At 35.3% G+C, this 57,671-nt stretch carries 54 protein-coding genes and 1 tRNA gene (1 of these 55 only partly in view); 14 read left to right on the forward strand and 41 right to left on the reverse strand.

Features of this window, described 5'->3' with window-relative positions:
• Nucleotides 1-583 carry the final stretch of an ABC transporter permease gene (locus tag J3495_RS04355; protein WP_210665349.1) on the forward strand. The gene continues 617 nt to the left of window position 1, outside the view, so the window shows 583 of its 1,200 coding nt (coding positions 618-1,200); the start codon falls outside the window, past its left edge; it ends in the stop codon at nucleotides 581-583.
• Between the two features lie 180 nt (nucleotides 584-763).
• Nucleotides 764-2,191: an MATE family efflux transporter gene (locus tag J3495_RS04360; protein ID WP_210665350.1), complete on the forward strand. Its 1,428-nt coding sequence runs from the start codon at nucleotides 764-766 to the stop codon at nucleotides 2,189-2,191.
• A gap of 217 nt (nucleotides 2,192-2,408) precedes the next feature.
• Here the strand turns inward: J3495_RS04360 and dusB are convergent, their stop codons facing one another.
• The 33 genes from dusB to J3495_RS04525 all read right to left on the reverse strand — a co-directional run bounded on the left by dusB (nucleotide 2,409) and on the right by J3495_RS04525 (nucleotide 35,350).
• Nucleotides 2,409-3,401 carry a tRNA dihydrouridine synthase DusB gene (dusB, locus tag J3495_RS04365; protein ID WP_210665351.1) on the reverse strand — a complete coding sequence of 331 codons (993 nt, stop codon included), beginning with the start codon at nucleotides 3,399-3,401 and terminating at the stop codon, nucleotides 2,409-2,411.
• Nucleotides 3,402-3,548: 147 nt separating this feature from the next.
• Nucleotides 3,549-4,841, reverse strand: coding sequence for a phenylacetate--CoA ligase family protein (locus J3495_RS04370; RefSeq protein WP_210665352.1), 1,293 nt, complete (start codon nucleotides 4,839-4,841; stop codon nucleotides 3,549-3,551).
• Nucleotides 4,838-6,550 carry a C45 family autoproteolytic acyltransferase/hydolase gene (locus J3495_RS04375; RefSeq protein ID WP_210665353.1) on the reverse strand — a complete coding sequence of 571 codons (1,713 nt, stop codon included), beginning with the start codon at nucleotides 6,548-6,550 and terminating at the stop codon, nucleotides 4,838-4,840. The genes J3495_RS04370 and J3495_RS04375 overlap by 4 nt, the downstream gene beginning before the upstream one ends.
• Nucleotides 6,551-6,560: 10 nt before the next feature.
• Nucleotides 6,561-8,078, reverse strand: a complete 1,518-nt coding sequence (locus J3495_RS04380) for a phytoene desaturase family protein (RefSeq protein ID WP_210665354.1) — start codon at nucleotides 8,076-8,078, stop codon at nucleotides 6,561-6,563.
• A 1-nt stretch (nucleotide 8,079) separates the two neighbouring features.
• The gene (locus tag J3495_RS04385; protein WP_210665355.1) at nucleotides 8,080-11,760 is read right to left on the reverse strand and encodes a 1-acyl-sn-glycerol-3-phosphate acyltransferase; all 3,681 of its coding nucleotides are present in this window, start codon (nucleotides 11,758-11,760) and stop codon (nucleotides 8,080-8,082) included.
• 11 nt (nucleotides 11,761-11,771) lie between these two features.
• A complete protein-coding gene (locus J3495_RS04390) occupies nucleotides 11,772-12,956 on the reverse strand; it encodes a DUF2062 domain-containing protein (RefSeq protein ID WP_210665356.1) in 1,185 nt (394 codons plus the stop codon).
• A gap of 18 nt (nucleotides 12,957-12,974) precedes the next feature.
• Complete coding sequence (locus tag J3495_RS04395) at nucleotides 12,975-13,460, reverse strand: hypothetical protein (protein ID WP_210665357.1); 486 nt, start codon at nucleotides 13,458-13,460, stop codon at nucleotides 12,975-12,977.
• 2 nt (nucleotides 13,461-13,462) lie between these two features.
• On the reverse strand, nucleotides 13,463-13,834 hold the full coding sequence (locus J3495_RS04400) for a 3-hydroxyacyl-ACP dehydratase (RefSeq protein WP_210665358.1): 372 nt from the start codon (nucleotides 13,832-13,834) through the stop codon (nucleotides 13,463-13,465).
• 5 nt (nucleotides 13,835-13,839) lie between these two features.
• Nucleotides 13,840-14,457, reverse strand: coding sequence for an outer membrane beta-barrel protein (locus J3495_RS04405; RefSeq protein WP_210665359.1), 618 nt, complete (start codon nucleotides 14,455-14,457; stop codon nucleotides 13,840-13,842).
• Between the two features lie 12 nt (nucleotides 14,458-14,469).
• Nucleotides 14,470-15,120, reverse strand: a complete 651-nt coding sequence (locus J3495_RS04410) for a hypothetical protein (protein ID WP_210665360.1) — start codon at nucleotides 15,118-15,120, stop codon at nucleotides 14,470-14,472.
• Nucleotides 15,086-15,712, reverse strand: coding sequence for a LolA family protein (locus J3495_RS04415; RefSeq protein WP_210665361.1), 627 nt, complete (start codon nucleotides 15,710-15,712; stop codon nucleotides 15,086-15,088). The genes J3495_RS04410 and J3495_RS04415 overlap by 35 nt, the downstream gene beginning before the upstream one ends.
• Nucleotides 15,702-16,478: a polysaccharide deacetylase family protein gene (locus J3495_RS04420; protein ID WP_210665362.1), complete on the reverse strand. Its 777-nt coding sequence runs from the start codon at nucleotides 16,476-16,478 to the stop codon at nucleotides 15,702-15,704. The genes J3495_RS04415 and J3495_RS04420 overlap by 11 nt, the downstream gene beginning before the upstream one ends.
• Nucleotides 16,475-17,536, reverse strand: a complete 1,062-nt coding sequence (locus tag J3495_RS04425; RefSeq protein ID WP_210665363.1) for a beta-ketoacyl synthase N-terminal-like domain-containing protein — start codon at nucleotides 17,534-17,536, stop codon at nucleotides 16,475-16,477. Before J3495_RS04425 ends, J3495_RS04420 begins: the two co-directional genes overlap by 4 nt.
• Nucleotides 17,533-18,735 (reverse strand): beta-ketoacyl-[acyl-carrier-protein] synthase family protein, encoded by a 1,203-nt coding sequence (locus J3495_RS04430; protein WP_210665364.1) that lies wholly within the window; start codon nucleotides 18,733-18,735, stop codon nucleotides 17,533-17,535. Before J3495_RS04430 ends, J3495_RS04425 begins: the two co-directional genes overlap by 4 nt.
• A 76-nt stretch (nucleotides 18,736-18,811) precedes the next feature.
• A complete protein-coding gene (locus tag J3495_RS04435) occupies nucleotides 18,812-19,069 on the reverse strand; it encodes a phosphopantetheine-binding protein (protein ID WP_210665365.1) in 258 nt (85 codons plus the stop codon).
• 1 nt (nucleotide 19,070) lies between these two features.
• Nucleotides 19,071-19,688 (reverse strand): 3-oxoacyl-ACP synthase, encoded by a 618-nt coding sequence (locus J3495_RS04440; protein WP_210665366.1) that lies wholly within the window; start codon nucleotides 19,686-19,688, stop codon nucleotides 19,071-19,073.
• A 74-nt stretch (nucleotides 19,689-19,762) separates the two neighbouring features.
• The gene (locus J3495_RS04445; RefSeq protein ID WP_210665367.1) at nucleotides 19,763-20,905 is read right to left on the reverse strand and encodes a beta-ketoacyl synthase N-terminal-like domain-containing protein; all 1,143 of its coding nucleotides are present in this window, start codon (nucleotides 20,903-20,905) and stop codon (nucleotides 19,763-19,765) included.
• A 52-nt stretch (nucleotides 20,906-20,957) separates the two neighbouring features.
• On the reverse strand, nucleotides 20,958-21,407 hold the full coding sequence (locus J3495_RS04450) for an acyl-CoA thioesterase (protein ID WP_210665368.1): 450 nt from the start codon (nucleotides 21,405-21,407) through the stop codon (nucleotides 20,958-20,960).
• Complete coding sequence (locus J3495_RS04455) at nucleotides 21,382-22,665, reverse strand: ABC transporter permease (RefSeq protein ID WP_210665369.1); 1,284 nt, start codon at nucleotides 22,663-22,665, stop codon at nucleotides 21,382-21,384. The genes J3495_RS04450 and J3495_RS04455 overlap by 26 nt, the downstream gene beginning before the upstream one ends.
• Entirely contained in the window at nucleotides 22,655-23,407 is a 753-nt protein-coding gene (locus tag J3495_RS04460; protein WP_210665370.1) for an ABC transporter ATP-binding protein, read from the reverse strand. Before J3495_RS04460 ends, J3495_RS04455 begins: the two co-directional genes overlap by 11 nt.
• 7 nt (nucleotides 23,408-23,414) lie before the next feature.
• Entirely contained in the window at nucleotides 23,415-24,413 is a 999-nt protein-coding gene (locus J3495_RS04465; protein ID WP_210665371.1) for a BtrH N-terminal domain-containing protein, read from the reverse strand.
• Nucleotides 24,413-24,817 (reverse strand): hypothetical protein, encoded by a 405-nt coding sequence (locus tag J3495_RS04470; protein ID WP_210665372.1) that lies wholly within the window; start codon nucleotides 24,815-24,817, stop codon nucleotides 24,413-24,415. The genes J3495_RS04465 and J3495_RS04470 overlap by 1 nt, the downstream gene beginning before the upstream one ends.
• A gap of 23 nt (nucleotides 24,818-24,840) precedes the next feature.
• A complete protein-coding gene (locus tag J3495_RS04475; RefSeq protein ID WP_210665373.1) occupies nucleotides 24,841-25,305 on the reverse strand; it encodes an ABC transporter permease in 465 nt (154 codons plus the stop codon).
• 9 nt (nucleotides 25,306-25,314) lie between these two features.
• A complete protein-coding gene (locus J3495_RS04480; protein ID WP_210665374.1) occupies nucleotides 25,315-25,746 on the reverse strand; it encodes a hypothetical protein in 432 nt (143 codons plus the stop codon).
• Nucleotides 25,746-26,879 carry a beta-ketoacyl-ACP synthase III gene (locus J3495_RS04485; RefSeq protein WP_210665375.1) on the reverse strand — a complete coding sequence of 378 codons (1,134 nt, stop codon included), beginning with the start codon at nucleotides 26,877-26,879 and terminating at the stop codon, nucleotides 25,746-25,748. The genes J3495_RS04480 and J3495_RS04485 overlap by 1 nt, the downstream gene beginning before the upstream one ends.
• 17 nt (nucleotides 26,880-26,896) lie before the next feature.
• Nucleotides 26,897-27,799, reverse strand: a complete 903-nt coding sequence (locus J3495_RS04490) for a dialkylrecorsinol condensing enzyme DarA (RefSeq protein WP_210665376.1) — start codon at nucleotides 27,797-27,799, stop codon at nucleotides 26,897-26,899.
• A 43-nt stretch (nucleotides 27,800-27,842) separates the two neighbouring features.
• Nucleotides 27,843-29,483 (reverse strand): phytoene desaturase family protein, encoded by a 1,641-nt coding sequence (locus J3495_RS04495; protein WP_210665377.1) that lies wholly within the window; start codon nucleotides 29,481-29,483, stop codon nucleotides 27,843-27,845.
• 69 nt (nucleotides 29,484-29,552) lie between these two features.
• Nucleotides 29,553-30,428, reverse strand: coding sequence for an LpxL/LpxP family acyltransferase (locus J3495_RS04500; protein WP_210665378.1), 876 nt, complete (start codon nucleotides 30,426-30,428; stop codon nucleotides 29,553-29,555).
• Nucleotides 30,428-30,682 (reverse strand): acyl carrier protein, encoded by a 255-nt coding sequence (locus J3495_RS04505; protein WP_210665379.1) that lies wholly within the window; start codon nucleotides 30,680-30,682, stop codon nucleotides 30,428-30,430. The genes J3495_RS04500 and J3495_RS04505 overlap by 1 nt, the downstream gene beginning before the upstream one ends.
• Entirely contained in the window at nucleotides 30,675-31,910 is a 1,236-nt protein-coding gene (locus J3495_RS04510) for a beta-ketoacyl-[acyl-carrier-protein] synthase family protein (RefSeq protein WP_210665380.1), read from the reverse strand. Before J3495_RS04510 ends, J3495_RS04505 begins: the two co-directional genes overlap by 8 nt.
• A gap of 17 nt (nucleotides 31,911-31,927) precedes the next feature.
• The gene (gene fabG / locus J3495_RS04515) at nucleotides 31,928-32,659 is read right to left on the reverse strand and encodes a 3-oxoacyl-ACP reductase FabG (protein ID WP_210665381.1); all 732 of its coding nucleotides are present in this window, start codon (nucleotides 32,657-32,659) and stop codon (nucleotides 31,928-31,930) included.
• A 23-nt stretch (nucleotides 32,660-32,682) separates the two neighbouring features.
• Nucleotides 32,683-33,798, reverse strand: a complete 1,116-nt coding sequence (locus J3495_RS04520; protein ID WP_210665382.1) for a WG repeat-containing protein — start codon at nucleotides 33,796-33,798, stop codon at nucleotides 32,683-32,685.
• Between the two features lie 31 nt (nucleotides 33,799-33,829).
• A complete protein-coding gene (locus J3495_RS04525; protein WP_210665383.1) occupies nucleotides 33,830-35,350 on the reverse strand; it encodes an HAL/PAL/TAL family ammonia-lyase in 1,521 nt (506 codons plus the stop codon).
• A gap of 102 nt (nucleotides 35,351-35,452) precedes the next feature.
• Between J3495_RS04525 and J3495_RS04530 the strand changes: the two genes are divergently transcribed.
• Entirely contained in the window at nucleotides 35,453-36,712 is a 1,260-nt protein-coding gene (locus J3495_RS04530; protein WP_210665384.1) for an NAD(P)/FAD-dependent oxidoreductase, read from the forward strand.
• Nucleotides 36,713-36,737: 25 nt separating this feature from the next.
• Here J3495_RS04530 and J3495_RS04535 read toward each other — a convergent pair whose 3' ends face one another.
• The 5 genes from J3495_RS04535 to J3495_RS04555 form a co-directional block, all read right to left on the reverse strand.
• Nucleotides 36,738-37,343, reverse strand: coding sequence for a hypothetical protein (locus J3495_RS04535; protein ID WP_210665385.1), 606 nt, complete (start codon nucleotides 37,341-37,343; stop codon nucleotides 36,738-36,740).
• 138 nt (nucleotides 37,344-37,481) lie between these two features.
• Nucleotides 37,482-39,167, reverse strand: a complete 1,686-nt coding sequence (locus tag J3495_RS04540; protein WP_210665386.1) for a sodium/sugar symporter — start codon at nucleotides 39,165-39,167, stop codon at nucleotides 37,482-37,484.
• A gap of 267 nt (nucleotides 39,168-39,434) precedes the next feature.
• The gene (locus J3495_RS04545; RefSeq protein WP_210665387.1) at nucleotides 39,435-40,490 is read right to left on the reverse strand and encodes a UDP-glucose--hexose-1-phosphate uridylyltransferase; all 1,056 of its coding nucleotides are present in this window, start codon (nucleotides 40,488-40,490) and stop codon (nucleotides 39,435-39,437) included.
• Nucleotide 40,491: 1 nt separating this feature from the next.
• Entirely contained in the window at nucleotides 40,492-41,664 is a 1,173-nt protein-coding gene (gene galK, locus J3495_RS04550; protein WP_210665388.1) for a galactokinase, read from the reverse strand.
• A gap of 62 nt (nucleotides 41,665-41,726) precedes the next feature.
• On the reverse strand, nucleotides 41,727-42,416 hold the full coding sequence (locus tag J3495_RS04555) for an NUDIX hydrolase (RefSeq protein ID WP_210665389.1): 690 nt from the start codon (nucleotides 42,414-42,416) through the stop codon (nucleotides 41,727-41,729).
• A gap of 511 nt (nucleotides 42,417-42,927) precedes the next feature.
• On the opposite strand from J3495_RS04555, the gene J3495_RS04560 reads away from it, so the two are divergent.
• From J3495_RS04560 to J3495_RS04590, 7 genes are all read left to right on the forward strand, one after another.
• A complete protein-coding gene (locus tag J3495_RS04560; RefSeq protein WP_210665390.1) occupies nucleotides 42,928-44,619 on the forward strand; it encodes a ribulokinase in 1,692 nt (563 codons plus the stop codon).
• On the forward strand, nucleotides 44,603-45,304 hold the full coding sequence (locus J3495_RS04565) for an L-ribulose-5-phosphate 4-epimerase (RefSeq protein WP_210665391.1): 702 nt from the start codon (nucleotides 44,603-44,605) through the stop codon (nucleotides 45,302-45,304). The genes J3495_RS04560 and J3495_RS04565 overlap by 17 nt, the downstream gene beginning before the upstream one ends.
• 88 nt (nucleotides 45,305-45,392) lie before the next feature.
• Nucleotides 45,393-46,901, forward strand: coding sequence for an L-arabinose isomerase (araA, locus tag J3495_RS04570; protein ID WP_210665392.1), 1,509 nt, complete (start codon nucleotides 45,393-45,395; stop codon nucleotides 46,899-46,901).
• Nucleotides 46,902-47,013: 112 nt separating this feature from the next.
• Nucleotides 47,014-48,198, forward strand: a complete 1,185-nt coding sequence (locus J3495_RS04575) for an aldose epimerase family protein (RefSeq protein ID WP_210665393.1) — start codon at nucleotides 47,014-47,016, stop codon at nucleotides 48,196-48,198.
• Between the two features lie 206 nt (nucleotides 48,199-48,404).
• Entirely contained in the window at nucleotides 48,405-48,875 is a 471-nt protein-coding gene (locus J3495_RS04580; protein ID WP_210665394.1) for an OsmC family protein, read from the forward strand.
• Nucleotides 48,876-48,948: 73 nt separating this feature from the next.
• Nucleotides 48,949-49,344 (forward strand): hypothetical protein, encoded by a 396-nt coding sequence (locus J3495_RS04585; protein WP_210665395.1) that lies wholly within the window; start codon nucleotides 48,949-48,951, stop codon nucleotides 49,342-49,344.
• 194 nt (nucleotides 49,345-49,538) lie between these two features.
• Nucleotides 49,539-49,679, forward strand: coding sequence for a hypothetical protein (locus J3495_RS04590; protein ID WP_192186437.1), 141 nt, complete (start codon nucleotides 49,539-49,541; stop codon nucleotides 49,677-49,679).
• Nucleotides 49,680-49,737: 58 nt separating this feature from the next.
• On the opposite strand, the gene J3495_RS04595 is transcribed toward J3495_RS04590, so the two are convergent.
• A tRNA-Leu gene (locus tag J3495_RS04595) sits at nucleotides 49,738-49,817 on the reverse strand.
• 298 nt (nucleotides 49,818-50,115) lie between these two features.
• Between J3495_RS04595 and J3495_RS04600 the strand changes: the two genes are divergently transcribed.
• The 4 genes from J3495_RS04600 to J3495_RS04615 all read left to right on the forward strand — a co-directional run bounded on the left by J3495_RS04600 (nucleotide 50,116) and on the right by J3495_RS04615 (nucleotide 53,714).
• Complete coding sequence (locus J3495_RS04600; RefSeq protein ID WP_210665396.1) at nucleotides 50,116-51,057, forward strand: ribose-phosphate pyrophosphokinase; 942 nt, start codon at nucleotides 50,116-50,118, stop codon at nucleotides 51,055-51,057.
• Between the two features lie 72 nt (nucleotides 51,058-51,129).
• The gene (locus tag J3495_RS04605; protein WP_210665397.1) at nucleotides 51,130-51,741 is read left to right on the forward strand and encodes a 50S ribosomal protein L25/general stress protein Ctc; all 612 of its coding nucleotides are present in this window, start codon (nucleotides 51,130-51,132) and stop codon (nucleotides 51,739-51,741) included.
• Nucleotides 51,742-52,291: 550 nt separating this feature from the next.
• Entirely contained in the window at nucleotides 52,292-52,966 is a 675-nt protein-coding gene (pth, locus tag J3495_RS04610) for an aminoacyl-tRNA hydrolase (RefSeq protein WP_210665477.1), read from the forward strand.
• Nucleotides 52,967-53,105: 139 nt separating this feature from the next.
• Complete coding sequence (locus tag J3495_RS04615) at nucleotides 53,106-53,714, forward strand: superoxide dismutase (RefSeq protein WP_210665398.1); 609 nt, start codon at nucleotides 53,106-53,108, stop codon at nucleotides 53,712-53,714.
• Between the two features lie 811 nt (nucleotides 53,715-54,525).
• Here J3495_RS04615 and J3495_RS04620 read toward each other — a convergent pair.
• Nucleotides 54,526-56,424 (reverse strand): amidophosphoribosyltransferase, encoded by a 1,899-nt coding sequence (locus J3495_RS04620; RefSeq protein WP_210665399.1) that lies wholly within the window; start codon nucleotides 56,422-56,424, stop codon nucleotides 54,526-54,528.
• Nucleotides 56,425-56,502: 78 nt separating this feature from the next.
• Nucleotides 56,503-57,426 (reverse strand): PfkB family carbohydrate kinase, encoded by a 924-nt coding sequence (locus J3495_RS04625; RefSeq protein WP_210665401.1) that lies wholly within the window; start codon nucleotides 57,424-57,426, stop codon nucleotides 56,503-56,505.
• Between the last annotated feature and the right edge of the window lie 245 nt (nucleotides 57,427-57,671).

Here is a 57,671-nt window from a genome sequence, read left to right on the forward strand (position 1 = left end):
GTTTGCTGATTTAGGATTGGTGCAGGAATTACTGATGTACAAACCCAATCAGATTTCCGGAATCGAACTGAATCTGAAAGACGAAGCCAATGAAAGCGCCATTAAATCTCAGTTGGAGACTATTTTTAAAAATAAAATTACGTTAAAAAATAGAGCGCAACTTAATGAGTCTTTATACAAAATGCTCAACACCGAAAATATTGCCGTTTACCTGATTTTTACCTTGGTAATTATAGTGGCACTTTTCAACTTGATTGGCGCTTTGATTATGATGATTTTGGATAAGAAAGCCAACCTTAAAACGCTTTTTAATTTAGGTACAGAAATTCATCATTTGCGAAAAATATTTTTGCTGCAGGGAACTTTGTTAAGTGTTATTGGCGGTATTGTAGGGCTTGTTCTCGGGATTATTCTTGTCCTTTTGCAACAGCAATACGAACTAATTATGATTACACCCACTTTGCCGTACCCAGTTGTTTTTACCCTCGAAAATGTACTTATTGTTATGGCAACCATTGTATCGCTTGGTTTTGTTGCTTCTTTAATTGCAAGTAGCCGGGTGAGCAAAAAGCTGTTAAACTAATATTTTTTAGTTAAAAAATTACATATATTTACAGTCTTAAAATTCTAAGTTTATGATTGTTTCTGCCTAATCCTATTTTATTTTTCTGATAATTAGGATACTTACGTTTTTTACCTTCAATGGTGTACGATGTTCAGAAGATTAAATCTGAATAATTTTATCATTTATCTTAAACTTATCATGACAGAAACAAATATAAAAAAATCTTTATTTTCTAAAATTTTTACCACTCTTAAACAAGCGATCAAAGGCGATGAATCTTTTGATTATACCGCAGGAAGCATCAAAAAAGCCGTCATTTTACTAGCCATTCCGATGGTTTTAGAAATGATGATGGAATCGGTTTTTGCGCTTGTTGATTTATATTTCGTAGGACATTTGGAGCATAGCAGCTTTGCTATTCAAACCGTGGGCCTTACAGAATCGGTGATTACAATTGTATATTCTGTCGCTATCGGAATTAGTATGGCGGCCACGGCAGTTGTCGCGCGACGTATTGGTGAGAAAGATCCTGTTGCTGCGGCAAAAGCAGGTATGCAGGCTATTATTATTGCTTTTACAATTAATATTGTAATGAGTATTTTGGGTTTTATATATGCCAAAGATATTCTGGTGATCATGGGAGCATCGGTAGAAGCTGCCGAACACGGTTATAGATTTACCCAAATTATGATTGGCGGAAGCTTGTGTATCATGCTTTTATTTTTGATTAACGGAATTTTTCGGGGAGCAGGAAATGCTGCGATTGCAATGAAAAGTCTTTGGTTGGCCAATATTTGCAATATTATTTTATGTCCCATTTTAATAAATGGTTTTGGGCCAATTCCAGCTTTTGGTCTTACAGGTGCTGCAATGGCGACAACCTTAGGAAGAAGCATTGGTGTATTGTATCAGGTGTATCATTTGTTTTTTGGCAAAGGGGTTCTAAAAATTATTCCATCTTATTTTGTACCAGATTTAAAACAAATTAAGGCACTGATTAAGATTGCTGCGCCTGGAGTTTTACAATTTGTGATTGCTTCTTGTAGTTGGATTTTTCTGGCACAATTGGTGGCTACAACAGGAGGCGATCATGGTTCAGCGGGTTATCAGACGGCACTGCGAATTATGATGTTTTTTATACTTCCAGCTTGGGGATTGAGCAATGCTGCGGCAACTTTGGTAGGGCAAAATTTAGGAGCCAAACAAATTGGCCGTGCAGAAAAATCGGTTTATACTACTGCCCGATACAATGTAATTTTTATGGCAACGATTATGGTCATAACCTTATGTTTTGGAAAATATATTATTTCCTTTTTTACCAATGATGAAATGGTAAAAACCATTGCTGTTGAAGCCTTACAAATCATGAGTATTGGTTTTGTTTTTTATGGAATCGGAATGGTTTTAATCAATACGTTCAACGGAGCAGGAGATACCTGGACACCAACAGCTATTAATTTCTTTGGATTTTGGTTGTTTCAGATTCCGCTGGCATACGTATTGGCCAAACATTTCCAGATGGGTCCAACAGGAGTTTTTATTGCCATTCCTGTAGCTGAAACAGCGATTACTCTGGCAGGTATTGTACTTTATAAAAAAGGAAAATGGAAACGGACTCAGGTATAAATTATGCTAAAAAGACCTTCAATTGAAGGTCTTTTTTTGTATTAGCATTTTTTTTACAGTTAGTCTGCATATTTTTGTCATTTCGAAGAAGGAGAAATCTCCGTGAGAAACTCCACAAAGATTGGAGTTTCGTTGCAGAGTTACTTATGGAGATTTCTCCTTCGTCGAAAGGACAATGATTGGGGTTATTTTGTTTAAAGCTAAAGTTCCTTATAGTTTAAACAAACTCGTATCCTGCATAAACCTTTTCAATTTCATTCATAATTGCGAATAAATTTTCCGGTTCATCAGTGGTAACTAGCTTTTGTTTGTATTCTTTAAAAGAGTGAATTCCTTTGAAATAATTGGTATAGTGACGGCGCATTTCTACAATTCCTAAGCGTTCGCCTTTCCATTCCATCGACCACATCAGGTGATTTCTGGCGGCTTCTACGCGATCGCCAACCGTTGGAACAGGTAAGTGTTCGCCCGTTTTAAAATAATGTTTGATTTCGTTAAAAATCCAGGGGTAACCAATAGCCGCACGACCAATCATGATGCCGTCAATGCCGTATTCATTTTTATATTTTAGTGCTTTTTCAGGATTGTCGATATCCCCGTTTCCAAAAATGGGCATGGTAATTCTGGGATTATTTTTTACGCGTGCGATGTGTGACCAATCTGCGTGACCTTTGTACATTTGCGCACGTGTTCTGGCATGTATCGTCAAAGCTTGAACACCAATGTCCTGAAGTCTTTCGGCCACTTCATCAATATTAATAGAATTTTCATCCCAACCCAAACGGGTTTTTACCGTTACAGGCAAATCGGTGCTGCGTATCACGGCTTTTGTCAAACGCACCATCAAATCAACATCTTTTAAAACGCCGGCTCCGGCACCTTTACAAACTACTTTTTTTACAGGACATCCAAAATTGATGTCGACCAAATCTGGTTTTACTGTCGAAACAATTTTAGACGAAAGTGCCATTGCTTCCTCATCTCCTCCAAAAATCTGGATTCCCACGGGACGCTCGTAATCAAAAATATCCAGCTTCATTCTGCTTTTGATCGCATCACGAATTAATCCTTCTGAGGAAATAAATTCAGAATACATCATGTCAGCGCCATGCGTTTTGCACAAACGGCGAAACGGTGGGTCGCTCACATCTTCCATCGGTGCGAGTAATAAAGGAAATTCGGGTAATTCTATGTTGCCAATCTTGACCATCTTCACTATTTTGTGCAAAATTACAACTTTTAGTTCAATTTGTGCTAAATTGAGATTCAAAGGTTCAGAGCAGTAAAGGTTCAAAGGTTTTTTGATCAGGCTATTAGACCTTTTTCCCTCTGAACCTTTGCCTCTATGTACCTTTTTCTACTGAACTCTATAATCAAAAAAGCGAATTGGTTTTCGGCTCATAGGATTAAAAACCAGCGGATTTAAAGTTTCTTTTGGAGCAAATTCTATTTTGGGCGTTACTCGTAATTTGGCTCTAAAATGGTCTTTGATTTCGTTGAGTAATTCCGGTGATTGATTTTTTGAGGCAATTTTTATCAGAATTTCATCGGTACCTAAATCGTTGGTAAAAATTTCGATAATATGATTTTCGATCGCATCAAAATCAGTCAGAACATCATTCATCGCTGGCGGATAAAGAGTTGTTCCTTTGTATTTTATCATTTGCTTTTTACGACCAATAACGGGTCCTACACGTACGGTGTTTCTTCCACAGGCACAAGGACTGTTGTGTAATTGTACAACATCACCCGTCTTGAAACGCAACAGCGGCATGGCTTCAATTCCTAAGGTCGTAAAGGTCAATTCGCCAGCTTCACCGTCTTTTACGGGATTATTATTTTCATCCAAAACTTCGATAATGATTAATTCAGGATGGTGATGTCCTCCGTTTTCATGTTCACATTCGGTAAAAGCGGTACTCATTTCTGTCGAGGCATAAGTCGAAAATAACTTAATATTCCATTTGTCCGTGATTTTTTTAGACAAAGTATTCATCGTAAAATCCTGACTTCTAAGTGATTCTCCGATGCAAATCGCTCCTTTTATACTCGAATTGTTGTAATCAATTCCGTGTACTTCTGCATATTCAATCAATTTTAATAAAAAAGAAGGAACGGTAATCAAGTACGAGGGTTTGTATTTTAAAATAGAATCCCATTGCAATTCTGGAATTCCTGCGCCCACGCGAATGACACCCACTTTTAGTTTTCGTAACCCCAGAAAATAGGCCAAACCCGCCATAAATTTTCTATCAATTGTCGTCATCAATTGCACAACATCACCTTCTGTAATTCCTGCACAGGCAAACGAAATGGCTTCGTTATAGGCCAATCTGTCTAAATCAGAATCGGTTAAACCAAAGGTTACAGGATCGCCCAAAGTGCCGGAAGTAGAGGAATAATCGATAATTTTGTGTTGCGGAACACAAACAAAATCATCGTTGTATTGCTGTAAATCTTCTTTTGTTGTGACAGGCAAAAGTTGTAAATCTTCGATAGTTTTGATACGCGAAATATCAATATTTTTTTCGGCAAAAAGCCTTTTGTAAAAAGGAGAATATTGACCTATATATTCTAAAAGCCCGACTAATTTTTGCTCTTGAAAAATTTTAATTTGTTCTAAAGAATCCTTTTCTATTGGTGGAATCATTTTAATTTTCTTTTGATTTTTTCTAAATATTCTTCAATTGCTTTTTTCTCAGGAGCAGTTGTAATTTCTTTGGTCAGTGCTTTTTCAAAATGGTTTTGAGCGAGCCTGTATTCTTTTTTTCGATAAAAATACAATCCTGCTTTGTAATACACAACCCAATAATCAGGGTTTAGCGATTGGTAATCCTTTATAAATTGAGTTGTGATTTCGGTTTTATTTTCCAAAAATACATCTATTTTGTGGTCTTCAATTTTAAATTTTTGATAGTTTTGAAAAGCGCTAGTTTCAATAAAAGGATCTCTGGCAATATTCAGGCTTTCTTGTTCATAAGAAACAACACGTCTGTTTTTTTTCTCATTAAAAACACTATCTAAATTATAACATACAAATTCCCCTAATTGATACGGATTTGCAGAAACCCAGACCAATTTTTCTTTAGGTTTAAAAATAACTCCGTGGTGCGCAATCAATTGATTTAAAGATTTTTCGTTGCCATATCCTAATTTTATATTTTTTAAACCATCTGTATTTCTAAGTATTTTTGAGGCAATTTCAGGATTGATTTTTGGGTTTTCTGTAAAAAGTTCCTGCATTCTGTCGTAACGATATTGAGAATGACTATTGGCAATTTGCGACCTATTGCGCGGGTCATTTTTAAAGGCATCTCCTTGGAAATGATTAGAACAGATGAGTTGATTGGAGTTAGGAACAGCAACAACATCCATTTTTTCTGGCGAAACTTCGATAAGAACGGCTTTATTATCTTGAGCACTTCCTACCATGATTGATTCGGAGACAAAGACTTTTCTATTTTTGGCAATGGCGACTGCTTCCTCTATATTTTTAGCATGTTGCAAAATTTCCCGGGTTAAAATCGAAATGGGTGTTTTGGCAATCAGTGGGATTTTAGATTTTCCGGCATTAATAGTGATCGTCAAACCTTCTTTGTTCATGCCCGAAACAGCTCCAATCATACCAGGCCAGGTGACCATCATAAACGGATGTCCTTCTTTGGGATGTATAAAAGCGATTATTTTATTTTCGGCGAAAGCATCGTTTACATAAAAATCAAAATTACGTCCGAGGATTAAATTTCCATCTTCTGATTTTTCGCCCCAAGCCGCAAAAGAAGAGCAACCAACCAGCGACAGGTCTTGCAAGGCGTGACCAATATCATGAGCGCCGTGCAAGTACAAACTTCTAAGATATTGTGGTGCAATATTGTCAAATGTGTGCGAAGTAAATTGCGAAACGCCATATATTTCCGTTTGATATTCATCAGAAACATTTAGATATAGTTTTCTATTGTACCATTTCAGAAAATTACGAAGCAGATTTTGTTTGAATTTTGAAGGAACCATATCTTCAATTCTGGAAAAAAAAATTTCTTCCTGCTTTTTTAACAGCGAGTCTGTCAAAGCTCCGGTTGTGAGTCCAATTTGAAGCGGGTCACCTTCGACATACAATTCCCAAAGGCCTTGTTTGTTTTTTAGAAAAGTATTATTTCCAGTAATAAAAACGGTATTGGATTTTTTTTGTACACTTGGTTGCGTTGCATTATAATGTAAAATACTAGGCTGATGATGCAATGATTTTTTGGTTCCGCAAGAGGCAAAAAGCACTAAATAAAGGATAATGGTAAATAAGAAAATTCGGTTTTTCAGGTGCAGATGTAATAGTATTTGCGATAAATTTCCGGTCTTGCTCATTTTTACGTTTTTATTCAGATGCGTCGTTGATTTTTGTAACCAAATATTCTTTTCCAACAAGTTCAGAGCAGGTTACTACAGCGCCAATAGTAACGCCTAAAACGCCGTGCATATTGATGCTTTGTCCGGTAAGATATAAATTGTCTAATTTGGTTTTTGGAGCAATAAACGTTTTCATAGGGTTGTTAGAGTCCTTTACGTAACCGTACATATTACCGTTGTGACCACCAATATAATCGCGGTATGAAAGCGGTGTCGAAGAATGTATCGACTGAATACAGTCTTTAATACCAGGAAATTTTATTTCTATTTCTTCCAAAAAACGAGCTGTTTTTCTTGATTTGAAAGCATCGTAACTTTCGCCTCTGTCATTTTCATCTGCAGTTGTATTAAAAGTGGTCGCCCAAGGTTGCAAATCGTCAAATTTCATGTAGGTGATAAACGTCATTCCGTCTGCCCATTCTTCCTCTTTTTTCGAGGCATTCATAGAAGCCATATAGGCTTTTGGCCATGAATTTTCGTCGTATTCGTGAGCATTCCAAACATCGCTACTATCTTTAAAATGGTAATAATTATGATTGATATATTTAAAGGTTTTCGGCTTAAAAACTAGGTATAAACTAAAAGCAGAAATAACACCTTCAAGGCTTTGAATTCGGCTATAAAATGATTTTCTAAAATTATCTTCGCCCGCCATTTTCAAAGTAGTTTTGGGTTCGATATTCGATATAAAATAAGTCCCAGAAACCTGACTTCCGTCTTTCATTTTTACCGATGTCACTTTGTTATCTTCGACTACAAAATGGGTAACTTCTTTGTATTTGTAAAATTCTCCGCCGTGTTTTTTGAGTTGTTTTAGCAGCTGTTTGGTAATTTGACTTCCACCGTTGATGCATCTCCAAGAGCTCTGAATATAAGAGTTTACAGAAAGGGCATGAACGTAAAAAGGAGATTTGTCTGCAATTCCGGCGTACAAAAAATTAGAACCCGCTAAAATGGCTCTTAATTTTTCATTAGAGGTAAATTCTGCGATGGTATCTTTGGCATTCAGTGCTAATATTGCACTATCATATTTCCCTTCCCACTCCAAATTATAAAGCGGAAACGAGTCGCAGATGGTCTGTACTTTTTCGCAATATTTTTCTATAGCTGTTTTTTCTTCGGGGAAATGTTTTGCCAGTTGTGTCACAAAATTTTCATAACCCTGCGCGTGAGGATATTCGGCATTTTCATCTTCAAACGAAATGATATCAAAGGCATCTTCGTCCATTTTTTTTAAGTTCAAGTCGTCCATAATGCCCAAATATTTAAAATATTTGTACAAATTCTGACCTTCGCTCAATCCTCCGATATAATGAATTCCGGTATCAAAAATAGTTTTATCGCGAACAAAAGTTTGCAGATTTCCCCCGTATTGATTGTTTTTTTCGAGCACACAAACGCTGTAGCCTTCTTTCGCCAAAATAATAGAGGAGACCAAGCCACCCAAACCGCTGCCCACAATTACCACATCGTATTGCTCTTTCATACTATTTTTTCTTTAACACGATTATTTGGTTTTCTTCTGAAATTATTGCAAAATCTAAAGTAAGCAAAGTGCTTTTTAAACTCGAACTATTGACCAAAATAACACAAGAAGTCGTTGCGATCACTTTTTCCAGATCATTTTTATATTCTTCATCGGAAATTAAAACGGCGTCATATTGATTTTTTAGTATTGATTCTAAATTTTCAAAATAAGAGATTTTTCTTTTTCTAACGATATAATTGGTTTTAGCAACGGCGACTTTTTCTGCATCAAAAGCATACGAATCTATTTTTCGAAGGGGTTCCTGCAAGGCCAATAATAAATCCAATTGACCGTAATCATTGGCTAAATGCAGTATTTTGGCTTTCGCCGAAAGGTACTTGTTAAGATGATAATAGGTTGCTAAATTGATATTCAAATTGCTTTTTACACTTTTTATGATTTCCATTTCTTTGTAATCATAACTATTGATTAGCATTTTTTTGAAATACTCCGGACCTTCCAATTCCTGACGGATTCGGGTGTGCTGCGCTTTAAAAAACGTGCTTAGTTGTTTGGTTCTTTCGGTATAATTTTTCCCGAAAGTATTGTTTTCAAGTGTAATTCTGTCCAAAATAGAAACTGTGATGGTGCTGTCATAAATAACAAAATCTCCTTTCGGAATAGCCTCGGAAGCACCGTGAATCACGATCGGAATAATGTCTAAATTGAATTGCTCGGCAAGGAAAAAAGCACCTTTATGAAAACGTTTAATAACATTGTTCTCAGAACGCGTTCCTTCAGGAAAAACCATCAAAGAGTAGCCTTCTTCTACTTTTTTGCGCAAATGTTCTATTCCGCCTTCAATGCCTTCCGAGACAGGGTAGAAGCCTGCTTTTCTAACAGTGGCTCCAAAAATAGGCGAGTTGTACACCCAATCACTTACTAAAAAAATGATTTTAGGGCTCAACATTCCGACTGCCAAAATATCTAAAAACGATGAGTGATTGGCAATAAGAATCGCAGGTTTATCAAAAGTTTCGTTATGAGTATTGATGATTTTTTTTCTAAGAAAAGGATTCGAATACAAAACCGATTTCATAAATTTTGAAATGAAATAACGGAAACCTTTCATTTTTGTTTTTTCGCTAAACGGAAGAATTCGCATAAAAGTCAAACTGAAAAGCGACATCAAAATTCCGCCCATTCCATAATAGAAAAAAGAGGCTACACCATGCAAGAAAGACCGTAATTGAAAAGGTGCTTTCCCGTTCTTTGGCCTATTCGATAAAAATAATTTGAACAGAATTGGGTAGAAAATAAAGGTGATAATGAGCGCCGCAAAAACCCCGATTAACGAAACAGCTGAAATGGATCTCAGTGCAGGATGCTCCGCAAAAATCATAGCACCAATTCCCAAAATAGTCGTGATTACCGCTAGAATAATGGATGTTCTATAAATTGCAATTTCGTTTTTTCCGTTGGTATACTCTTTTTGTAGCGCACTGGTCATAAAAATACTAAAATCAACTCCATGACCAAAAATCAGCGTACAAACAATCATACTGAATATATTCATTTGAATGCCAAAAATCCCCATAATACCAGCGGTCACAATTCCCGTTAAGGCAATCGGAATGCAGCTGACAATGACCAATTCTACTCTTCGGAAGAAGAAAAACAAAATTAGAATAACGGCTATAAAAGAATAATTTACAAGTGAATTGAAGTCGGTTTTTAAAGTGCTAAAAAACGTCTCATTCATTTGCTGACGGTCAATGGCAATAAGTTTTGTTTTGGCTTCAGCTGATTTTACAAAAGCGTCCCGCTGTTGTGGTGTCACTTTTACCAAAGTAGAAATCGTAAAAAAACCATCTTTTTGCGTTACAAATTCACCCAATTGTAAAGCCTTAATTTTGAGATATTCTTGAGCCGAAATAGTTTTGAAATCCGTATTCAAATGTTCAAAAAAAGCAGTATATGTTGTGGGTTTAAAACCCAATTTAGCTCCTTCAGCAATCAGTTGCGATTGTAGCAGTTGCTTTTTACTCCCATCCCAGAAAGAATTCCATTTAGCAATTTTCTGCTGTTGTTCTTTTTGCGAAAGCATGATACCGCCAACAGAACTATAACTAAGAATTTTTTGTTGTTGTTTTTCTTTTGCAAGTGCTTCAAAAAGCTTTGTATTGTTTTGCAAAACTTCTTCCATAGTGTTTCCGTAAGAAGCCAGATAAATGGTTTTAGAGGTTAGGCTGGAGCTTTCTTCAAGTTCTTTTTCGGCAGCTTTTATGTCTTTCGGAATAAAATTCAATTGTGAGAGATCGTTATTAAAACCGACATTATTGTAAGTAAAACAGCAAATAATCGTGATTAAAACACAAAATCCGATAAGGAATTTATTATTATGAAAAGAGAAATGAGCCAGTTTATCAATAATATTTTTTTTGTTTTCTGTAGTATTGTCTTTTGGATGATACAAATGTGGCACGATCAAAAGAGAGAAAAAAGCCGAAGCCATTACGATCACAGCCGCAAAAATACCTAAGTCGTTGAGGGCTTCAGACTTTACAAATAGCAGACATAAAAAGGCAACAGCTGTAGTAGAACTACTCATAATCAAAGGCATCGTAATGTCTTTGTATAATGTTTTTACATCGCTGTTGTGTTTGTAGTGCGTCAGAATATGAATAGAATAATCGATCGTGATTCCCAGTAAAATAGAACCAATTCCGAGGGAAATGGCAGATATTTTTTCTTTCACAAAATATAAAAAGGCAATTGCGAACAAAGCACCAAAAACTGTCGGTAGAAAAATAATAAGCGGAATGTATATTTTTCGATAAAACAAAATCAGAATCAGCATCAGCGTGACCATTGCGATAGTGGTGGTCAGGATAATATCGCTTTTGATCTGATTAGCGTTAGCAACCGCAATTAAGGCAGAACCAAAATAACTTGTAGACGTTTTGGTTTTGAATTGTTGGTTTAAATGATTTTGGATAGATGCCAGTTTTTCTGCAAAAAGCGTGTTTTTTTCGGTTTCGCTTGATGGAATAGAAGAAGTGATAAAAAGTAATAATTTCTTTTTATCCTTGGTCATTACAAAGCCATTATCAAGCGTAAAATCGTCACCAATATTCAGTTGCTGTAATTTTTTAAGAGCAATAAAAGAAATCCCGAGCGGGTCTTGCAAAATAAAATCTTTTGTAATGAATCCCGAAGGGGAGATAATAGACTTGTAATTGCTCTGTACCGTAGCCGCAATACTGTCTTTTTGCAATTTTTCCTGAATGGCAGCGTAATCTTTATTGTCTAAAAATAAAGGAAGATTGTTGTACACAAAATCAATCGTTTCCTGAATGTTTTCTTCGTCAACTTTTCCTTGAATTCCGGTGACATAAGGTTTGCAGGAGAGAGCTACACTGTCTGAAAAAGCGGTTGCCATTTCTTTTAAATCTTCGGCAGTTCCTTTTTTTTCTAGATGAAAAATGACGGTAATTTTATCAGCAAAATTAAGCTGTTTGAGCACTTTTGCTGTGGCATCAGATTTGTCGTTGGTTGGAATAAGTTTGGTAATATCTTCTTCAAATTTAATTTGAGAGGCAAAAAAACCAAACAGAAAAAGCATCGCCACAGCCAATGCAACCGATAAGGATTTTCTCCGGTTTACAAAAAGATGAATGGCGTAAAAGTAGTGATGCATTGGTAATATTGTTATTGAGGTTTGTGTTTCATTTTATGAAAAAAAGTCAAAAGCAAGTATGTTACCAAGCCAGACAAAAGCGCGGAAACAGTTGCTAAAATAAGACTTCCTACGATATATTGTGTTGCATTTTGCTGAATATCTTCCAGCGAAAGCGAACTGTCTAAAACCAGCGGAGTTGTGCCAGATACAAAATAGCTGCCTACCTTTAGAGATCCAAAAATTAAGAAGGGTATAAAAGGCGGGAAACTCACATTGGAAGCCATATAGGCAATAATTTTGTTGAGTTTTAGCAATGTGGCAAAAAACAAAAGCAGTAGGGTTTGAAATCCCCAAAAAGGAGAAATTCCGATAAAAACACCCAGAGCAATAGCTGCTGATTTTTTGAAATTGGAATCTTTACTTTCTAAAATATCTTCTAAAAAGAATTTCTTAAACCCTTTTTTTTTTGCTTTTCGAAAAAAATCTCTCGGTTTAATGTAGAGTAAAGCATTGATTACCAAAACGGTATTTAAGATACTGATTCGCGTAAAATCTTTAAAAGGCCGAAAGTGCGAAACTCTTTCGGTGGGATCATATAATATTTGAATTGGAATGTTTTTTACTAAAATTCCTTTCCACGAAGAACGAACGATGACCTCAATTTCGAATTCAAATTTATTGGTATAATATTTTTTAGGAATAAGTTGAAGCGGATACAATCGGAAACCAGATTGTGTATCATCGAGTTTTATGCCAGTTTCGAACCAAAACCAGAAATTAGAAAATTTGTTTCCGAAACTGCTTTTCTTAGGTACATTTTCTTGTGTCATATTCCGACTTCCGATCAGCAAAGAATGAGGCAATTTTTGAATTTCTGTAATAAAATTTGGAATATCAGCAGCAAAATGCTGGCCGTCAGAATCTATCGAAATAGCGTATTCAAAATTCATCTCGATTGCTTTTTTGAATCCGTTTCGCAAAGCCATTCCTTTTCCTGAATTTTTAGGATGGTGAATTTGTGTAAGTTGTGAATATTGCTGTAAAATAGCACTTGTCTCATCAGTCGATCCGTCATTGACCACAATAATATTTGGAGTATAATCCAGAATCGAATCCAACACTCTTTTGAGCGTTTTGTGGTTATTGTACGTGGGTACAATAACACAAAAATGTGTCGCATCCAGAAGTTCTTGCTGTGATAAAGTAGGTTTCATGAGGTTTTTTTGCTTTCGCTACTTTGCAGATTGTTTTTCTTTGGCAGAAAAACTTTTAGATTGTACAATAAAGGCTTTTATATATTCTTTTAATGTAGCATTTTGTTCGTTAATATGCGCAATGATAAAGGCTTTGTCTTCTTTTATATTTTTTTTGTAACCGGTAATACCCGGAACATTTTCCTGAATACTCAATCGGATCATTCTGATTTCTACAGAATTGGGTTCGCTGGTTATGGTAGATTCTAATAATTTGGCTCCTTCTTTAAAACGGTTCATTTTAGAAGAAAGTTTTTTTTCGTATTTCGAGTCCAATAAAATAGAAGCGGCTTTGTAAGCCACCAAAATAGTCTCATCCGTGTTGGCGATTCCCGCTAATTTAGCAGTAAATTCTTTGGCATTTGCTTCTGATTTACCAACAGTAGGATACATTTTTCTAATCGAAGCAATGTCAGGAGCACTTATCACGGTGATCCATAGTATCAGGGCAGCAAACAGTTTCATAATTACAATTTTTTATAAGCACTGCTTAGTTTCAAAGCAACGGTATCTTTAAAATAAGTGGTATTTTTCACTTTTACCAAATCATCTTCGGTTTTGGTAATATCCAATTCTAAGCGTAATTCAGGAGTAGCCTCAGGATTGATCAGGGCCATAAATTTTACATTGGTTAGCGTTTGCATAAACAACGCACTTTCTGTTATTGATTCTGAAAGTTCTTTTATAATCTGAATCATGCAAACTCCCGGCATAATAGGATTTCCGGGAAAATGACCCTTGAAAACTTCATGTTTTTCATTGACCAAAATAGTGAAAGTGTATTTTGAATCGGATGTTTTTTCTTCCGAAAGTATTTTGTAAAAATCTTGTAAAACCATATTTTTTATTTTTTTCCGCCAAATGAATACGAAACCCCTAACTGAAAATTGATATTTGTATTGTAATCTCTAAACCAGTAATCATTATTTCCGTTATTACTGCCATAATAATCACTATCTAAAACATCAACAAAACCTTTTTTAAAGCGCGCTTCAAAGGCCAAACCAGAAGGCAAACGATATCCAAATCCTGCAACAAGAGTCAAATCAACATCGGTGTTTTCATAAATCAAATTATCTTGTAATCTAAAATCGACCGTTGGGCCAGCCATTACCTGAAATCCCCCATTAAACGTAAATTTATTAATCATAGCCAGCGACAAATAATCGATTTCTAAATTGCGCGACACCGTAATATCCTCTCCGGTATCGGTGTTGTAGCCAATATATGTTTTTATGTTATTAGAGCCTTGTCTAATATAAGTGATTTCGGGCTGTAAAGCGTATACTTTTGTTAGGTTGATTTCACCAAAAGCACCCAGATAAAAATCAGTTTTATAATCAGATTGCGTATTCGAAAATGTCGAGAAAGCAGCTCCAGTTCTCAAACCAGGTTTAAAAGTTACCTGAGCATTACTCACACCAGCAAGTAAAAAAATAGCGATTACAATAATTTTTTTCATATTTTACCAATATTAATTTGAAGAGTTTTCTTCAGATTTAAAATAATTCAACGTAATCCTTAACTTTATATTTTGATGAATAATCTCAATTTTCTCAGCAAAAATATTATTTTCTGAACTAAAAGTGAGTGTTATTTTTTCTTTTGTTTTAGAAGAATGAATGAGTTGTTCTAATTTTTGATCTTTTTTGGATAAAAACAAGTAATTGTCCCGATTACCATCGGTCGATTTATAAATATCGAAGCTATCATTTTCAAATTGTCCCTGAATCTGATACTTTTTTTTAAGCAATAATCCAAAATCCTTTTTTAAGGTATTAATTAGTATTTTTCTGTCGAGTTCCGATACGATCGAATTGACTTTAAAACTGGTTTCAGAAATTTCAAAATCCATTAGTTTATTGCCAAATTCGGTGGTAAAGACAATGCGATGTATGGTATCATTTATTTTTTTGGCAATAAAAATTCCCGATAATTCATTTCCGTAAACCGAGATGTTGGCTTTGTAAACATAATCAATAGTAGCATCCGAAAAATACGGCGCTTCGTAAGTGGTTTTGTCTACTTTTTTTGGAGTATAATTTTTTGTAACGGAGCCACAAGAAATAATAAAAATCGCCAAAAAGCAATTAATTAGTAAAAACTGAATCGTCGATTTTTGCATTGATCACTTTGTTTTTAAGTACTATTCGGGTATAATCTTCTGAAGATTCTAAAAGTTTTACCTGCACAACGGTAGCTTCTTCTTTATCAAAAGTCAGTTCAATTTGTTTGATATATTTTTTCAGTGTACCATCTTTTGGGATAAATTTTGCTAAGTTTTGTCCTTTTAATTTAAAATAAGAGATCGTAAACTCTTTATCATCAAACATATCACCACTCACACTGCCAATAATTAATTTATTGATGCGGGCAAAAATCTTGCTGTTGCCAATATCCATAGCGCTTTTTTTGCCTTCGTCGTTAATCAAAATTTTGCCGTTTTTAAAAACGATACTATAATTGTATGGTTTTTTGTATTGCCATTGCAGCAAATTAGGCTCTTTAAAAATCATTTTACCCGAGGTTTCAATATCTTTCGATAAAAAATCCATGTGTTTGTACTGAACAAAATCGGTACTTAAGGTCTTGATTTTTTTAGAAACTACATTGACGCTTTCTTTAAAAGAAGCAATTTCTGCCGTTGTCATCTTTTGTTCTTGAGCAGACAAATGGCTTGAAATAAGTAGAATCAAAAACAATATTTTAGTTTTCATAAGCTTTAATATTCAGAAGTTCTTCGATCGAAACGACTTGATAATTGTGTTGTTTCAGGAATTGCAAAAACTGTTCCAGTACCAAAACCGAGTGTGGAGCGGTATCATGCAAAAGTACGATTCCCCCAGGAGAAATTCGTTTTATAATTCGATTGAAAATTAAATTTTGATTTTTTGTTCCCCCGTCAAGCGAACGAATATTCCAACCGATGACTTTGTGATCGGTTTTTTTTAAAGCTCTCCGAATTGAAGGTGTTGTTACTCCATAAGGAGGCCTGAAAAAATTGATTTTTTTTAATGTGAATTTTTCTAAAAGCGCATCAGTTTTTGAGATTTCTGCGGCTATTTGTTTTGCATTATAAAAATCAAAAAAAGGAGAATGACCATAAGAATGATTACCAACTAGGTGTCCGTCGTCTACAATTTTTTTGATAATCTCAGGATGTGTTTCAATATTTTTTCCAATGCAAAAAAAAGCAGCTTTTGCGTCATATTTTTTTAGAAGTTCTAAAATTTCTAAAGTAAAAATACTTGGGCCATCATCAAAAGTAATCGCTATTTTTTTTCCGGTTTCTAATGGATTGCTGCAAAATGCCTTGACATGATAATTGGATGAAATTCTTGAAGAAAATAAGGCATTTATGCCCAACCAAATTATAGAAATTGCAAAAAAACACCAAAAATGGATTGCCGTATAAAGATTCAGAAGAAGCAGTAAAAGCAATAAAAAAATAAAAAATAACGATATTTTTTTATGCGTTATCATTTTGATAGTAACGTAAAACTATGATTTTTTCCCTTGTATTGATTGTACAGCAAAATAGTATTGTAAGCAGGTTTTTCAACCGAATTTACTTTTATGATGTTAGGAATTTCTTGTGTTTGAATCACTTTTGAAGCTATCCATAAGCCAAAAGCCGAAGCCGTATTAAATTCACCACTCAAATGTTTGTAGTACAATTGCGGGGTTTGTGCAAAAGTATTTCGAGCCAAATTTTTATAATAAGAATCAAAATGAGCATCTCCATTAAAACCTAAAACCACTGCATCAATATCTGAAATCTGAAGATTATTGGTTTTCAAAAAGGCTAAAATTTCAGTTTCAACTTCGTTTTCTTCAAGGCTATTTATAATTTCGACATCCAGAATTTGAGCGTAAGTGCTTTCTTTTCTTTCATTTTCTAAAACAAAAAAACTTGCACCTTCGCCATAAACCACTCCAGTTGAAGTTTCTTTCAAGACATCAAAAGGTGTTTCCTGATCGTTTTTAACAAATCCTGCCAACTTATAAAGTGACATCGTATAATCGGTGTTTTCGTCTATTCCGCCCACTAAAATTGAGCTGGCTTCCTCTTCTTCGATTTGCAATTTAGCATCCAAAAGAGCAGATTCAAAAGAAACTACTCCATTTACATACGTAAAATTATATCCTTTGCATTGCATTAAAAGTGCAATTTGAGCACCTACGGTATTGTGCGTAGATTGGATAAATGATGTTGGCGTTAGAAACTCCTCGTTATTGTCCAGAATGTTTTTTAGAAATCTGTCAGAGTCCTCGATGCAGCCCATACCGGTTCCGGTGATGATGGCATCGACTTTTTCGGTATTCGAATCTTTCATGGCCAAAGCCGATGCTACAATTCCGTTTTTCACTCCTTTTGCCATTCTTCGGCTTGCAGCTGGCGAAACGTATTCTTTGTACTCAGGTTTTACTAGTGTAAAAACCGTATCTTTTTGATTGTAAACGGCTTCTTCCAAAAAAACAGTATCAAATGTTTTTTGAGTCGAAATACAACCTACTCCATTTATATATGTTTTTTTCATTCGTTTTTTGAAAATATAAGAGTAGAACAATTTCCTCCAAATCCAAAAGAATTAGAGAGAACATGCTCGATATTTTTATTTTTTAAAGTGGTTTGTGGCGTCAAATTAAATTCTTCCATCGGGCTTTCAAAATTCAAATTAGGGTAAACCGTACCGTGCTGAATGGCCAAAACGCTATAAACGGCCTCGATAGCTGCTGCTGCGGCCAAAGTGTGTCCCGTAAAAGGTTTTGTCGAGCTAAAATCAGGCACTTTTTCGTCTTGGTAAATGCGCAGAATTGCTCTTCCTTCAGACAAATCATTATTTGGAGTTGCTGTTCCGTGCACGTTGATATAATCAATTTCAGAAGGTTGTAAGCCAGAAACTTCAAAGGCTTTTTTCATCGCCAAATAAGCACCATCTCCATTTTCTGAAGAAGCTGTTTGATGAAAAGCATCATTGGCATTGCCATAACCCGAAACGCGAGCCAGTACTTTTTTGTTTTGTTTTTTCACCACTTCATCTGATTCTAAAACCAAAAAAGCAGCAGCTTCACCCAAATTTAATCCTTTACGATCGTTATCAAAAGGTTTGTTGTAACCATCTGATAAAATCATCAAAGTCTTAAATCCGTTGATGGTAAATTTTGCCAAACCGTCGGTTCCGCCCACAATCACGCGGTCAAGTTTGCCGCTTTTAATCAGTCTGGCTCCCAACATAATTGAGTTAGCAGCAGATGAACAAGCAGTACTTATTGTAGTCACGATTCCTTTTAATCCAAGTTCCTCCGCAATTTTTTCTGCAACATCTCCACCATCATGACAACTAATGTATCGTACTAGCTCAGGATCTTTAAAATAATCGTAATAATATTTCTCAGTAATGTCCATTCCGCCAACACTTGTAGCCGAAATAAGCCCAGTTCTAAATTCGTTTATCGAAGTAATTCCAGCGTTTTCAACCGCTTGTTTGGCAGCTAGAGTTCCTATTAGCGCTGTTCTGGAATAGTTATTATCTGCAGGAAGATGCAATTCGTTGGCCAATTCTTCATTGGTTTTTTTAATTTCTCCTACCTTAATAACATCAGCATGAACTGTCGAAATATTTTCGATACGAGTTATAGCCGGTTTTTCATGTAGTAATGAATAGAAATTTTCTTCAACTGAATTTCCAATTGAAGAAATAATCCCCATTCCTGTTATTGCAACTCCTTTGCTCATTCAATTTTAGAGTTAAGATTTTTGATTGTAGATCAGGCTTTATTAAAGTTTTAAATTTTGATAAAGCTTAAAAAAACTATTTTGTTCTATTGGCCTGAATATATGCTGCCATTGTCTCGATAGATTGAAAAATTGTTTTTCCTTCTTTCGGGTCTACCAATTTTATTCCGTAATCTTTATCCAAAATTACAATCAATTCTAGGGCATCAATCGAGTCTAAACCCAAACCGTCTCCAAATAAAGGATCATTATCATGGATATCCTCAAGGGTAATGTCTTCAAGGTTTAGAGTAGTGATAATTTTATTTTTTAATTCTTCTTTTAATGCTTCCATGTTATTTATTGTATAGGGTTTTAATCGTTTGGTTTTTATATTTTGTATTTTCCTCTTTACTAATTGTGCAGAGAAACGCTTTGTAATTGTCATCAAAAAATTCGACCCAGCCACACAGGACACTATCTGCTTTATCTGAATCTAATAAAATGTTCGCATAATGCGACATAAATTCGGTATTAAAGGCATCAAATATAAAGAAAGAATTTTCACTTTTCAGCTGATGGCGGATACTTATTTCGCCCAAACAAATATTTGGCAAAGTATAGACAAAAACAGCTGGGCTCGGAAAATAATTTTCTTTGTCTGAAATCGATTCTTGGTACTTCACATCGGTATCCAAACTCGACGAATTATTGGCGAGAATCAAGGCAATATTATTTTCTTTTTCTGATGAAGTTATGGGGCTCAAGAGTAATTCTGCTCCTAAAAAAGCCAATTTACTCAAAGCATCCATTTTGAAAAACTTTGGGTATTGAATATCAAAATTACGATACGCTTGTTTAGAAAAATCGCCAAAAGTGGTTGGTTCTGCTTTGAATATAGAAGTTCCGTTCAAAACAATTTCGTTGTTTTCAATCGTGCAATAATCGTGTATGTAGGTTTTTTTTGGAGTCATTTTTAGTGGTTTGTCCCATTTTCAACTATTTTCAAAAATGCTGTAAAATAGTTTTTTCTTTTTTAAATATTGTTTTATGATTTCACTTTCTCAAAAACCACAGCCGTATTACAACCTCCAAAACCAGAAGCTGTTTTTAGGAATAAATCAATATTTTTATTTTCATTTTTACGAATAACGTGTATAGATTCGCTTACACCAATTTCGTCAAAACCTTTCGATTCAAAAAGTATATTCTGATTTACAGATTCTATCGCAATCACGGTTTCTAGCAATCCAGAGGCTCCCAAAGTATGACCGTAATAGCCTTTCAGACTGTTTATTGGGATATTTTGTAAACCTAAACGATTCAAAGCAATGGCTTCCATCTCGTCGTTAAATGGAGTTGCAGTTCCGTGGGCAGAAATATAGTCTAGTTTTTCGGGTTGAATTTGAGCTTCTTTTAAAGCATTTTGTATGCTTCGGAATAAACCTTCACCCGTTCTCGAAGGTCCCGAAATATGATTGGCATCGTTTATCGAACTATCGCCAATGATTTTTATTTGTGCGTTTTTGGCTTCCGCCGAAATTAAAACTGCTGCTGTTGCTTCGCCCAAACTTACGCCCGTTCTGTTTTCGGAATAGGGTTTGCAAGGCAAGTCGCTCATCGCTTGAAAAGCATTAAAACCAGACAAAACAAATTCTGAAACTTCGTCGCCAGCAACTACAAAAGCGTGGTCGTACAAACCAGACTGAATCATTCTTTTGGCAACAGAAATAGCTAAAACACCCGAAACACAAGCATTTGAAACCACTATAGGTTGTGTTGTGAATCCGAAAAAGTCAGCCACATTTTTTGCCAGAACATCCAAATGAGCATTCTGAAAGCCTTCTTCAGAGTTTGGGATTAATGCGGTAACATTTCCTTTTGTGGTCGAAAGTACAAAAGCCACTTTCGAATCTAAAGTAATTTGAGATTTTTTGACAATCGGCTCTAAAGCCAAAATCATCATTTTTTCTAATCTTGAATATTTTTTATCAGTACTAATTTTTTCAAAAGCACCGTTTATTTTTTCGTCAGAAATGATGGCCGCATAAAAAGAAATCGGCATCAAGGAAGTATTTTCATGCAATTGGATACCCGTATTGCCGCCCTTAATGGCTTCGATATTCGATACGACATCAAATCCTAAAGGCGTGATACAATTGGTTTGCGTGATGTATATTTCTCTTGTCATTTTATTCTTTTTATTCCTGTAAGCTTTTTTTGTGACCTTGTAGGTTTACTTTTTATTTTAATAGCCCCACTTTTTTCTTCCATTCTTCATAAAAAGGAGGATTTGTAAGCATTAAATTTCCTTCTTTATCTACAAAAACCTGAACAGTTTCTCCAGTGCAGGCTACTTCGCCCTTTTCATCAATTATTTTAAAACGATAGATCATTTTGGCTGCGGGTGTATCTACAACCGTTGTTTCTATGGTTACAACATCGCCATAACGTAGCGATAATTTATGTTCGCATTGCGATTTAACAATAGGCGTTGTATACCCAGTGTTGCCAATATCTAAATAGGTAAGTCCGTGCTGGCGACCAAACGCTTCTCTTCCGTCCTCAAAATAGGTAATGTAATTTCCGTGCCACACGATTCCCAATGGATCAGTTTCGTTAAAACGAATTCTAATTTCGTGCGAGACCGTTAATGCAGTTGCCTCCTTATACTGTTCTTTTCTTTTTGTCATAAAATAAAGCGATGGATGTTGTGAGAATAAAAAACAAAAATAACAAACTTATTTTTGGAATGATTTCGAAGAAAGATACGTTGCGTAATAAAACATCGTAAAAAGCTTCTAATGCCCAGTTCATCGGTGATGATTTGGCGATAATCTGCATGATTTTTGGCATAGCAAAAACGGGCACCCAAACCCCTCCAATGGCGGCCAGAATGATCACGCTTGTTGCGCCAAACGGTGCCGATTGTTCTTGAGTGCTGGCGACAGTTCCTAATAAAATACCAAACCCAATAGCAGCAAATCCAGAGAATAGTGCTACGATACTCATTAAAAACAGATGTCCTTCAACATTTAAAGAAGGTAAGCCAATATGCGGAAATAAAAATATAGCCACTGCCACCATCATATAAAATTGAATCATACAGATGGCAGAATAGGTGATCGTTTTACCAATGATGACAATCAGGTTGGATACTGGATTGGTCAATAATCGCACAAAAGTTCCTTGTGATTTTTCTTTTACAATATTGATAGACAGAGGAATTACAATAAAAAATATCGCAAAAAGTGTCCATGCCGGAACGTTGTGCTGCACCGAATTTGGTCGGATTTCTTTGTTGTTTATTTTTGGAATTATTTCTTTAAAAGTAATAAAACTCTTTTGTTCGAATTTAGCATTTCCTTCTCCCAACTGATTTTGAAAAGTAGTATAGATAGATTGAGTTTCGATTTGTGAAATCATTTTGTCTATCGAACTCATTACTGCATTTTTGAAACTCATCTGAACTGCCGGATCAAAATACAATTTTACTTCCTTCTGTTTGATGGTTTTAGGCAAAGACAGTGGCGCCGTACTATTGGTCAAGCCGATGCTGCTCACAATATTTTCTACATTTTGATCAATTTTAGATTGAAGATCAACACTTAATTTTGCCGGTATCACGATCGCTAATTGAAACTTTCCTTTATAAACCGCTTCTTTGGCAACCTCTTCAGTAATAGGTTGGTTATCGATTTGTGTGACAACAGTAAATAAGTTACTTTTCTCTAAATTATCAAAAACAGTTTTAGAAACGGCACCTTTGTCATTATCGACCAATAAAATTTGAATTTTATTGTCGCTAATGGTTTTAAAAGTACTGTCTTGTATCAGGGTAACCGTAATAACGAGTACCAGTGGCATTATAAATAAAATAATGAGACCTCCTAAATCACGTTTTAGTAATAGAAATTCTTTTACTACCGACATCCCTATTTTATGCACCATCTCTAAACTCTTTACCGGTTAATGAAATAAAAACATCTTCAAGATTACGAGCTTCTTCGATAGAAGCAATCAAGCTTGAAGGCGTTCCTTGCGCATAAATTTTTCCTCTGTCCAAAATAGCAATATTGGTACAAAAATCCTCAGCTTCTCCTAAGTGATGAGAAGTATAAATAATGGTAGTTCCGTTTTGATTGAGCACTTTCAAATAATCAATAATAGCGTTTCTAGATTGTACATCAACACCCACAGTCGGTTCATCCAAAAATAAAACCTTAGGATTGTGAAGAATTCCGGCAATCAAATTTACTCTGCGTTTCATTCCGCCCGAAAAGGTTTCGATGCGTTTGTCTGCAAATTTCAATAAACCCAAAAGGTCCAATGTTTCGATCACTTTGTCTTTTAAGTTAGAGCCTTTCAAACCATACATACTTCCAAAATAATGCAAATTTTCTCTGGCAGTTAGGGTAGGGTATAACGCATATTCCTGCGGAACAACGCCGATAATTTTTTTGATTTTTAAAGCGTTTTGAGCGTAGTTTAAACCATCAATCGTAAAATGACCTGAGGTTGGCTTTACCAATCCGCAAAGCATGGAAATCAAGGTTGTTTTTCCGGCACCATTCGGACCTAATAATCCAAAAATCTGACCTTCATTTATCTCCAGCGAAACAGCGTTCAAAGAATACAGGTCTGCATTTTTGTACTTTTTGGATAAGGATTCTATTTTAATAATGGATTGCAAAATATAATTAGCGGATTGCTTTTTTTAGTTTTTTGAAAAAGATTTCTTCTCTATTGGCAATGCTCAAAAGTTCGTCGGCAATGGTGTTGTATGCATCTTCTTTGACACTTCTGTTTTTATAAATTCGGGACGCTTCAACAGCAAAATTGCGCCATGCATCGCCAATTTGAGTCATTTCTTTCGATAATATTTTTAATTCTTCATTCTCTAAAACAACCGACGCTTCCTGTAAAAATGCAGCATATATAAAACGAAAACCTCCGCCTCCAGTGCCTATTTCTTCTTGCATACGTACCATTTGTGCCAAATAATGATTGGCTTTTTTAGTACCGTGTTTTACAGGCCATTTTCTAATTTGTTTCGATACATATTTTATTCCGCTCACGCCAATAAGAGGCAATGGTGCCAACATATCGCGGCACGTATTTTTGATTCCTTTTATGATGGCACTTTTTAGGTCAAGTGTGGCAGGAGTGTTTATCGGGTAATACATTTGTCCTTTGGGAGCAAAAGCGCCTTTTGCAAAACGTACTTTGTCTAATTCATCATGTGTTAAGGTTGTAACGGTTTCCATTACAGGATCACTAACCAAATAATCGGTCTCGGTTTTGCCATAAACCACGAGATTGTGTGCATTAAAGTGAAAACGGTATTCATCAGGAAAATAACTCAAATGATACACCCCAACTTGTAAACCTGTGGCAATATTATTTTTCAAATTAGCTTCCAAAGCTTCGTTTGCACTAGCTACAGAAGAGAATTTTTGTCTTTTTATTTTTAAATGTAAACGACTTGCCAGTTTGTTAAAAATTTGTCCCGGCAATGATCTGTAACTTATCGCTGGAGCATGATTTACTTTTAGAAAAGGCAAATACACAAAAAAAAGTCCCGAACCAATTCCAAAAACCATTGGTTCACTGATATGGAGTCCGTTGTTTTTTAACAAATTCGAAGCTACTCCATTTTCGCAATGAGCAGATTGATGATGTGTAAAAGTAGTTTGCATTACGCTGTTTTAATGTTTTTTAATTCGGCTACCGAAATATCAAAAGTATCGGCATATTTTTGTAAAATGGCAGGACTTAGTTTGGCAAAGATAGCGGGTTTAAAATGTCTTTTTACACGCCATTTCCACATTCCTACGTAACTTGCCAAAATGGTAAGATCCATTTTATTGATTTCCATATAATAGCAAATCGGACTCACTTCGCCATTTTCTACTTGTTGTTTTGCGTCTGCAATACGTTCATTTATCTCATCAATAGAATTTGAAAGAGCAATCGTTTTGGGTTCCCAACCAGTACTTAAAGCAGTAGTATAATTGCCATTTTCATCGGTAGCATACACTAACTCTTTTAAATTACTTTGAGTCAAATTGCCTTTGTCTTGTGGTACTTTTTCTTTTTCCATGACATTGTTATTTTTGAAATGAATTATTGCGCGACTGAAATGGTTTTCTGAATGAATAAATTAATTTCGCATTCCAGAAGTATTTTTTCTTCCAGTAAGCTCTGACAGCTCATGGTACATAAAGTATAATCGTCTCCCACAAATTTTGAAACCAACGTTGATTTGGTTTTTATGGTATCGCCTACTTTTGGTAAAGCATGGATTTTTACATTTTTTAAGGCACTTATAAAACCAATTACGCTGGCATTTTCATCTACATCTCCTTCTTCGTCTACAAAATATTTTTGTCCTACTATCGAGGAGCAAGTTTGCGCAGTGTTTTCGATTAACCCAGCTTCTATAAAAACCCCGTTATCTACAAAAATATTATCCTCTTTGATCAAAAAAGTAGTATCTACAGAATGGGCATCCAAACTCAAAATTAGATCAACCATAAGCAATGGAGCTCGGTGAGGAAGGTAATTCTGGATGTCAATAGTAGTGCTCATGTGATTGTATTATTTTGCCAAAATGGTTTTCATTTGTCCATTGGCAATTTCTTCATTATTCAAAGTTGTCACAATATTTACCAGTGTAATTCCGGCAAATTCCTGCAAAATAGTAATCGTAGATTGAACCTCGTCATTTATTTTTGGCAGTTTCTTAATTTCAATTTCTTTGATAGAACCAATGTATCCCGTTGGAGCTTTTTCGTTTCGTAAAAAAAAACAATAACCTGTATGCAAAGCCACAGATTGTGCCATATGTTCTACTAATCCAGCTTCTAAAAAAGTATCATTATCAAAAAAAATATTGTCTTCCTTGATCTCTAAACCAGCAACTAAAGAAGTTTCTGTAAATAAATAGAGTTTGTCTACCATGACAAAAGGAAACTTTTGAGGCAGTAGATTTTCGACAGCATTTTTTTCTAAAAGTAATGTTTTTTCCATTAGCAAACCGTTAAATAGGCGTAGGCAAAAGAGAATCTTCCGCTTTCAGGCACTGATAAAAGAATGTGATCGCCTTTTTTTAATTTTCCTGAATTCATTAATTCTTCAACAGCCAAATAAATCGAAGCCGAACCAACATTTCCAACTCTAGAAAGATTCATAAACCATTTTTCATCCGTCATTCCGATTCCTTTTTCGTGCAATCCTTTCTTTAAACCTTCAACAAAGAAGTTCGAAGAAACGTGCGGAATAAAATAATCGACCTGATCTGATGTAATTTTATTTTTATCCATGGCGTCTTTCATGCTTTCAGCTCCTTTAGATAAAATAAATTGATCCAGTAATTTTACATCTTGTTTGATGGCAAAAACAGACTCATTTAGCCATTGTTCGGGAGCATAATCACTCCATGCTTTGATCTCGCCATTTTCCTGCTTTTCGCCACCTGCGTACATACAAGTTTCTAATTCGTAGGCATACGAAAAGGCTTCCATCCATTCTATTTTTAAAGAAATTGGGCCTTTTGGTTTATTTTCTAATAAAAAAGCACCTGCTCCATCAGATAACATCCAACGTAAAAAATCTTTTTTGAAAGCAATAATAGGCTGTTCTTCCAGGCTTTTTAAGTTAGCCGCTTCGTGGTTGTACATTTGAGCGTTAAGCCAGGTCGAAACTTTTTCAGAACCGGTACAGATGGCATTTTTAGAATTTCCTGATCGTACAGAAAGAAAACCAAATTTTAAAGAATTCATTCCCGCACAGCAAACTCCGGTAGAAGAATTCAGCTCAACCGATTTGTTTTTTAATAAACCGTGTACCATCGCAGCATGTGAAGGCAAGAAAATATCCGGGGTCGAGGTACCACAAGAAAGCACTTCCAGATCCTGACTGGTAAAATTTTCGTCAAATAATTGTGCGATAGCATTTTGGGTCAATTCGGCATTGCTATGAGTGCTTTTTCCGTTTTTATCAATAGCATAATAACGACTGACAATTTTATTATTTCTTAAAATAATACGTCTCGCTTTTGAAGCGGCATCATTAATAAGACCCAAATAGCCTTCCATTTCGTCGTTAGAAACAGCTTCATTTGGCAAATATTTTGCGGCTTTGGTAATATATACTTCAAACATAATCTAATTTCGTCTTCTTAAACCCCTTGATAATATTGAGTTTCTTTTTTAATTGTTTTTAATTTGAATGGATAGGTAATGAGGTGCAATATATACACTATTGGTGAGATTAACCATATTGCAAGGAATAAATAAACATTAAATACTTTTAGGAGTGTTTTTCTGTTTTTTTGATTTTTATAAATCAAATTTGACCATTTATCAAAAATTTTGTTAGCTGTTTTGTCAACTGTTACCAGATAAGGACTTATGCGAACAGCATCAATAGCTAGCAATTCGGTTTGCAAATCGGTATAATTATTTTGATTGAAATGTTTAAAAATAACGGCTCCAAATTTATCAGATTCCTGAATGTCTTTCTCTGAAACACCGGGCAAAGGAAAAATACCAAGATATTTTTTCTTAACACCAGAAAACATCCATTCGACAATAGTAATAACACTTATGAGATTTCCTACTCGATCTACCAAAGCTACATTTCCAATCAGTTTTGCATTGGCTTCTTTTAGCAAAACTTTTATTTTTTCCTGTGCCATAATCCACATATTTCGGGAACCACTAATGGTAACAACCGGTGTATTTTGAAGCATTTTTTTTGCTTCGGAACTTTTTAGAAATGAATTAACAGGAATCGAAGGCGACAAATACCAAACCTGATAATGCAAAAGAATCAGGTCGTATTTTGTGTTTACAATACTTTCTGAAACGGGTTGCAATGTTGTTGGAATTTGCTTAAACGATTCAGGAAAAGCATCAAAAAAAGCATTTTTGTTCCAGGGAAACGGAAAAGGCTTCTCTAATTTGATGTCGAGAAAAGTTACTTGTATATCATCTGAATCCAAGAATGGTTTTGCAATATTTCTTGCAATCGATTCCAGTTGCCCAGATTGAGAGTAATAAATTACGAGAACATTTTTCATCTTTGGTTGGTTGGTTTTGGTGGTGACAAAAATAGCGTTTTTTTTAAACGAATTTTCGCATTTTGTCCGAACGTTTAACGTGTACCCATTCTGGCCATGTAGCTGGGTCTTCAGCATCGTAAATTCGGATTTTTTGATCAGGATTTGCTACCAGCAAATCATCAATATGACAATCTAAAATTGCCGCTGCAGCCGATACTCCTGAAAAAGAAGCTCCTGTTACGCCATGCGAAAGTGTGCTAGCGCCGCAAAGAAATAAGTTTTCGATTTCTGATTTATTTTTAAAGGCAAAAGGCCCCACCTGATTTAATGTTTTTTCGGTTCCGTACACATTTCCGTTTGATGAATTGATGTAGAATTCGTTTGTTTTTGGAGTTCCTAATTCAGCCTGAATGATATGTTTTTTAGCATTCGGAATTACTTTTTCGACATTGTTCATCAGTTTTTCGATGACTTTTTCTTTAAAGATCATGTACTCTTCACTGTGATAATCATCCGAACCATCGCAATTTGGAATATGGTCGTAGTTGACATACGTTACAATTTCAAAATTATGATAGCGACCATTAAAACTCGGAGGATCTTTGAGTGTTGTACAGCTCATGAATAAGGCAGGAAACGAATCACCTTCGGCGATAGTGTTGCTCATTAAATCCTCAAAATTGGCATCGTCGTTTTCGTCTTTCATCATCCAGATGTTTCCAGAATCAATTCCGTAAAGGGTTACATCCATATCCAATGTCAAAAAAAGAATGAGCGATGTAACAGAATATTTTGTGTTTTTTAGTTTTTTGATAAGTGAATTGCTCAAATGTTCTTTACCAACCAGGTTGAGGTAGGTGATAGAAGGATCTGCATTTGAAATGATGTTTTTGGCAAAAATTTGCTGTCCGTCTTTCAATTGTACGCCAACGGCTTTTTTATTTTCAATAAGAATTTTTGCTACATTTTGCTTCACGCGAATTTCTCCTCCGTGTTTTTTAACGCCATTGGTCATCGCTTTTATGATACCGCCACCGCCGCCCATCGGATAAAAACCACCGTTAAAATAGTGTCCCATTACAGAACAATGCACAGGAAAGCAAGCTCTTTTTGGCGGTAGTCCGTGATCGCCACATTGTATATTAAGAACCGATTTTAGCGTAGCGTCTTTAATATGCCAACCGATTACTTTTTTGAGAGGAAATAAAGCAAATTTTCCAAAATGTTTCGTTCGAAACGGAACGGTTAATTTTTGCCAGAGACCTTTTAGTTTTGGTATTAACTGTAATTCTTCGTTTACTTTTTGAACTAGCGAAAGGTATTCACGAATATTTTTTTCTTCTTTTGGAAAATAATGGCAAAGTTGGTCTTTTAAGTTTTCAAGTCCAGCGGGCAAATCAAAAGTTTGATTGCCAATTAAACAATGTTCGTAAGCCTCTTTATTCATACGGAAGAAAACCAAATCATTGGCAATCCCGAGTGCCGAATAGAGGCCATGAGTAGATTGACCTTCTTCTACAAGACCAACATAGTGTACACCCGGACTAAAACGCTGTCCGTTTAAGGTAAAACTATGACTCCAGCCGCCAGGTACATAATGCTGTTCCAGAACCAATACTTTTTGTCCTGCTTTTGCTAAACAAATGGCTGTAGCTAAGCCACCAACTCCTGAACCTATAATAATCGAATCGAACTCTTTCATGCTTGTTTTTATGATTGCTAAAGTTTAAAAAGAATATTTAGGATTGTGTTTTTTAATCGCGATTATTCTCTATAGTTTATTCCAAAAATCAAAATAATTAAACCATTGAAGCGGATATTTTTGAACAATGCTTTCGACACTTTTTATATATTCTTTTAGCAATGCTTTTTCGTCACGGTGTTTTACAGTGGCTTCTCTGGCATACAAATGGTAATGTAGTTTTGGCTCTTTCATTACATAAACAAAAACTACAGGTACTTTTAATCGCGACGCAATCAAGAATGGCCCCGCTGGAAAATGAGCTTCTTCGCCCAGAATGCTGTCGGTTAGTGATTTGGTTCCTTCAAAATACCGGTCGCCGGTAAAGCAAATCAGTTCGTTGTTTGACAAAGCCGCATTGATCTCAAAAATATGCGACAAATCTTCCCGAATGATGATAAATTTTACAGTTGGTTTTTTGGCAATACTTTCAAGATAATTCTTAATTGCCGAATGTTCTAAATCTGTAGTGACCAAGTTGATCTGAAAGTCAAGATCAATTTCGCCTAAAAAATGTTCAGCAATTTCAAAATTTCCCATGTGCGCACTTATAAGTACACCACCTTTTTTTTCTGCCAAAAGTTTTTTTAGAATCTCAATTCCGTCAAACTCGTAGGTAAATTTATTTCGCATTCCTGCCGAAATAGAAATTTTGTCAATAATAGTCTGTCCAAAAGTGTAGTAACTTTTAAACACCATTTTTTTGGATTTAAGATATGAAAACCCAAGCCTTTCTTTAAAATAATAAAAAATGGCTCGATTGCTTTTTTTGAGAAAAAGAAAATAATACGATGCTACAAAATATAACAAAAAATAGGCGGATGTAACACCCACCTTTTGTATCAAAAAAACGAATATTCTATAGCCTAGAACGGTTCCTTTTGATTTTCCATCCCATTTGCTCATTAAACTGCTTTGGCTTTAAGTTTAGCTTCAATAAGGTCGTAGAAACTTTTAAAAGAAGCAACCTCTAAAAAATCGGCTTCTACCAGTTTTACGCCAAAATTAGATTCTATAGAAACCACCAAATCTACATAGTCAAGACTATCTAGTCCCAGAGTTTCCTTTAGGTTAGCATCTGGTTCAATGTCGTCTTGATCCACTTCAAATTCTTCAACCAAAAAGCCATTAATTTTTTGTATAATCTCTTCTTTATTCATCACTCAATTTAAACTTTTTAACTACCAACGCAGAGTTGGTTCCTCCAAACCCGAAGGAGTTCGACAAAAATATATCAAATTTTTTGTTTAACGTAGTTTTAACTAAATTTAATTTTGCGGCATCTTCATCAGGATTTTCTAAATTAATGTTGGGTGCGATAAAATCGTGCTGCATCATTAGGATAGAGTAGATAATTTCGCTTGCTCCGGCCATCCAACATTCGTGACCCGTCATTGATTTGGTAGAGCTTACATAAGGATTTTTCTCTCCAAAAACTTCAAAAATAGCTTTTGCTTCATTATCATCTCCAAGCGGAGTTGAGGTGGCATGAGCATTTATATATTCTATGTCGGTCGCTTTTAGTTGTGCATCATCGAGCGCTCTTTGCATGGCAGTTGCGGGGCCTTCTACATTTGGAGTCGAAATATGTCCTCCGTTGGAAGAGAAACCGTAACCTGAAACCTCTGCAATAATAGTAGCGCCTCGTGCTATTGCCGATTCATAACTTTCTAATATTAAAGTTGCGCCACCACCGCTTGGAACAAGTCCGTCACGACTTGAATCAAAAGGTCTTGAGGCTTTTGTGGGTTCGTCTTCTCGTGGAGAAAAAACGCCCAGACCATCAAAACTGCACATGGCATATTTATTGATTTCCTGCGATCCGCCACATATAATAATGTCCTGAAAACCACTTTTTATTAAAAAATAAGCCAAACCAATAGAATGTGAGCCACTCGCACAGGCAGCACTTACGGTAAGATTGATTCCTCTTAGTTTGAAAATGGTAGAAAGATTCATCGTTACGGTAGAGTTCATCGACTTAAAAATGGCACCAGAACCAATTAGTGCGGTGTCTTTTTTTTCACGAACAATATCTATTGTCTCAATAATAGCTCTTGAAACGCTGTCATTGCCATACATAATTCCAACTTCGCGATGATCAAAAAAAGCATCATCAATTTTTGCATTTTCAAGAGCCTGAATAGTCGCCATATAAGCATATTCGGTCTCTTCACCAATACTCATGCGTTGTCTGCGAGAAAGTAAGTTTTTTAAATCAGGTTTCGGAACCCTACCTGTTAAGGCAGATTGAAAGCCAAATTCTTTTCTTTCGGCATCAAAATGGATTCCCGATTTTCCATGATATAATGATTCTTTCACTTCCTCCAGCGACGTTCCGATACAGGAATAAATTCCCATTCCAGTAATAACAACTCTCCTGTTCATTGTCTTTTAAAGTAATTTTATGAATAAATTCCTCCGTTTATATTGATAATTTCGCCTGTAATATAGCTTGATTTTTTCGAAATTAAAAAACTTACCAAATCGGCTACCTCTTCAGCTTCGCCAAAACGATTTACAGGAATTAGTTTTAGTAATTCTTTTTCGTCTAAATCGCTGGTCATATCTGTTCTGATAAACCCTGGAGCTACTGCATTTACTGTAATGTTTCTTTTCGCAACTTCTTGAGCCAAGGCTTTTGTTGCGGCCACTATAGCTCCTTTTGCGGCTGAATAATTAGTTTGTCCAGCAGTTCCTTTTACACCAGAAACAGAGACTATATTTACAATTCGGCCATATTTATTGCGTAGCATTTTTTGAATAAAAAACTGCGTTACATTAAAAAAACCATTCACACTCGTATTGATTACACCGTTCCAGTCTTCTGGAGTCATCCACATAAAAAGACCGTCTTTTGTAATTCCGGCGTTATTTACAATTGCTTCTACAATTGCCTCCGGATTGGCTTCTTGCCATTGGGTCAATCTAGTATTCACCTCTTCAAAACTAGCAACATCAAAACCTAAAATTTCTCCGGTAGCGCCTAATTTTATGATTTCCTGAAGTGTTTCTTCTGCAGCTGTTTTATTCGAATGGTAATTGATCAGAATATGATAATTAGATTCTACTGCTAATTTTTTACAAATAGCACTTCCAATTCCTCTTGAACCACCCGTTACTAATACACATTTCATATTCAGATTATATTTGTTTTTTATTATTTTTGAAAAGGCTCAGCATTTTGAAACCATTCTCCCAGTACTTCACCGTTAGGTTTCAGAAAACCCCATTTTTTTTCGTTTTTTACTCTGGCAAATCCATCTACAAAGCCTTTTTCGTCGTCTTTGAACAATGCAAAAATCCCTCCGGCAGTGATATCATATTGTTGCGGAATCACTAATTTTCCGGCTTCATTGATAAAGCCCCATTTTTTATCTTTTACGGGAGCCAGTCCTTCTTTGCTAAAAACTTCGGCATCCTCAAAAATTGGTTCAATGACAAGGGTACCTTTTGTATTAATGTAGCCCCATTTTTTTCCGACATAAACAGGAGCTAAATTTTTTACAAAAGCACGAGCTTTATCAAATTTTGGTTCTATTACCCAGTTTCCTTTTAGGTCAATAAATCCGATTTTATCATTTTTACGAGCATAAGTAAGGTCTTGAGAAAGAAAATCCCATATTTTATCTACACCATCAATGGCTTTAAACTTTCCTGCAATTACAAGGCCAAAAGCACTTCCATTTTTTGCCCATGTGGTGTTTTTAAAATAATTTCCTATTTCATCATAAATGATTTCAACCACCGCTTTGCCTGTTTTATCAATAATTCCCCATCTTTCATTATTCTTAACTCGAGCAAAACCATTCTCAAAAGATTTGATGACGTCGTATTTCGGTTCCAGTATAATGGTCATTTTGGTATTAATCAATCCAACTTTATTATTTTGTCTGATAAAAGCGACTCCATCTTCAAAATCAAAAATTTTATCTGAATTTGGCGAAGATACGGTCTCTCCTTTTTTATTGATATACTGCCATTTTTTGTCTTTCAGAACGACACAATAACCACTATTAAAATATTTTACCTCATCAAAAGTCGCCGGAATTACCAAACTTCCTTTACTATCAATAAAACCCCATTTTCCGTTTTCTTCAACCGCTGCTAAGCCTTCAGAAAAGTTTTTAGCCACGTTAAATTTCGGTTCAATACTAAATTTCCCTTCTTTTGTAATGTAACCAAATTTCCCGTCTTTTTTAACCAAAGCTACGGCCGGACTTTGAGCATTGCCAAATTGAATACATAATAGGAGTAAAATAAATACTTTTTTCATGATGTTGTAAATTAGGGTTAGCTATTAAAATTTAACTGTTGATCAAATAATCTTTTACGTTTTGCACGAATGGATACATTACTTGATCTTCTGTAAATACCGGGATGATATTGCGAACATCGTCGTACCATTTTTTGGTAACAGATGAAATTTTATCTTTTTGTTCCAAATAATCAATGGCTTGAACGATGGTGATCATTTCGATACTCAAAACTTCAAAAGCATTTTCGATTACTTTAGAAGTAATTACAGCAGCATTTGTTCCCATGCTTACAATGTCTTGATTGTCATTGTTGTTCGGGATACTGTGTACATACATTGGGTTAGATAACATCTGGCTTTCTGCAGTTGTAGAAGTTGCCGTAAACTGAACGCCCTGCATCCCGAAATTGAATCCTAGTGTTCCTAAGTTTACGAATGGAGGTAAAATTTCGTTGATTTTTGCATTCAATAAATAATTCAATTGACGTTCAGCCAACATTGTCAATTTTGTAATAACAATTTTAAGTTTATCCATTTCTAATGAAATATAATCGCCGTGGAAATTCCCTCCGTGATAAACGTGTTTGTTTTTTACATCTATAATAGGATTGTCGTTTGCCGAGTTAAATTCGTCTTCCAGAATAGAAGCTACATTATTGATGGTTTCTAAAACGGGTCCTAAAATTTGAGGCACACAACGAATAGAATAATATTCTTGTACTTTTTCTTTGAAAATTTTCTCTGTATTTTCTCCAGAATATAAGTGATCTTCTCTTTTACGTACCAAAGTACTGTCTGAAAGGTTGGCTCTCATTTTGGCCGCAACTTCTTGTTGCCCTTTGTGGCGTTTGGTTTGGTTTAATTCTGCCGAGAAATGGTCATCATAAGCCTGCACCAATTCGTTGATGGCGCAAGAACATTTTACTGACCAATCTAGTAATTTGGTAGCTTGATGTACGTTTACAACTCCAATTCCTGTCATTACCGAAGTTCCGTTCATTAAAGCCAAACCTTCTCTAATTTCTACCTGAATAGGTTGTAACCCTTCAATTTCAAAAACCTCTGGGGTTGGTCTTCTTTCACCTTTATAAAAAACTTCGCCTTCACCAATTAAAACCAAAGCCAAATGTGACAATTGTACCAAATCTCCACTGGCGCCTACACCACCGTGCTCAAAAATTAAAGGCGTAATATCTCTGTTAATAAGTTCAGCCATCAAGTGAATAACAGAAGGGTGAACACCTGAGTTACCCAATGAAAGTGTGTTTAAACGAGCCAAAATTGCAGCTTTTGCAAAAACAGGACTTAAAGGTTTCCCTGTTCCAGAAGCATGGCTTCTGATTAAATTATACTGTAATTGAATTTGATCAGACTCCTTAATTCTATATTGAGCCATCGGTCCGAAACCGGTATTTACTCCGTAGATTACTTTATTCCCTGAAAATTCTTTCAAGAAATCAAAACTTTCATTTACTCGATTAAGTACTGCATCACTGATGGTTACTTTGTTTTCCCCGAAAATAATAGCCTCAAATTCGGCTAAACTTAAATATTCATTAATTGTGCTCATTAAACTGTTTTTGGTTGGGCTAATTTAATTTTATTTATCAAAATAAATGTAGTTATTTTGATGATGGCAAATGTAAGTAATAATCAATAACATTTTTAGTATATGATAAAGGAGTTTGTAGATGTTTTAATAATTGGAGCAGGTCCCTCAGGATGTGTTTCGGCATCGTACCTTCATTTGAACGGAGCAAAAATAAAAGTAGTCGAAAAAACGAAATTTCCCAGACTGGTAGTGGGAGAAAGTCTTATTCCCAGAGTGATGGATCATTTCGCAGAAGCACAACTTTTTGAAAGTTTGGATGCTATGAACTTCGAAAAAAAGCTTGGAGCTCGTTTTATTAGAGGCGAAGAAATCTGTGTTTTTGATTTTAGTAAAAAATTTGGAGAAGGTTGGGATTGGACGTGGCAAGTGCCTCGAGGCGATTTTGATAACGTTATGGCGCAGGAAGTTATTCGAAAAGGAATTGATTTAGAATTTGAATCTGAAGTACTTGAAGTTTCTTTTGAAGGAAAAAATTCGAAAACAATTGTAAAAGACAAAGACGGTAATCTGAAAGAAATCCATGCTAAATTTATTATCGATTCCAGCGGATATGGTCGTGTGTTGCCAAGACTTCTGGATTTGGACACTCCTTCAAAATTAGATCCGCACTCTTCGATATTTACACACGTAAAAGATATTAACAGGCCGGAAGGTGAAGAAGGAACCATGATTTCTTTTGATATTCTGGAAACCGAAGTTTGGTTATGGGTAATTCCTTTCTCAAACGGCAATACTAGTTTAGGAGTTGTGGGACCAACAGATTTTATCAACTCACTTTCTAAAAATAAAGACAACGCCGAAGCGGTGCGAAATGCCATTCAGCTTTCTGATTATTACATCAAAAGATTTGAAGGGACAGAATTTTTATTCGAGCCCGTTAAGTTAGAAAATTATTCACGTTCTGTGAAAAAAATGTATGGTGATGGTTTTGCCTTAACAGGAAACAGCTCCGAGTTTTTAGATCCGGTTTTTTCATCAGGAGTTGCTTTTGCTACAGAATCAGGAATGTTGGCAGCCAAATTATACCTCAAAGAATCGCAAGGAATTGCAGTAGATTGGGAAACCGAATTTACAGGATATATGAAACGCGGTATTGGTGTTTTTACCACTTACGTGAAAGAATGGTATACGGGTAATTTGCAAACCTTATTTTTTCATCGTCCTGAAAATTTAGACGTAAAAGAAAAAATATGCGCAGTATTGGCGGGTTATGTCTGGAACGAGGAAAATCCTTTTGTAAAGAAACACGACAATGTGATAAAAAACATGGCGTATCTTCTTAATAGTGAGAAAGAAAAAAAAGCAGAAATCCCTAATTAATTAGGGATTTCTTTTTATGATAGTATTATTTATAAGCTTTTTTCAAAAGTAATTTTGCTAAAGATTTACCGGTTTTAGCATACCCTTCACCGATTCTGGACTCATTGCTAAAGTTGCTTCCCCATTGATCTCCAGGAGCTTCCTCGCTGGAAATTTCTAACAATACATTTGATTTATTAGCAGTCTCGACAAATTTTAAGTTGGTGGTCACTTTTGCTGGTTGTTTCATCATAGCAACATCCCAACCTGGATAGATCCAAACGGTTTGTACGATCAAAGTATAAGGAGTTGTTAGTTTTTCCTGAAAAGTAACATCTTTCTTTTCTTTGTTTAATACAACATTTACGAGTTCTAAAAATTTGGGATTCCAGATAAATTCTTTAGATGAACTCCATTTTTTACTCCAGATGTCGCCATTTCCTTTGGATTTTTCGTTTAAGTCTGCTGTTCTTTCTGCTACATATTGAGCTTCCGTTTTTTTATCCTTTAAAAGGGTAAAATTACTGTAATCAAATTCTACATTAATTTCTTTTTGATCTTTTAAAAAATCGAAATTTCCTTTTACAACTTCAATGTCTTGGGCAAATGAAGTGCATGAGATAAGGAACAATGAGAGTACTAATTTTTTCATAAAATTGTTTTTGGGTTATAGACCAAATATAAATATTTTTTTGTTAAAAAAACAACACAAAACAATTTGTTACAAAAAAAAGGGCATGTTGAGCCCCTTTTCTGTATTCAAAAAAATATAAAATTTAATGTATTTACACTACCAGAATTTTACATATAAAGCGATGACAATCAGTAAAATTATTACACTCAAAACGGTGGTTTGTGGTTTTACGGCAAACATTCCCGGTTCAGACTCAAAAGCTTTAGGATTGATTTTTGGTCCTGCAAAACTTATTGCCACCATTGTCAAAGTTGTAAACAAGAAGGATAATCCCATACAGATATGAAACGGAATTTCGTAAGCGCCTTTTCCGTTAGGATACGCTGTATATAAAAGAGTTTCGTTACCAAATAACATAGGGGCATATTCATTGAAGATAACAGACAAAACAAATCCTAAAATTACACCCACAATTGCTGCGGCTCCTGTAGTTCTTTTCCAGAACATTCCGAGAATAAACATGGCAAAAACTCCAGGACTAATAAATCCCGTATATTTTTGAATATAAGTAAATCCTCCCACGCCTCCAATTCCCAGAATATCATTCCATGTAAATAGTACCGCCAAAAGCATTGCGGCAAAAACCGCAATTCTGCCAATATTTACCTGTTGTTTTTCGCCAGCTTCTTTCTGGATGTATTTTTTATGAATATCTAAAGTATAAATAGTCGAGATGCTGTTTACTTTGCCCGCAAGCGAAGCCACAATCGCAGCGGTCAATGCTGCAACCGAAAGTCCTTTTAATCCTGTTGGTAGGAAAGTCAGAACAGCAGAATAAGCACCGTCTTTTCCTCCAACAAGTTGAGGTAAATGACCGTTTTGATACAAAACATAAGCGGCAATACCCGGCAACATTACGATAAGCGGCATTAATAATTTTAGAACACCTGCAAACAAAATACCGGTACGCGCGGTTTGCAGATCAGCACCAAGTGCTCTTTGCGTAATATATTGGTTGCATCCCCAATAATTTAGGTTGATGATCCAGATACCGGCGAGGTAAGACATCAGGCCGGGAAAAGTCAGATACTTATCGATATCAAGTTGGGATGAATTTGCATTTGGTTTTGGGATAATCATTTTAAAATGCTCCGGAGCTTCTCTCATTAATACTTTAAAACCTGCGATGGCATTTTCGCCAACACCAAAATATTGTCCAACAGTTGTTAATGCGATATACGATGTTACTAAGCCACCAATGATCAAAACAGCTACCTGAATCACATCGGTATAAGCAACTACTTTCATTCCTCCTAAAGAAATAAATAGTGCAAACAGGGCCAATCCTAACATAATAACATGCAGGTATTCTCCGCCTGCAAGACCATTAATGGCTACGGCTCCTAAATATAAAATAGAGGTCAGGTTGACAAAAACATACAAAAACAACCAAAAAACAGCCATGATTAGGGCAGTCGATTCGTTGTAACGTGTTTTTAAGAATTGGGGCATTGTGTAAATCTTATTCTTAAGATAAACAGGAATAAACCAAATGGCTACTATGATCAAAGCCACGGCGGCCAGCCATTCGTAAGCAGCTACGGCGATTCCTAAAAAGAAACCTTCGCCACTCATACCAATGAATTGTTCGGCAGAAATATTGGAAGCAATTAAGGAAGCTCCAATGGCCCACCAGGTTAAATTTCCTTCTGCCAAAAAGTAGGCTTTGGCATCTTGTTCGTCTTTTTTACGCTTGTGATAAACTGTAAAACCGTAGGCAGAAACTACGATAAAATAAATAATAAATACCGCATAATCTGCGAATGCTAGACTTTGGTTCATGGTTAAATAGTATTTGTAAAGTTAATAGCTACTATTTTTATTTTCGGCTTTTTACTATTACTAATGAGATTATAAAATCTTAGTTTTAATAATTAAAACTGAATAAAATAGTAGATGCGTTTTATTTCATTTGTTTTTTTACGAAATGTAAAATTCAAATGTAAAATAAAAAATTATATATCTATTAAAAAACAAATGTATTTTTTACGTTTATTTAACTGTTTAATGTTAAATTTAAGATTGAAACCTAGTTTTTATTTTAAAATCTTATTTTTTCCCTAATTTATAATGCACATCTGATTGCTCTCTTAAGACCTCAGCACTTTTTTCTGCAGTAATGTCTCGTTGAGCTTCAGCAAGCATTTCGTAGCCAACCATAAACTTTTTTATTGTAGAAGAACGTAATAAAGGTGGGTAAAAATGCATGTGAAAATGCCATTCAGGATGTTCTCCTCCATCTGTTGGTGCTTGATGAATTCCAGAAGAATAAGGAAAAGAAGTTTTAAAGAGATTATCGTATTTTATCGTTAATTGTCTTAGAATAATAGCATAGGCAGTTACTTCTGCGGCAGTAAAATCGGTTATTTTTACAACATGTCTTTTGCTGATAATCATCGTTTCGTACGGCCAGATAGCCCAGAATGGTACTAATGCTACAAAATGATCGTTTTCGATTACAATTCGGTCTCCTTTTTTTAGCTCATCTCTAAGATAATCCTGCAAAAGAGTCGTTTTGTTTTTATCATAATATGATTTTAAGCAGTGCTGTGTTTTCTCGATTTGGGTTGGTAGCGAAGATTGCGCCCAGATTTGCCCATGAGGATGCGGATTGCTGCAGCCCATTATGTTCCCTTTATTCTCAAAAATCTGAACATAATTGATATATTTTATCGCGCCAAGTTCATTGTATTCTTTCTGCCAGGTGCGAATAATATTTTCGATTCCTTCTAGCGACATTTCTGGTATGGTAAGATCATGTCTTGGCGAAAAGCAAACTACTTTTGAAATTCCTCTTTCTGGTTTGGCTTTAAAAAAGGTTTGTTTGATATCGTCTTCGTACATGATATCATCTTGTTTGAGGGCTGCAAAGTCATTATCAAAAACAAAAGTGTTTTCGTATTTCGGATTGCTTTCTCCATTTGCTCTTTCATTTCCGGGACATAAGTAGCAGTTGGCGTCGTGTTTTGGAAAAGTTTGTGTTAAAATAGTTTCGTTTTGTCCTTGCCAGGGTCTTTTAGCGCGATGGGGCGAAACCAAGACCCATTCATTAATTAAAGGATTATAACGTCTGTGAGGATCTTCGTTAATGTCAAAGTTTTTCATTTTAGTTTTTAGTGGTATTAAGTTGTGTTCCGTTTGAGATTTTTATATCGTAAAATTTTAAATTTATCCCAAATGTATTTAAATAATGAAATGAAAACTTATTTTTTACATCATTTTCATGACCTTTTTTAATAAAATTAATTGTGCAGCCACCAAAACCTCCTCCCATCATACGTGAACCTATTATCGAATTGTCTTCTTTTGCAGTATCTACAAGCATATCCAGCTCATTACAACTCACTTCGTATTCTTTAGAGAGACCCTCATGTGTCTCAAAAAGCAATTGTCCTAAAAGTTTTATATTTCCGTTGTCGAGAGCCTCGCAAGCTCTGTTAACACGACTAATTTCTTTTATAACATAGTATATTCTTTTAAAAATTGTTGTATTCATTTCGTCCTTAATACTCAAAAGTTGATCCTCGCTGCAATCTCTAAAACTTTTTATTTCTGGAAAATGTTTTTTGATGATCGACAACCCTTCTTCGCATTCATTGCGTCTTGTGTTATATTCAGAAGTAAAAAGCGAATGTTTTACATTACTATCAAATAAAACCACCGAATAATCTTTAAAATCTGCATTATGATATTCAAATTCTAAAGTATTACAGTCTAGTTTGATTACTTTATTTTCAAGACCGTGTACGCTCGAAAACTGATCCATGATGCCGCAATTTACACCCACCCAATGTTCTGCTTTTTGTCCTAATAATGCAATGTCTTTTTTTTCTATGGTAAGATCAAAAACTTCTTTAATACCAAAAATCATCCCACATTCTAAGGCTGCTGATGAAGATAAACCAGAACCAATCGGGATATTGCTACTAAAAACACAGTTGAAACCTTCAAACAAAAAACCATTGTCCTGTAATTGTTTGATCACACCCAAAATATAATTGGTCCACACGACATCGCTCAGCAAGATTTTTTTGGTGAGATCTACTTCAAACTCTTCGTTTAAATCGATTGCAATAATTCTCGATTTTGTTGTGTTATTTTTTTCAAAAGCAAAACAAATCACTTTGTCAATGGCTGCTGGCAAGACATAACCATCATTATAATCGATATGTTCTCCTATAATGTTGATTCTGCCCGGAGAGAGCACCACTTTTTCGGGAGTAGAACCAAAAGCTTTTTCAAAAAACGCAGTTGTAGTTTGTATTAAAGTAGTATTCATGATGGTAAAATGAACGATAGTAGGTTGTTAATTTTTTAATTCAATTTTAGATTATAATCTTTTTACAGATTCAAGGCAAAATTGTTTAGTAATTTTTCTTCGTATTTTTCTTTGTTGAAAGTATATAAAAAAGAACCTTTTCGAGAAGATTGCATGTCTTTTTCATCGAGTTTATTCAAAATCCCCATCGAATTTATTTTACTGATAAAGTTTCTTTTGTCTAATTCTTTACTCAAAATCGATTCGTATAATTCCAGTAATTGGCGCATCGTAAATTTTTCCGGTAACAATTCAAAACCAATTGGTTTTATCGATGTTTTGTAGCGTAGTCTGCCTATCGCGTACTCTAACATTTTATTATGGTCAAAAATCAGGCTTGGTGCATCGGCTATTTTAAACCATTGGGCATGATAGTTTTCTATCAACTGGGCATTGTGATTTTCGATATTAATCAAAGCATAATACGAAACCGAAATCGTTCTTTCAAAAGGATCGCGATCGATCTCACTGTATGTGTAGAGCTGCTCCATATAAATAGTATGCAACCCTGTATAAGTAGTCAGGATTCTGGCAGCAGCATGATCTAAAACTTCATCATTTTTCAAAAAACCGCCAATGAGCGACCATTCTCCTTTTTGAGGCTCAAAATCTCTTTTTATCAAAAGTATTTTTAGACCCTCATGGTCAAACCCAAAAATGATGCAATCAACTGCTAATAAAACTTTATCTGTCGCACTGTAATTATTTAGCATATTTCTAATTATTAAGGTAAATATAGGGACTTCCGGACTTGTTTTATCATTTTGTAAGGTGGTTTTTACACCTATTCAAAATTATCTGGAAGTAAAACACAAAGTCACAGAGAATTTGATTCACACTTTGACTATTATTCTGTTCTAAAAAAGATTTGGTTTTCAAAATTATTACAAATTTGCAAAACTCTCATTCTATAAACACTATTTCTTTCTTAAAACAATAGCTGATAAATGCATTTTTTCCTGCTTTGAATAAAAATTTCTGTCAAAAATCATTCAAACGTACGAAAAATTATCATCAGAAAAGTAGTGTTTATTTGGAGGCGTATTATTTGTGTTTTCTAACTAATAATCCTGCAATAAACGCCATAATGAATAAGTGCCATAGTAAAAATTTACTTTTTGTACAACCTAATGAATTGTTTTACAGTATATTTTTTACAAGTGTTTTTTACACACTTAAAAAAATATTCTTATATTTGTTTGTAGTAAGAAAATTGAATTTAGGATGAAAAATTATGTTATCGGATTAGATTACGGGACAGATTCTGTTAGAGCTATGTTGATTGATACAGAAAACGGACAGGAATTGGCTTCAAGTGTTTCGCATTACAAGAGATGGAAAAACAGGCAATACTGTGACGCAGCGATCAATCAATTTCGCCAGCATCCTCTGGATCATATAGAAGGTTTAGAAAGTACCGTTGAAACCATTATAAAAGAGAGTAAAATAGACCCTGCACAAGTACGTGGAATTTGTATTGATACTACTGGATCTTCGCCAGTACCCGTTACAAAAGAAGGAATTCCATTGGCTCTCACAAAAGGTTTTGAAGAAAATCCCAATGCGATGATGGTGCTGTGGAAAGATCACACTGCGATAAATGAAGCAAACGAAATTAACGAATTGGCAGTAAGCTGGGACGGTGAAAATGTTACAAAATATGTGGGCGGAATTTACTCTTCAGAATGGTTTTGGGCAAAAATCCTGCACATTGCCCGAGCAGATGAAGCCGTCAGAAACGCAGCCCACACTTGGATGGAACATTGCGATTTAATGACGTATTTATTAATTGAAGATAAAGATCTAAAATCATTCAAAAGAAGCCGTTGCGCAGCGGGTCATAAAGCCATGTGGCACGAAGACTGGAAAGGCTTGCCTCCTGTAGAATTTTTACAAAAATTGCATCCTTATTTGGCAACACTTCGAGGCAATTTATATGATGAAACCCATACATCCGACCAAGTTGCAGGAAAATTGAGCCAAGAATGGGCAGATCGTTTAGGACTTACGACCGATACTGTTGTCGCTGTTGGAACATTTGATGCACACTCGGGAGCAGTTGGGGCAAAGATTGGAGAAAACACTTTAGTTCGTGTAATGGGAACATCAACTTGCGATATTCTGGTAGGTTCTAAAGAAGAAATAGGCGCCAAAACTGTACGCGGAATTTGTGGTCAGGTTGAAGGTTCAGTAATTCCGGGGTATATTGGTTTAGAAGCAGGACAATCTGCTTTTGGTGATTTATTGGCCTGGTACAAAGAATTATTATTATGGACAACAGATCATTTATTAACAGCTTCGACTGTTTTGAATGACGCTCAAAAAGAACAATTAAGAGAAGAATTTAGTGATCAGTTACTTGTCGAATTAACAAAGGAAGCAGAGAAAATTCCGGTTTCAGAAAGTCTTCCTATTGCTTTAGACTGGATCAACGGAAGAAGAACTCCGGATGCCAATCAGGAATTAAAAAGTGCTATTTCAAATTTATCGTTAGGAACAAAAGCGTCACATATTTTTAAAGCTTTGGTAAATGCGATTTGCTTTGGAGCAAAGAAAATAGTCGATCGTTTTGAAGAAGAAGGTGTAAAAATAGATAGTGTAATTGGTATTGGCGGTGTTGCTCGAAAATCCCCGTTTATCATGCAGACACTGGCAAATGTCCTGAATAAACCAATCAAAATTGCAGCATCCGACCAGACACCGGCTTTAGGAGCGGCTATTTACGCGGCAGTTGCAGCAGGAATTTATCCGAACGTAATTGAAGCCAGTCAAAAAATGGGAAGTGATTTTGACGGAGAATATTTTCCTCAATTAGACAAAGTAGCAGCGTATAATAAATTACTGATTGCTTACGATCAATTAAGTGCTTTTGAAGATCCAACTATTAAAATTACAAAGCATGAGTTCTCTTTATAAAAATTTAAAACAAGAATGTTACGAAGCCAATATGCAGTTAAATGTATTAAATCTTGTCGTTTATACTTTCGGAAATGTAAGTGCGGTGGATAGGGAAAATGGCGTTTTTGCGATTAAACCAAGCGGTGTTCCTTACGAAGATTTAACGCCAGAAGATATTGTGATTGTAGATTTTGACAATAACGTTATTGAAGGGACTTTGCGTCCTTCATCAGATACTAAAACGCATGCTTATTTATATAAAAATTGGCCCAATATAGGCGGTGTTGCACATACACACGCAACATATTCGGTAGCGTGGGCTCAGTCACAGCGTGATATTCCAATTTTTGGCACGACGCACGCCGATCATTTAACAGCAGATATTCCGTGCGCACCGCCAATGGCAGATTCGCTTATTGAAGGCAATTACGAACACAACACCGGAATTCAGATTCTGGACTGTTTCAAAGAAAAAAATCTTTCCTACGAAGAAGTAGAAATGATTCTGATAGGAAATCACGGTCCGTTTGCCTGGGGTAAAAATGCTGCAAAGGCAGTTTATAACAGTAAAGTGCTGGAGGTTGTGGCAGAAATGGCGTATCTGACGTTGCAAATAAACCCTAATGCGCCAAGATTGAAAGATTCCCTTATAAAAAAACACTACAATCGTAAACACGGAAAAGATTCGTATTACGGACAGTAAGGAATTTTAGATTAAAGATTATTGATTTTAGATTTAAGATCAAACGAAAAACGATTAAACAGTTCAACAAAATAACGATTCAACAAAAATGATAGACATTTCACAAAAAGAAGTTTGGTTTGTGGTAGGAAGCCAGGAATTATACGGTGAAGAAACCTTGCGAAAAGTGGCCGAGCATTCGCAGATAATTGCAAAAGGATTAGACGGAGCATCGGAGATTCCGGTAAAAGTGGTGTACAAAGACACTTTAAAATCAGCTCAACAGATTACCAATTTATGTTTAGAAGCCAATTCGGCCAAAAATTGCATCGGAATTATTGCCTGGATGCATACTTTTTCGCCGGCAAAAATGTGGATTGGCGGACTGAGTATTTTAAAGAAACCATTATGCCATTTACACACACAATACAACGCTGAAATTCCGTGGGGAACGATCGATATGGATTTTATGAATCTGAATCAATCGGCTCACGGAGATCGCGAGTTTGGTTTTATCATGTCTAGAATGCGTAAAAAGCGTAAAGTGGTCGTGGGTCACTGGGAAGATCCCCGAGTTTTAAATAAGTTGGGTGTTTGGACAAGAGTAGCTTTGGGTTGGGATGAACTTCAGAACCTAAAAGTAGCCCGTATTGGTGACAATATGCGTGAAGTTGCCGTTACAGAAGGCGACAAAGTCGAAGCTCAAATACGTTTTGGAGTTTCGGTAAACGGATACGATTCATCGGATGTAACCAAATATATTGAGAAAGTTACAGCTAAAGAATTGAATGATTTACTGGCCGTTTATGAGTCTTCTTATACGTTAACCGATGCTCTAAAAGAAGACGGAGCGCAAAGAAATTCTTTAGCGGAAGCAGCAAAAATAGAACTAGGATTACGCGCTTTTCTTAAAGAAGGAGGTTTTGGAGCCTTTACAGATACATTTGAAAATCTGGGTGCCTGGAAACAATTACCCGGAATTGCGACACAAAGATTAATGGCAGATGGTTATGGTTTTGGTGGCGAAGGCGATTGGAAAACCGCCGCAATGGTGAGAGTTTTAAAAGTAATGAATGTGGGTCTTGAAGGAGGAACTTCTTTTATGGAAGATTATACGTATCACTTTACACCTCAAAAAGCGTATGTTTTAGGTTCTCACATGTTAGAAATTTGTCCTTCTATTGCCGACGGAAAACCTTCTTGCGAAGTACATCCGTTAGGAATTGGAGGAAAAGAAGATCCTGCAAGATTAGTGTTTAATGCTCCGGCAGGTGAGGCTATTAATGTGTCGCTGATAGATATGGGAAATCGTTTCCGTTTGATTGTAAACGAAGTTGAAGCTGTAAAACCAATGGCTGACTTACCTAAATTGCCAGTTGCGAGGGTGTTGTGGGATTGTAAACCAAATTTGGATATTGCGGCAACTGCCTGGATTCTAGCTGGAGGAGCACACCATACTGTATATAGTCAGGCTGTAACTACAGAATATATGGAAGATTTTGCAGATATTGCGGGTATAGAATTACTGGTTATTGACGAAAAAACAACGGTTAGGGAATTTAAAGATAAATTAAATGCTAATGAAGCTTATTATCATTTGTTTCAACATGGACTTTAATTTTTAAGGACAAAGGCTCAAAGTGGCAAAGGTTTTTATTTTGAATTAAAATGTGCTACTTTTAATATTTACATCTTACATTTTACATCTCACAACATTAAAAAAAAAATTTATGAATGTATTAAAACGTTATATTTTTAGAATAAGCTTGTTGAGTCTAGCGATAATTTCTATTCAATGCAAAAGCGATAAAAAAATGGATAATACCACAATTTCTTCAGATAAAAAAACAACAGTTACAATTGAAAAATCTTCTTATGGAACCACTTCAAATGGAGAAAAAATAGAGAGCTATAAGCTGAAAAACCAAAACGGGATGGAGGTAGATATCATCACTTTTGGGGGAATTATCACCGATTTGAAAGTGCCGAACAAAGAAGGTGTTTCAGAAAATGTAGTAATCGGATTTAATTCTTTGCAACAATATGAGAAAGAAAATCCGTTTTTTGGAGCTTTGATCGGGCGATTTGGAAATAGAATCGCGAAAGGAAAATTTTCGCTTGACGGAAAAGAATATTCTTTGGCTATCAATAATGCGCCAAATGCTTTGCACGGAGGGCCAGAAGGGTTTCATAGAGTAGTTTGGAAAGCGGTTGAAGCAAAATCGGGCGCTACGGCTTCTCTTAAATTATCGTATTTGGCTAAAGACGGAGAAGAAGGTTATCCTGGAAATTTGCAGGTTTTTGTGACTTATACTTTAAATAATAATAACGAATTATCGGTACAATACGAAGCAACAACCGACAAAAAAACGGTTGTAAATTTGACGCAACACTCGTATTTCAATTTATCAGCAGATTTTTCTAAAACAATTCTGGATCACGAAATAACTTTAAATGCAGATAAAATTGTTCCCGTAGATGCGACTTTAATTCCAACAGGAAAATTAGAAGATGTTGCCAATACACCTTTTGATTTTAGAAAACCAAAATTGGTAGGAAAAGAAATCGGATTCAAAAATCAGCAGTTAGAAAGAGGCAAAGGATACGATCATTGCTGGGTGCTGAACAATTCCGCAAAAGGGAAAACCGTTATCGCAAAAGCCTATCACGCAGCAAGCGGAAGAATTTTGGAAGTTACCACAGATGAACCTGGAATTCAGTTTTACTCAGGCAATTTTCTTGACGGAACTTTGCCTATGCGCAACCAAGGAACGTATGCGTACAGAACGGGTTTTTGTTTAGAAACCCAACATTTTCCAGACGCTCCTAACCAAAAAGATTTTCCAACAACGGTTTTAAACCCGAGAGAAAAATACAATACTACGACTACTTTTAAGTTTTCTGTAAAAAAATAATTTTTTAAAATTTGTTTAATAATTAGTTTTAGTTCTCTGAAAAACCTCGAAGTCATTTGCTTTCGAGGTTTTTTTATTGGATAAAATTACTTGGGAAAAGAGGTAATTTTGTGCCTAAATTTTGCGACTTCGCGACTTTGCAAGATGAATTTATTTTACAGCTTTATAAAAGTCTTAAATTAGCGAAAGCAAAACAAAATATAAAAATGAAACATCTATTTAAAGCAGAAGCAAATTGGACTTCGAATCAAAATTCAGCAGATTCCACAAAAAGATTTTATAATAAAAGTCATCAAATTAAGATCGAAGGCAAACCAGTTTTAGATGTTTCCGCAGCGAAAGCTTTCAAGGGGAATCCGGAATTGTATAATCCCGAAGATTTGCTGTTGAGCAGTTTGGTTTCCTGCCACATGATGTCGTATTTATACGTCTGTTCTCAAAACGCTATAGAAGTTCTCGAATATTCAGACCACGCAGAAGCAACTCTAGAAGTTTTGGAAGATGGAAGCGGTCGTTTTGTTGAGGTAAAATTAAATCCGAAAGTCACCATTGCCTCTGCCGATCAGATCGAGTTAGCAAACGAACTGCATAAAAAAGCAAACCAATTGTGTTTTATTGCTAATTCTTGCAATTTCCCTGTTTTGCATGAGGCGAGTTGTGAGGTTTCTACAATGTAAATTATGGATAACAGTAAATACGAAAAACCTAAAAAGAGTAGATTTGATAATTATAAATTTTAATAAAAACAAAATGAAAAAAACATTGTTAATATTGTTTATTATTTTTGCGTCATGTGCAAAAAAAGAATTACCATCTAATGTGTCAATTGCTCTAAATGATTTAGATGGTTTTATAAAAATAAATAGAGATTATGACAGTTTGATAAGTATTTTAGATGAATCAAAGATAAATGGTTTGTCAATTGACTCTTTAAATAGTATAATTGTCAGAATAAAAGTTAATCGTGAGATGCTTCAAGAAAGGGAATATAAAGTAGAAGAGTTTCTAAAATATAATCCAAAATATTCAGACTATGATGAAATTAAAAACAGAAAAACGATACCGGTAATTGATATTAATGAAAATTATGATTTAATTTTAAAAAGATATACTGCTTTGAAAATTAAAAACAAGATTTATAAATAATTGTTTCTTAATGATCTAATGTTTTTCAGATGTGATTGAAATAAACTTGATTCATTATTCCATTGTTTTTAAAATTGACTTATAGCTAGTTTATGGATTTCCGTAATACGACAAAAGTTTTTTCGCTGTTATTTGTTTTTATTACAATGAACTTATATAAGTAAGTTCTGTTTATTAACTTTAAAATTTTTATTATGGAAAAAATTCAAGCAATTAAACCAGGTCCAAAACCTAACAAACCAGATGGAAAACCAGATGAGAGAAGACGAGTTAATCCGCCAAATCAGCCAAAGCATCCTGATTTAAAGCCTCATATCCATAAACCAAAGGATTGATTTAAGGTGTAAGAATGTCTTAAAACCAAAAAAACCTCTTCGAAAGAAGAGGTTTTTGTACCCGGAGCCGGAGTCGAACCGGCACGGTTTCCCACAGGTGTTTGAGACCAGCGCGTCTACCAATTCCGCCATCCGGGCTTAGCAGACGAAAAAATAATCAAAAATTCAATTATTTTAACGCAATAGAATAAGTAATTATGATGTCATAATTGTGCTTATTCCTTTAACACGGTGCAAATGTAAAAAATAAAATTAAATGTGCTACTAAAAATACTTAAAATTTTCCTTTCAGTGTCCAATAAATTTTCTAAATTTGCACCTCGTTAAAACGAAGCACACACAACTAACTACACCCGAGGCGAATACAGCATTTGGCTAAGAAAAAAAATAAAGCCCGATTGTATGGAGCGCAGCGGAATAAAAACAACAAACTATAATGTCGCACCTAGAACCAGAAGCTAAAATTTTTGCTTGTTCAAAAAGTGTTTATCTAGCAGAAAAAATTGCAGAGCAATACGGAATTCCGTTAGGGAAAGTAACGATGTCAACGTACAGTGATGGAGAGTTTCAGCCATCGTATGAAGAATCAATAAGAGGATTACGCGTTTTTATCGTGTGTTCTACTTTTCCAACTGCAGATAATTTGATGGAATTGTTACTCATGATTGATGCTGCAAAACGTGCATCAGCAAGACATATTACGGCTGTTATGCCTTATTTTGGTTGGGCAAGACAGGACAGAAAAGACAAACCAAGAGTTCCGATTGGAGCAAAATTAGTAGCTAATTTATTAGATGCTGCCGGAGCAACAAGAGTGATGACAATGGATTTGCACGCAGATCAAATTCAGGGGTTTTTCGAGAAACCAGTAGATCATTTATTTGCATCTACGATCTTTTTGCCTTACGTAGAAAGTTTAAAATTAGACAATTTGACCATTGCCTCTCCAGATATGGGAGGTTCAAAAAGAGCTTATGCGTACTCTAAGTTTTTAGAATCAGATGTAGTAATCTGTTACAAACAAAGAAAAGCAGCCAACGTTATCGACACCATGGAATTGATAGGTGAAGTAAAAGGTCGTAACGTAATATTAGTAGATGACATGATTGATACCGGCGGAACATTAGCAAAAGCGGCCGATTTAATGATCGAAAAAGGAGCATTGAGCGTAAGAGCAATTTGTACACACGCCATTTTATCTGGTGATGCTTACGAAAAAATAGAAAACTCAAAATTAAGTGAGTTAATCGTAACCGATTCTATTCCGTTAAAGAAAGAATCAAATAAAATCAGAGTAGTGAGTTGTGCACCTCTTTTTGCCGAAGTTATGCACATGGTGCACCACAACAATTCCATCAGTGGAAAATTTATAATGTAGTCATTGCGAGGAACGAAGCAATCTCACTACAATAAGAATTAGAATATTTATTAATAACTATATTTTTTTACAATGAAATCGATTACAATTAAAGGATCAGAAAGAGAAAGCGTGGGCAAAGTGTCAACTAAAGCCTTACGTAATGCTGGACAGGTTCCTTGCGTATTATACGGAGGAAATCAAGCAGTACACTTCTCAGCAGACGCTGCAGCGTTCAAAAACTTGGTTTACACTCCAAACGCACACACAGTTGTGATTGAGCTTGGAAAAGGAAAATCATTCAATGCAATTTTGCAAGACATTCAAGTACACCCAGTATCTGACAGAATTTTACACATTGACTTCTTTCAATTATTTGATGACAAAGAAATCACTATGGAAGTTCCTGTAAAAGTTGTTGGTACATCAAAAGGTGTTCTTGCAGGTGGTGTTTTACGTCTAAACACTCGTAAACTTAAAGTAAAAGCGTTACCTAAAAATCTTCCTGATTTTGTTGAGGCTGACATTACTCCACTAGAAATGGGTAACAAATTATACGTTACTAAAGTGGGTACTCCAGATTACAAAGTAATGCACCCAGAGAACACAGTTGTTGCTCAGGTAAGAATCTCTCGTGCTGCTATGAAAGCTGCTCAAGAAGCTGCAAAAGCTGCAAAAGCTCCTGCAAAAGGAAAGAAAAAATAATTTTTTTCAAATTTCAAAACCAAAGCATCAATCGAAAGATTGGTGCTTTTTTGTTTTAACGGTTCTGAGTTGCTAAGATGGTAAGGTTTTAAGCGAACTTTGCGTAAAATGCGCGCTTTGCGGTTAAGATTAGATTTTCTAATTTTTCAGGAGCAGAAACTTGAAGGTTTTTCAAGGCCTAAAGTTCCTGCTATCATTCCAATCTTTTTTATTGAAAAAACAATAAAAAAGGATTTTCCCTTCTATCAGGGCTAGCCAGAAGTTTAGTTTTTCATAAGACTCTAAACCGATAAGAAGCTAAGATTCTAAAGAAAAGACTTTGCGCAATCTCTGTTATCCAGAGGAACAAGGATCTTCGAAAGTACCTCGATAATCTGAAAAATTATTACCAAACTTTAAATTCGCTCAGTCTGGCAAAATTGACAGCTAAAAAATCTGCTCAATCAGCCAAATCTGCGAGAAACTTTTTTAAAAAACCTTTGCGCTCTTTCAGGGTAAAAAATAAACCAACCAATTGCCACATTCTCTAATTAATCTTACTTTTGCACACATGATAAAATGGATCGAAAAACTGTTTTCATCAACACCAAAAGAAGGGAACACAGACAATATGAAACCGGAGGTTCACGAACACCAAAAAAACAATATAGAAGACGTGAGTAAAAAATATTTAATCGTAGGTTTAGGCAATATAGGAGCCGAATACGTTAATACACGACACAACATCGGATTTAAAGTCCTCGATTTTTTAGCCAAAAAAGAAAGCCTTTCTTTCGAAACTGCAAAATTAGGAGCGATGGCCGAATACAAATTCAAAGGCAGAACTTTTTTCCTGCTAAAGCCCAATACCTACATGAACCTCAGTGGTAAAGCGGTAAAATACTGGATGGACAAAGAAAACATTCCGTTAGAGAATATTTTGGTCATTACAGACGATCTAAATCTTTCTTTCGGAACCATACGCATCAAACCAAAGGGCAGCGACGGAGGCCATAACGGACTTAAAAACATCAATTTAGTTTTAAATACGCAACAATATACTCGTTTTAGGTTTGGCATCAGCGATCAGTTCAAAAAAGGTCAGCAAGTCGATTATGTTTTGGGCGATTGGGATGAGGAAGAAAAAGCTAAATTACCGGAACGCCTGGAAGTCGCATCAGAAATTATCAAATCTTTTGGCACGGCTGGACTAGAAAATACCATGACTACTTTTAACGGAAAATAGCGATTTACAACTATTTAACTGATAAAAAAGCAAATTATCAAAGAATTTAATTCAATTATAACAAAATACTATTTCTTATTCCAAAGTTAAATGATTAAATTTGGGATAAATTATTATAAATCATAAAATCACAAATATCATGGCTTTTGAATTACCACAATTACCCTATGCATATGATGCATTAGAACCACATATTGATGCTCGTACAATGGAAATTCACCATTCAAAACATCATAATGCATACACAACAAATTTAAATGCTGCCATTGCAGGAACAGATTTAGAAGGAAAAACAATCGAGAATATTTTAATTAATTTGGATAAAGCTAATGCTGCCGTTCGTAACAATGGTGGAGGTTTTTACAATCACAATTTGTTCTGGACAGTAATGGCTCCGGATGGAGGTGGTTTGCCAACAGGTGATTTATTGACTGCAATCGAGTCTTCTTTTGGAACTTTTGAAGAGTTTAAAGCAAAATTTGCTAAAGCAGGTGCTACACAATTTGGTTCAGGATGGGCTTGGTTATGTGTGCACAAAGGTGGAAAATTAGACGTTTGTGGAACTCCAAATCAAGATAATCCATTGATGCCGGAAGTAGGATGTGGCGGAACTCCAATTTTAGGAATGGATGTTTGGGAGCACGCTTATTATTTAAATTACCAAAACAGAAGACCTGATTATATCGAAGCTTTCTTCAATGTAATCAACTGGACAGAAGTAGCGAGAAGATTTGCTTTAGAAAAATAATCTTTTTTCAAATACGTAAAAACCCGATTAATTCCTTGCGAATCAATCGGGTTTTTTATTTGATTGTCTCGCCCTGAAAAAGGTTGACTATAATTGAGCTAATTATGTCTACAGAAAGAAAAGATTTAAAAAAGTCATTACTTTTCCGTATTCGTTTATCAGATTGTAAAAAATAAAAAGTTGGTTGAATTTTTGATGTATTAAAAAAAGAAGCATTTTTTAATGCTACAGGAAGGCTCTGGAAAAAATGAGGTGACTTTATTCCAATAAAAAAGGCGAATTTCTTCGCCTTTTTTGCCCCAAATCTACCATAAACTTAACCTACTAATGTTATGGTTTAGTAAATGTATACTAGTGTGTTTTTTATTCCAAATATATTAGATTAACTACCAATAAAATCGACAAAACACGTAATTTCTTACTTTGAAAAGTGTTTATGTGACTTTATTCCAATAAAAAAGGCGAAATTTCTTTCGCCTTTTTTGCCCCAAATCTACCATATACTTAACCTACTAATGTTATGGTTTAGTAAAAGTATAGTAGTTATTTCTTTGTTTCAAATATTTCTGTTGAATAACCCATAAAATCGATAAAATGCGTAATTTCTTATTTTTAAGGTTTTTTTTGACTTTATTCCAATAAAAAAGGTGGAATTGCTTCCACCCTTTTTGCCCCAAATCTACCATAAACTTAACCTACTAATGTTATGGTTTTTCAAAAGTATTATAGACGAGAGATTTTCCCAAACATATAAGACAAACTACACAAAAAACCGATTAAGTGCACGATTTAACCTTTTGTTAGCATTTCTTTAATACGCTCTAGCATCTTTTCCTTCATAGAAATTCATAAAAGCTCGGTTTACAACCCTGTTTCCACCTGGTGTTGGATAATCTCCTGTAAAATACCAGTCACCCAGGTTTTTAGGACAGGCGATATGTAAATCTTCTACTTTTTGGAAAATAATTTTAACTTCTGCATTAATTTCCGGCGAACTTAACATTTCCGCAATTTTATCCGAAACCTCTTCAGGTGTAAATTGATCGTAAATGGCAGTTACATAGTTTACAACATCTTTGTCATTGTAGTTTTCTTGCGCTTTACATTTTGCATAGACTTCGTCTACTATATGATATAAGTTTCGCTCCTTTAATAAAGCCAATGCAGCTCTAAAAGCGACTAAACCTTCTAGTTTTGCCATATCAATTCCGTAACAATCTGGATAGCGTATTTGTGGTGCCGATGAAACAATGACGATACGTTTGGGTTTCAAACGATCCATCATTTTGATGATACTCATCTTTAAAGTGGTTCCTCTTACAATACTATCATCAATAATAACCAGGTTATCGGTTGGTTTGATCACGCCGTATGTAACGTCATAAACGTGAGCGACCAAGTCGTCTCTACTGCTATCTTCTGTAATAAACGTTCTTAATTTGGCGTCTTTAATAGCGACTTTCTCCGTACGAATTTTTACGGCCAATAATTCCTGTAGTGTTTCGGCGGTAAGTGTACTTCTGTTGTCTAAAATATAATTGTTTTTTCTTTGATTTAAAAAATCCTGAGCCGCTTCTATCAAACCATAGAATGAAGTTTCGGCGGTGTTTGGGATATATGAAAAAACAGTATTGTCTGTATCGTTATCAATTGATTTAAGAACGGCCGGAAGAATTAATTTGCCTAAATTTTTACGTTCCTGATAAATTTCTGCATCGCTTCCTCTTGAGAAATAAATTCGCTCAAAAGAACAGGCTTTTTTAACGGTTGGTTCCAAAATCTGATTCATCGAAACTTTTCCGTTTTTCTTAATGATTAAAGCATTTCCTGGTTCGATTTCCTGAACTTTTTCAAAAGGAACATTAAAAACAGTTTGTATAACAGGTCTTTCTGAGGCCACAACCACTACTTCATCATCTTGGTAGAAATAAGCAGGACGAATCCCGGCTGGGTCTCTAAATACAAATGCATCGCCATGACCTAATAATCCGGCCATTGCATAACCTCCGTCTAAATTTTTAGCCGAGCGTGTCAGTATTTTAGCAAGATCCAAACGTTCTGCAATTACCGGAGAAGCTTCTCTTTTAGAATAACCTTCAGCTTTGCAGTCCTGGTAAAGCTGCATCACTTCTTTGTCCAAAAAGTGACCTATTTTTTCCATAACCGTAACAGTATCGGCCATTTCTTTTGGATGCTGTCCCAGTTCAACTAAATTTTCGAAAAGCTCTTTAACATTGGTCATGTTGAAGTTACCGGCCAAAATCAAATTACGATGCATCCAGTTGCTCTGACGTAAAAAAGGATGTACACTTTCGATGCTGTTTTTTCCGAAAGTTCCGTAACGAACGTGTCCTAAAAATAATTCTCCTATATAAGGAATATTGGCTTTTTGTTTTGCTACATCATTGGCGTATTCAGGATGAGAAGTCATTTCTTCATTGATGCGCTCGTTGATTTGTTTGAAAACATCCTGTATGGGTTGCGCGTGATTAGAACGCACTCTGCTAATGTAGCGTTCGCCCGGTTCCACATCTAATTTGATACTGGCAAAACCAGCGCCATCTTGGCCACGGTTGTGTTGCTTCTCCATCATAAGATACATTTTTTGTATCCCATAAAAAGCAGTTCCGTATTTTTCTTTGTAATATTCAAGCGGTTTAAGAAGTCTAACTAAAGCTATACCACATTCGTGTTTTAAAGCGTCGCTCATTGTATTTTGTATTTGTGTTGTTGTAAGTTGTGCGTTTTAACGTAATAAAAAAGCCCCGTGTTACGAGGCTTTAAGGCATTATATTTCTATGTCAAACTGAGTTAGCGACTTAAATTGTTGTAATCGAATTGCTACTTCAGCTTTGCTTAATGTTTCCATCCTTTCGGTTCCAAATTTCTCTACACAAAAGGAAGCTAAATTCGAACCGTAAATAATTGCATTTTTCATGTTGCTAAAAGAGATATTCTCGCTTTGCGTAATAAATCCTGAAAAACCACCTGCAAAAGTATCTCCAGCTCCTGTTGGATCAAAGACTTCTTCTAGTGGTAAAGCTGGTGCAAAAAATACTTCTCTATTGTGAAATAAAAGTGCTCCATGCTCTCCTTTTTTAATCACTACATATTTTGGTCCCAAGTCCTGAATTTTAGCTGCCGCTTTTACCAATGAATATTCTCCTGAAAGTTGTCTTGCTTCCTCGTCATTGATCGTAATAACATCAACACGTTTGATTACCTCAAGTAATTCTGGTAAAGCACAATCCATCCAGAAATTCATCGTGTCCAGAACTACCAATTTTGGTTTTTTCTCCATCTGATCCAAAACACTGCTTTGTACCAACGGATGCAAGTTTCCTAACATTACTACATCAGCATCCTTGAAGTTCTGAGGAACTTTTGGTTGAAAATCAGCCAAGACATTCAGTTCGGTTACTAAAGTGTCTCTGGAATTTAAATCGTTGTGATACAAACCGCTCCAAAAAAAGGTTTTGCCGCCTTTTACAATTTCGATACCCGAAATATCAATATTTTTTGAAGTTAATAAGTCTAAATGTTCTTGAGGAAAATCGTCACCAACTACAGAAACAATAGCCGATTGTAAGTTAAAAAAGGATGCCGATAAACCAATGTACGTTGCAGCACCACCTAAAATTTTATCTGTTTTTCCGAAAGGAGTTTCAATTGCGTCGAAAGCAACCGTTCCAACAATCAATAATTTATTCATTTTATGAATTTCGAATTAGGGTGCAAAGATACTTCATAAGTTACAATATTGCAACGGTTTGGGGTCTCAAAATTTTCATAAAAAAACAATATCGCTTTTGGTGTCAAAATGATTGAAAATGAATGATTTGTTAGGCTTTTTTTCTTTAATCAAGAAACTTTTTTTTCTAAGAATAACTATAAAAAACATCCATTTACTTTACATCGGATAGTTCTTTATCCTATTAATTTTTCTCTAACATATTT

Source organism: Flavobacterium geliluteum, assembly GCF_017948595.1.
In the GTDB taxonomy this organism is placed as follows: domain Bacteria; phylum Bacteroidota; class Bacteroidia; order Flavobacteriales; family Flavobacteriaceae; genus Flavobacterium; species Flavobacterium flavipigmentatum.

Excerpts from the sequence above, each read along its gene's own strand:
- J3495_RS04360 (WP_210665350.1), top strand. The coding sequence starts at position 764 with ATGACAGAAACAAATATAAAAAAATCTTTATTTTCTAAAATTTTTACC.
- dusB (WP_210665351.1), bottom strand. The coding sequence starts at position 3,401 with ATGGTCAAGATTGGCAACATAGAATTACCCGAATTTCCTTTATTACTC.
- J3495_RS04370 (WP_210665352.1), bottom strand. The coding sequence starts at position 4,841 with ATGATTCCACCAATAGAAAAGGATTCTTTAGAACAAATTAAAATTTTT.
- J3495_RS04375 (WP_210665353.1), bottom strand. The coding sequence starts at position 6,550 with ATGAGCAAGACCGGAAATTTATCGCAAATACTATTACATCTGCACCTG.
- J3495_RS04380 (WP_210665354.1), bottom strand. The coding sequence starts at position 8,078 with ATGAAAGAGCAATACGATGTGGTAATTGTGGGCAGCGGTTTGGGTGGC.
- J3495_RS04385 (WP_210665355.1), bottom strand. The coding sequence starts at position 11,760 with ATGCATCACTACTTTTACGCCATTCATCTTTTTGTAAACCGGAGAAAA.
- J3495_RS04390 (WP_210665356.1), bottom strand. The coding sequence starts at position 12,956 with ATGAAACCTACTTTATCACAGCAAGAACTTCTGGATGCGACACATTTT.
- J3495_RS04395 (WP_210665357.1), bottom strand. The coding sequence starts at position 13,460 with ATGAAACTGTTTGCTGCCCTGATACTATGGATCACCGTGATAAGTGCT.
- J3495_RS04400 (WP_210665358.1), bottom strand. The coding sequence starts at position 13,834 with ATGGTTTTACAAGATTTTTACAAAATACTTTCGGAAGAAAAAACATCC.
- J3495_RS04405 (WP_210665359.1), bottom strand. The coding sequence starts at position 14,457 with ATGAAAAAAATTATTGTAATCGCTATTTTTTTACTTGCTGGTGTGAGT.
- J3495_RS04410 (WP_210665360.1), bottom strand. The coding sequence starts at position 15,120 with ATGCAAAAATCGACGATTCAGTTTTTACTAATTAATTGCTTTTTGGCG.
- J3495_RS04415 (WP_210665361.1), bottom strand. The coding sequence starts at position 15,712 with ATGAAAACTAAAATATTGTTTTTGATTCTACTTATTTCAAGCCATTTG.
- J3495_RS04420 (WP_210665362.1), bottom strand. The coding sequence starts at position 16,478 with ATGATAACGCATAAAAAAATATCGTTATTTTTTATTTTTTTATTGCTT.
- J3495_RS04425 (WP_210665363.1), bottom strand. The coding sequence starts at position 17,536 with ATGAAAAAAACATATATAAATGGAGTAGGTTGTATTTCGACTCAAAAA.
- J3495_RS04430 (WP_210665364.1), bottom strand. The coding sequence starts at position 18,735 with ATGAGCAAAGGAGTTGCAATAACAGGAATGGGGATTATTTCTTCAATT.
- J3495_RS04435 (WP_210665365.1), bottom strand. The coding sequence starts at position 19,069 with ATGGAAGCATTAAAAGAAGAATTAAAAAATAAAATTATCACTACTCTA.
- J3495_RS04440 (WP_210665366.1), bottom strand. The coding sequence starts at position 19,688 with ATGACTCCAAAAAAAACCTACATACACGATTATTGCACGATTGAAAAC.
- J3495_RS04445 (WP_210665367.1), bottom strand. The coding sequence starts at position 20,905 with ATGACAAGAGAAATATACATCACGCAAACCAATTGTATCACGCCTTTA.
- J3495_RS04450 (WP_210665368.1), bottom strand. The coding sequence starts at position 21,407 with ATGACAAAAAGAAAAGAACAGTATAAGGAGGCAACTGCATTAACGGTC.
- J3495_RS04455 (WP_210665369.1), bottom strand. The coding sequence starts at position 22,665 with ATGGTGCATAAAATAGGGATGTCGGTAGTAAAAGAATTTCTATTACTA.
- J3495_RS04465 (WP_210665371.1), bottom strand. The coding sequence starts at position 24,413 with ATGCAAACTACTTTTACACATCATCAATCTGCTCATTGCGAAAATGGA.
- J3495_RS04470 (WP_210665372.1), bottom strand. The coding sequence starts at position 24,817 with ATGGAAAAAGAAAAAGTACCACAAGACAAAGGCAATTTGACTCAAAGT.
- J3495_RS04475 (WP_210665373.1), bottom strand. The coding sequence starts at position 25,305 with ATGAGCACTACTATTGACATCCAGAATTACCTTCCTCACCGAGCTCCA.
- J3495_RS04480 (WP_210665374.1), bottom strand. The coding sequence starts at position 25,746 with ATGGAAAAAACATTACTTTTAGAAAAAAATGCTGTCGAAAATCTACTG.
- J3495_RS04485 (WP_210665375.1), bottom strand. The coding sequence starts at position 26,879 with ATGTTTGAAGTATATATTACCAAAGCCGCAAAATATTTGCCAAATGAA.
- J3495_RS04490 (WP_210665376.1), bottom strand. The coding sequence starts at position 27,799 with ATGAAAAATGTTCTCGTAATTTATTACTCTCAATCTGGGCAACTGGAA.
- J3495_RS04495 (WP_210665377.1), bottom strand. The coding sequence starts at position 29,483 with ATGAAAGAGTTCGATTCGATTATTATAGGTTCAGGAGTTGGTGGCTTA.
- J3495_RS04500 (WP_210665378.1), bottom strand. The coding sequence starts at position 30,428 with ATGAGCAAATGGGATGGAAAATCAAAAGGAACCGTTCTAGGCTATAGA.
- J3495_RS04505 (WP_210665379.1), bottom strand. The coding sequence starts at position 30,682 with ATGAATAAAGAAGAGATTATACAAAAAATTAATGGCTTTTTGGTTGAA.
- J3495_RS04510 (WP_210665380.1), bottom strand. The coding sequence starts at position 31,910 with ATGAACAGGAGAGTTGTTATTACTGGAATGGGAATTTATTCCTGTATC.
- fabG (WP_210665381.1), bottom strand. The coding sequence starts at position 32,659 with ATGAAATGTGTATTAGTAACGGGTGGTTCAAGAGGAATTGGAAGTGCT.
- J3495_RS04520 (WP_210665382.1), bottom strand. The coding sequence starts at position 33,798 with ATGAAAAAAGTATTTATTTTACTCCTATTATGTATTCAATTTGGCAAT.
- J3495_RS04525 (WP_210665383.1), bottom strand. The coding sequence starts at position 35,350 with ATGAGCACAATTAATGAATATTTAAGTTTAGCCGAATTTGAGGCTATT.
- J3495_RS04530 (WP_210665384.1), top strand. The coding sequence starts at position 35,453 with ATGATAAAGGAGTTTGTAGATGTTTTAATAATTGGAGCAGGTCCCTCA.
- J3495_RS04535 (WP_210665385.1), bottom strand. The coding sequence starts at position 37,343 with ATGAAAAAATTAGTACTCTCATTGTTCCTTATCTCATGCACTTCATTT.
- J3495_RS04540 (WP_210665386.1), bottom strand. The coding sequence starts at position 39,167 with ATGAACCAAAGTCTAGCATTCGCAGATTATGCGGTATTTATTATTTAT.
- J3495_RS04545 (WP_210665387.1), bottom strand. The coding sequence starts at position 40,490 with ATGAAAAACTTTGACATTAACGAAGATCCTCACAGACGTTATAATCCT.
- galK (WP_210665388.1), bottom strand. The coding sequence starts at position 41,664 with ATGAATACTACTTTAATACAAACTACAACTGCGTTTTTTGAAAAAGCT.
- J3495_RS04555 (WP_210665389.1), bottom strand. The coding sequence starts at position 42,416 with ATGCTAAATAATTACAGTGCGACAGATAAAGTTTTATTAGCAGTTGAT.
- J3495_RS04560 (WP_210665390.1), top strand. The coding sequence starts at position 42,928 with ATGAAAAATTATGTTATCGGATTAGATTACGGGACAGATTCTGTTAGA.
- J3495_RS04565 (WP_210665391.1), top strand. The coding sequence starts at position 44,603 with ATGAGTTCTCTTTATAAAAATTTAAAACAAGAATGTTACGAAGCCAAT.
- araA (WP_210665392.1), top strand. The coding sequence starts at position 45,393 with ATGATAGACATTTCACAAAAAGAAGTTTGGTTTGTGGTAGGAAGCCAG.
- J3495_RS04575 (WP_210665393.1), top strand. The coding sequence starts at position 47,014 with ATGAATGTATTAAAACGTTATATTTTTAGAATAAGCTTGTTGAGTCTA.
- J3495_RS04580 (WP_210665394.1), top strand. The coding sequence starts at position 48,405 with ATGAAACATCTATTTAAAGCAGAAGCAAATTGGACTTCGAATCAAAAT.
- J3495_RS04585 (WP_210665395.1), top strand. The coding sequence starts at position 48,949 with ATGAAAAAAACATTGTTAATATTGTTTATTATTTTTGCGTCATGTGCA.
- J3495_RS04590 (WP_192186437.1), top strand. The coding sequence starts at position 49,539 with ATGGAAAAAATTCAAGCAATTAAACCAGGTCCAAAACCTAACAAACCA.
- J3495_RS04600 (WP_210665396.1), top strand. The coding sequence starts at position 50,116 with ATGTCGCACCTAGAACCAGAAGCTAAAATTTTTGCTTGTTCAAAAAGT.
- J3495_RS04605 (WP_210665397.1), top strand. The coding sequence starts at position 51,130 with ATGAAATCGATTACAATTAAAGGATCAGAAAGAGAAAGCGTGGGCAAA.
- pth (WP_210665477.1), top strand. The coding sequence starts at position 52,292 with ATGATAAAATGGATCGAAAAACTGTTTTCATCAACACCAAAAGAAGGG.
- J3495_RS04615 (WP_210665398.1), top strand. The coding sequence starts at position 53,106 with ATGGCTTTTGAATTACCACAATTACCCTATGCATATGATGCATTAGAA.
- J3495_RS04620 (WP_210665399.1), bottom strand. The coding sequence starts at position 56,424 with ATGAGCGACGCTTTAAAACACGAATGTGGTATAGCTTTAGTTAGACTT.
- J3495_RS04625 (WP_210665401.1), bottom strand. The coding sequence starts at position 57,426 with ATGAATAAATTATTGATTGTTGGAACGGTTGCTTTCGACGCAATTGAA.